The 56,392-nt window shown below is 54.0% G+C and carries 58 protein-coding genes and 1 pseudogene (1 of these 59 cut by a window edge); 24 read left to right on the forward strand and 35 right to left on the reverse strand.

Annotation, left to right across the window (positions count from 1 at the left end; genetic code table 11):
* From BLO43_RS02600 to BLO43_RS02610, 3 genes are all read left to right on the forward strand, one after another.
* Positions 1–172 carry the end of a hypothetical protein gene (locus tag BLO43_RS02600; protein ID WP_090905649.1) on the forward strand. 557 nt of this gene lie to the left of the window's left edge, so the window shows 172 of its 729 coding nt (coding positions 558–729); its start codon lies beyond the left edge, outside the window; the stop codon is at positions 170–172.
* A complete protein-coding gene (locus BLO43_RS02605; protein ID WP_090905650.1) occupies positions 169–645 on the forward strand; it encodes a CYTH domain-containing protein in 477 nt (158 codons plus the stop codon). The genes BLO43_RS02600 and BLO43_RS02605 overlap by 4 nt, the downstream gene beginning before the upstream one ends.
* 162 nt (positions 646–807) lie before the next feature.
* Positions 808–1,494, forward strand: a complete 687-nt coding sequence (locus BLO43_RS02610) for an endonuclease/exonuclease/phosphatase family protein (RefSeq protein WP_090905651.1) — start codon at positions 808–810, stop codon at positions 1,492–1,494.
* A gap of 160 nt (positions 1,495–1,654) precedes the next feature.
* On the opposite strand, the gene BLO43_RS02615 is transcribed toward BLO43_RS02610, so the two are convergent.
* Both BLO43_RS02615 and BLO43_RS02620 read right to left on the reverse strand, forming a co-directional pair.
* On the reverse strand, positions 1,655–2,059 hold the full coding sequence (locus tag BLO43_RS02615; protein ID WP_090905652.1) for a nuclear transport factor 2 family protein: 405 nt from the start codon (positions 2,057–2,059) through the stop codon (positions 1,655–1,657).
* 55 nt (positions 2,060–2,114) lie between these two features.
* A complete protein-coding gene (locus tag BLO43_RS02620; protein WP_090905857.1) occupies positions 2,115–2,513 on the reverse strand; it encodes a YybH family protein in 399 nt (132 codons plus the stop codon).
* Between the two features lie 22 nt (positions 2,514–2,535).
* Here BLO43_RS02620 and BLO43_RS02625 point away from each other — a divergent pair.
* Positions 2,536–2,746, forward strand: a pseudogene (locus tag BLO43_RS02625) (IS3 family transposase); the annotation flags it as partial.
* Positions 2,747–2,791: 45 nt separating this feature from the next.
* On the opposite strand, the gene BLO43_RS02630 reads toward BLO43_RS02625, so the two are convergent.
* The 5 genes from BLO43_RS02630 to BLO43_RS02650 all read right to left on the reverse strand — a co-directional run bounded on the left by BLO43_RS02630 (position 2,792) and on the right by BLO43_RS02650 (position 8,079).
* The gene (locus tag BLO43_RS02630; protein WP_090905653.1) at positions 2,792–4,123 is read right to left on the reverse strand and encodes a sigma-54-dependent transcriptional regulator; all 1,332 of its coding nucleotides are present in this window, start codon (positions 4,121–4,123) and stop codon (positions 2,792–2,794) included.
* A complete protein-coding gene (locus BLO43_RS02635) occupies positions 4,108–5,514 on the reverse strand; it encodes a sensor histidine kinase (RefSeq protein WP_175443828.1) in 1,407 nt (468 codons plus the stop codon). Before BLO43_RS02635 ends, BLO43_RS02630 begins: the two co-directional genes overlap by 16 nt.
* A gap of 266 nt (positions 5,515–5,780) precedes the next feature.
* On the reverse strand, positions 5,781–6,320 hold the full coding sequence (locus BLO43_RS02640) for a hypothetical protein (protein WP_090905655.1): 540 nt from the start codon (positions 6,318–6,320) through the stop codon (positions 5,781–5,783).
* 183 nt (positions 6,321–6,503) lie between these two features.
* Positions 6,504–7,253, reverse strand: a complete 750-nt coding sequence (locus BLO43_RS02645) for a DUF2490 domain-containing protein (protein WP_090905656.1) — start codon at positions 7,251–7,253, stop codon at positions 6,504–6,506.
* Between the two features lie 166 nt (positions 7,254–7,419).
* Positions 7,420–8,079: a ubiquitin family protein gene (locus BLO43_RS02650; RefSeq protein ID WP_090905657.1), complete on the reverse strand. Its 660-nt coding sequence runs from the start codon at positions 8,077–8,079 to the stop codon at positions 7,420–7,422.
* A 556-nt stretch (positions 8,080–8,635) separates the two neighbouring features.
* Between BLO43_RS02650 and BLO43_RS02655 the strand changes: the two genes are divergently transcribed.
* A complete protein-coding gene (locus tag BLO43_RS02655; protein WP_090905658.1) occupies positions 8,636–9,220 on the forward strand; it encodes a DUF4142 domain-containing protein in 585 nt (194 codons plus the stop codon).
* A 47-nt stretch (positions 9,221–9,267) separates the two neighbouring features.
* Here the strand turns inward: BLO43_RS02655 and BLO43_RS02660 are convergent, their stop codons facing one another.
* The 5 genes from BLO43_RS02660 to BLO43_RS02680 all read right to left on the reverse strand — a co-directional run bounded on the left by BLO43_RS02660 (position 9,268) and on the right by BLO43_RS02680 (position 12,401).
* Positions 9,268–9,792 carry a hypothetical protein gene (locus BLO43_RS02660; protein WP_090905659.1) on the reverse strand — a complete coding sequence of 175 codons (525 nt, stop codon included), beginning with the start codon at positions 9,790–9,792 and terminating at the stop codon, positions 9,268–9,270.
* Positions 9,789–10,025 carry a hypothetical protein gene (locus BLO43_RS02665; RefSeq protein WP_090905660.1) on the reverse strand — a complete coding sequence of 79 codons (237 nt, stop codon included), beginning with the start codon at positions 10,023–10,025 and terminating at the stop codon, positions 9,789–9,791. Before BLO43_RS02665 ends, BLO43_RS02660 begins: the two co-directional genes overlap by 4 nt.
* The gene (locus tag BLO43_RS02670) at positions 10,019–10,627 is read right to left on the reverse strand and encodes a hypothetical protein (protein WP_090905661.1); all 609 of its coding nucleotides are present in this window, start codon (positions 10,625–10,627) and stop codon (positions 10,019–10,021) included. The genes BLO43_RS02665 and BLO43_RS02670 overlap by 7 nt, the downstream gene beginning before the upstream one ends.
* 147 nt (positions 10,628–10,774) lie before the next feature.
* Positions 10,775–11,434, reverse strand: coding sequence for a DUF6475 domain-containing protein (locus BLO43_RS02675; protein WP_090905662.1), 660 nt, complete (start codon positions 11,432–11,434; stop codon positions 10,775–10,777).
* Entirely contained in the window at positions 11,421–12,401 is a 981-nt protein-coding gene (locus BLO43_RS02680) for a YdaU family protein (RefSeq protein ID WP_090905663.1), read from the reverse strand. Before BLO43_RS02680 ends, BLO43_RS02675 begins: the two co-directional genes overlap by 14 nt.
* Positions 12,402–12,637: 236 nt before the next feature.
* Between BLO43_RS02680 and BLO43_RS02685 the strand changes: the two genes are divergently transcribed.
* The 5 genes from BLO43_RS02685 (at position 12,638) to BLO43_RS02705 (ending at position 15,038) form a co-directional block, all read left to right on the forward strand.
* A complete protein-coding gene (locus BLO43_RS02685) occupies positions 12,638–13,183 on the forward strand; it encodes a helix-turn-helix transcriptional regulator (protein WP_090905664.1) in 546 nt (181 codons plus the stop codon).
* A gap of 387 nt (positions 13,184–13,570) precedes the next feature.
* Complete coding sequence (locus BLO43_RS02690; RefSeq protein WP_090905858.1) at positions 13,571–13,861, forward strand: hypothetical protein; 291 nt, start codon at positions 13,571–13,573, stop codon at positions 13,859–13,861.
* Entirely contained in the window at positions 13,858–14,091 is a 234-nt protein-coding gene (locus tag BLO43_RS02695) for a hypothetical protein (RefSeq protein ID WP_090905665.1), read from the forward strand. Before BLO43_RS02690 ends, BLO43_RS02695 begins: the two co-directional genes overlap by 4 nt.
* 55 nt (positions 14,092–14,146) lie before the next feature.
* On the forward strand, positions 14,147–14,479 hold the full coding sequence (locus tag BLO43_RS02700; protein ID WP_090905666.1) for a hypothetical protein: 333 nt from the start codon (positions 14,147–14,149) through the stop codon (positions 14,477–14,479).
* A 325-nt stretch (positions 14,480–14,804) separates the two neighbouring features.
* A complete protein-coding gene (locus tag BLO43_RS02705) occupies positions 14,805–15,038 on the forward strand; it encodes a hypothetical protein (RefSeq protein ID WP_090905667.1) in 234 nt (77 codons plus the stop codon).
* A 201-nt stretch (positions 15,039–15,239) separates the two neighbouring features.
* Here the strand turns inward: BLO43_RS02705 and BLO43_RS02710 are convergent, their stop codons facing one another.
* From BLO43_RS02710 to BLO43_RS02730, 5 genes are all read right to left on the reverse strand, one after another.
* Entirely contained in the window at positions 15,240–15,767 is a 528-nt protein-coding gene (locus BLO43_RS02710) for a DUF4142 domain-containing protein (protein WP_090905668.1), read from the reverse strand.
* A 137-nt stretch (positions 15,768–15,904) separates the two neighbouring features.
* A complete protein-coding gene (locus tag BLO43_RS02715; protein WP_090905859.1) occupies positions 15,905–16,459 on the reverse strand; it encodes an acyloxyacyl hydrolase in 555 nt (184 codons plus the stop codon).
* A gap of 387 nt (positions 16,460–16,846) precedes the next feature.
* Complete coding sequence (locus tag BLO43_RS02720) at positions 16,847–17,977, reverse strand: PEP-CTERM sorting domain-containing protein (RefSeq protein WP_090905669.1); 1,131 nt, start codon at positions 17,975–17,977, stop codon at positions 16,847–16,849.
* A 637-nt stretch (positions 17,978–18,614) separates the two neighbouring features.
* Positions 18,615–18,911, reverse strand: coding sequence for a hypothetical protein (locus tag BLO43_RS02725; RefSeq protein WP_090905670.1), 297 nt, complete (start codon positions 18,909–18,911; stop codon positions 18,615–18,617).
* Between the two features lie 104 nt (positions 18,912–19,015).
* Complete coding sequence (locus tag BLO43_RS02730) at positions 19,016–20,056, reverse strand: hypothetical protein (RefSeq protein WP_090905671.1); 1,041 nt, start codon at positions 20,054–20,056, stop codon at positions 19,016–19,018.
* Between the two features lie 314 nt (positions 20,057–20,370).
* Here BLO43_RS02730 and BLO43_RS16675 point away from each other — a divergent pair, with 314 nt between their 5' ends.
* Entirely contained in the window at positions 20,371–20,544 is a 174-nt protein-coding gene (locus tag BLO43_RS16675; protein ID WP_175443829.1) for a hypothetical protein, read from the forward strand.
* A gap of 127 nt (positions 20,545–20,671) precedes the next feature.
* Here the strand turns inward: BLO43_RS16675 and BLO43_RS02740 are convergent, their stop codons facing one another.
* Both BLO43_RS02740 and BLO43_RS02745 read right to left on the reverse strand, forming a co-directional pair.
* Positions 20,672–20,890: a hypothetical protein gene (locus BLO43_RS02740; protein ID WP_074632481.1), complete on the reverse strand. Its 219-nt coding sequence runs from the start codon at positions 20,888–20,890 to the stop codon at positions 20,672–20,674.
* Positions 20,891–21,116: 226 nt separating this feature from the next.
* Positions 21,117–22,040 carry a mechanosensitive ion channel family protein gene (locus BLO43_RS02745; protein WP_254773289.1) on the reverse strand — a complete coding sequence of 308 codons (924 nt, stop codon included), beginning with the start codon at positions 22,038–22,040 and terminating at the stop codon, positions 21,117–21,119.
* A 330-nt stretch (positions 22,041–22,370) separates the two neighbouring features.
* Here BLO43_RS02745 and BLO43_RS02750 point away from each other — a divergent pair, with 330 nt between their 5' ends.
* The 6 genes from BLO43_RS02750 to BLO43_RS02775 all read left to right on the forward strand — a co-directional run bounded on the left by BLO43_RS02750 (position 22,371) and on the right by BLO43_RS02775 (position 29,998).
* Positions 22,371–22,637 (forward strand): hypothetical protein, encoded by a 267-nt coding sequence (locus tag BLO43_RS02750; protein ID WP_090905673.1) that lies wholly within the window; start codon positions 22,371–22,373, stop codon positions 22,635–22,637.
* Positions 22,638–22,856: 219 nt separating this feature from the next.
* Positions 22,857–23,171, forward strand: a complete 315-nt coding sequence (locus BLO43_RS02755; protein WP_090905674.1) for a hypothetical protein — start codon at positions 22,857–22,859, stop codon at positions 23,169–23,171.
* A 298-nt stretch (positions 23,172–23,469) separates the two neighbouring features.
* Positions 23,470–25,308 carry a Na+/H+ antiporter NhaA gene (gene nhaA, locus BLO43_RS02760; protein ID WP_090905675.1) on the forward strand — a complete coding sequence of 613 codons (1,839 nt, stop codon included), beginning with the start codon at positions 23,470–23,472 and terminating at the stop codon, positions 25,306–25,308.
* 223 nt (positions 25,309–25,531) lie between these two features.
* The gene (locus BLO43_RS02765; RefSeq protein WP_368086128.1) at positions 25,532–25,963 is read left to right on the forward strand and encodes an OsmC family protein; all 432 of its coding nucleotides are present in this window, start codon (positions 25,532–25,534) and stop codon (positions 25,961–25,963) included.
* Between the two features lie 355 nt (positions 25,964–26,318).
* Positions 26,319–28,871: a 3-keto-alpha-glucoside-1,2-lyase-like domain-containing protein gene (locus tag BLO43_RS02770; protein WP_090905676.1), complete on the forward strand. Its 2,553-nt coding sequence runs from the start codon at positions 26,319–26,321 to the stop codon at positions 28,869–28,871.
* Positions 28,872–28,894: 23 nt separating this feature from the next.
* Positions 28,895–29,998 carry a hypothetical protein gene (locus BLO43_RS02775; protein WP_090905677.1) on the forward strand — a complete coding sequence of 368 codons (1,104 nt, stop codon included), beginning with the start codon at positions 28,895–28,897 and terminating at the stop codon, positions 29,996–29,998.
* Between the two features lie 24 nt (positions 29,999–30,022).
* On the opposite strand, the gene BLO43_RS02780 is transcribed toward BLO43_RS02775, so the two are convergent.
* From BLO43_RS02780 to atpD, 11 genes are all read right to left on the reverse strand, one after another.
* Positions 30,023–30,913, reverse strand: coding sequence for a GGDEF domain-containing response regulator (locus tag BLO43_RS02780; RefSeq protein ID WP_090905678.1), 891 nt, complete (start codon positions 30,911–30,913; stop codon positions 30,023–30,025).
* A gap of 2 nt (positions 30,914–30,915) precedes the next feature.
* Complete coding sequence (locus BLO43_RS02785) at positions 30,916–34,251, reverse strand: hybrid sensor histidine kinase/response regulator (protein ID WP_090905679.1); 3,336 nt, start codon at positions 34,249–34,251, stop codon at positions 30,916–30,918.
* Positions 34,252–34,768: 517 nt separating this feature from the next.
* Positions 34,769–35,725 (reverse strand): F0F1 ATP synthase subunit gamma, encoded by a 957-nt coding sequence (locus tag BLO43_RS02790; RefSeq protein ID WP_090905680.1) that lies wholly within the window; start codon positions 35,723–35,725, stop codon positions 34,769–34,771.
* Positions 35,722–37,326: an alternate F1F0 ATPase, F1 subunit alpha gene (locus BLO43_RS02795; protein ID WP_090905681.1), complete on the reverse strand. Its 1,605-nt coding sequence runs from the start codon at positions 37,324–37,326 to the stop codon at positions 35,722–35,724. The genes BLO43_RS02790 and BLO43_RS02795 overlap by 4 nt, the downstream gene beginning before the upstream one ends.
* A gap of 267 nt (positions 37,327–37,593) precedes the next feature.
* The gene (locus tag BLO43_RS02800) at positions 37,594–38,532 is read right to left on the reverse strand and encodes a F0F1 ATP synthase subunit delta (protein WP_090905682.1); all 939 of its coding nucleotides are present in this window, start codon (positions 38,530–38,532) and stop codon (positions 37,594–37,596) included.
* A gap of 3 nt (positions 38,533–38,535) precedes the next feature.
* Complete coding sequence (locus tag BLO43_RS02805) at positions 38,536–38,817, reverse strand: F0F1 ATP synthase subunit C (protein ID WP_041514322.1); 282 nt, start codon at positions 38,815–38,817, stop codon at positions 38,536–38,538.
* A gap of 95 nt (positions 38,818–38,912) precedes the next feature.
* Positions 38,913–39,656, reverse strand: a complete 744-nt coding sequence (locus BLO43_RS02810) for a F0F1 ATP synthase subunit A (RefSeq protein WP_090905683.1) — start codon at positions 39,654–39,656, stop codon at positions 38,913–38,915.
* Entirely contained in the window at positions 39,646–40,002 is a 357-nt protein-coding gene (locus tag BLO43_RS02815) for an ATP synthase subunit I (protein WP_090905684.1), read from the reverse strand. The genes BLO43_RS02810 and BLO43_RS02815 overlap by 11 nt, the downstream gene beginning before the upstream one ends.
* Positions 39,999–40,382 carry an AtpZ/AtpI family protein gene (locus BLO43_RS02820; RefSeq protein WP_090905685.1) on the reverse strand — a complete coding sequence of 128 codons (384 nt, stop codon included), beginning with the start codon at positions 40,380–40,382 and terminating at the stop codon, positions 39,999–40,001. The genes BLO43_RS02815 and BLO43_RS02820 overlap by 4 nt, the downstream gene beginning before the upstream one ends.
* Positions 40,375–40,764, reverse strand: coding sequence for a F0F1 ATP synthase subunit epsilon (locus tag BLO43_RS02825; protein WP_090905686.1), 390 nt, complete (start codon positions 40,762–40,764; stop codon positions 40,375–40,377). Before BLO43_RS02825 ends, BLO43_RS02820 begins: the two co-directional genes overlap by 8 nt.
* Positions 40,761–42,233, reverse strand: coding sequence for a F0F1 ATP synthase subunit beta (gene atpD / locus BLO43_RS02830; protein ID WP_090905687.1), 1,473 nt, complete (start codon positions 42,231–42,233; stop codon positions 40,761–40,763). Before atpD ends, BLO43_RS02825 begins: the two co-directional genes overlap by 4 nt.
* Before the next feature lie 202 nt (positions 42,234–42,435).
* Here atpD and crcB point away from each other — a divergent pair, with 202 nt between their 5' ends.
* The 7 genes from crcB (at position 42,436) to BLO43_RS02865 (ending at position 52,869) form a co-directional block, all read left to right on the forward strand.
* A complete protein-coding gene (gene crcB, locus BLO43_RS02835; RefSeq protein ID WP_090905688.1) occupies positions 42,436–42,822 on the forward strand; it encodes a fluoride efflux transporter CrcB in 387 nt (128 codons plus the stop codon).
* A gap of 173 nt (positions 42,823–42,995) precedes the next feature.
* On the forward strand, positions 42,996–43,313 hold the full coding sequence (locus BLO43_RS02840) for a DUF190 domain-containing protein (protein ID WP_074632531.1): 318 nt from the start codon (positions 42,996–42,998) through the stop codon (positions 43,311–43,313).
* A 262-nt stretch (positions 43,314–43,575) separates the two neighbouring features.
* Positions 43,576–45,285: a tyrosinase family protein gene (locus BLO43_RS02845; RefSeq protein WP_090905689.1), complete on the forward strand. Its 1,710-nt coding sequence runs from the start codon at positions 43,576–43,578 to the stop codon at positions 45,283–45,285.
* A gap of 11 nt (positions 45,286–45,296) precedes the next feature.
* A complete protein-coding gene (locus BLO43_RS02850) occupies positions 45,297–45,716 on the forward strand; it encodes a hypothetical protein (protein WP_090905690.1) in 420 nt (139 codons plus the stop codon).
* 292 nt (positions 45,717–46,008) lie between these two features.
* Positions 46,009–48,024: a multicopper oxidase family protein gene (locus BLO43_RS02855; protein WP_254773290.1), complete on the forward strand. Its 2,016-nt coding sequence runs from the start codon at positions 46,009–46,011 to the stop codon at positions 48,022–48,024.
* Positions 48,025–48,318: 294 nt separating this feature from the next.
* The gene (locus tag BLO43_RS02860; protein WP_254773291.1) at positions 48,319–51,546 is read left to right on the forward strand and encodes a hypothetical protein; all 3,228 of its coding nucleotides are present in this window, start codon (positions 48,319–48,321) and stop codon (positions 51,544–51,546) included.
* A 129-nt stretch (positions 51,547–51,675) separates the two neighbouring features.
* Entirely contained in the window at positions 51,676–52,869 is a 1,194-nt protein-coding gene (locus BLO43_RS02865) for a hypothetical protein (protein WP_090905691.1), read from the forward strand.
* Positions 52,870–52,945: 76 nt separating this feature from the next.
* On the opposite strand, the gene BLO43_RS02870 is transcribed toward BLO43_RS02865, so the two are convergent.
* The 5 genes from BLO43_RS02870 to BLO43_RS02890 form a co-directional block, all read right to left on the reverse strand.
* A complete protein-coding gene (locus tag BLO43_RS02870; RefSeq protein ID WP_139149225.1) occupies positions 52,946–53,554 on the reverse strand; it encodes a tetratricopeptide repeat protein in 609 nt (202 codons plus the stop codon).
* A gap of 434 nt (positions 53,555–53,988) precedes the next feature.
* On the reverse strand, positions 53,989–54,477 hold the full coding sequence (locus BLO43_RS02875) for a hypothetical protein (protein WP_090905693.1): 489 nt from the start codon (positions 54,475–54,477) through the stop codon (positions 53,989–53,991).
* Positions 54,474–55,070, reverse strand: a complete 597-nt coding sequence (locus tag BLO43_RS02880; protein WP_090905694.1) for a polysaccharide deacetylase family protein — start codon at positions 55,068–55,070, stop codon at positions 54,474–54,476. The genes BLO43_RS02875 and BLO43_RS02880 overlap by 4 nt, the downstream gene beginning before the upstream one ends.
* Positions 55,071–55,159: 89 nt before the next feature.
* Positions 55,160–55,351, reverse strand: a complete 192-nt coding sequence (locus BLO43_RS02885) for a hypothetical protein (protein ID WP_090905695.1) — start codon at positions 55,349–55,351, stop codon at positions 55,160–55,162.
* Positions 55,336–56,346, reverse strand: a complete 1,011-nt coding sequence (locus tag BLO43_RS02890; protein WP_090905696.1) for a zinc-dependent alcohol dehydrogenase family protein — start codon at positions 56,344–56,346, stop codon at positions 55,336–55,338. The genes BLO43_RS02885 and BLO43_RS02890 overlap by 16 nt, the downstream gene beginning before the upstream one ends.
* Positions 56,347–56,392 lie beyond the last annotated feature (46 nt).

Consider the following 56,392-nt stretch of genomic DNA (forward strand, 5'->3'; position numbering starts at 1 on the left):
ATTGGTCAACGGCGCAGCTATCGAATCCATCGCTATCGAATCCGGGTGCGCGGAGCAAGTGCTCGCGGTGCGATCCGCCTTGGGGCTGGAGCAATTTGAAAACGTTTCCTATCCGCTGGCCATCTCCCGTATTCTGGGAATCCGGGCGTTGCCGGATACGAAAGGTTTATGAATAAGGAAATTGAGCGCAAATTTCTCGTTGAGGACAAAAACGCCGATAGCTGGCGCAACGCAATATATAGTGAGATTCGCCAAGGCTACCTGAGTATCGACAAACATCGCACGGTGCGCGTGCGTATCGCGGGGGATGCCGCTTACCTCACCATCAAGGGTATAACCGAAGGCGCAACGCGCACCGAATATGAGTATCCGATCCCTGTTGCCCACGCCAGGAGAATGCTGGATGGTTTGTGTTTGCGGCCTTTGATCGAAAAGCGCAGGCACCGGGTCGGGTATGGCGGACTCGTATGGGAAGTGGATGAATTTTATGGTGACAACGCCGGCCTGATAGTGGCCGAGATCGAGCTGAAAAGTGCGCAGCAGGTGTTTGACAAACCACCCTGGGTGGGCAAGGAAGTGACGGATGATCCCCGTTACTACAATGCCAACCTGGTCAACCACCCCTATTCAAAGTGGAAAACCTGACCGCCGGAAGTATCGCCGAAGCCAGGCGATTCAGGGGATATCCATGATTCCAACCTCTATATAGACAACGCGCAAAATACATTTTTGCATACCACATGTATTTGATATGTAATCGATAAAATTTCTTGAGTAGCGCAGTATCACGATGAGATCTGCATTTGTATGAACCTGACGCTTGCCACCTACAACATCCACGCATGCATAGGCGCGGATGGCCGCTTCAAGCCGGAACGCATCGTACATGTACTGCGCGAGTTGAATGCCGATGTCGTGGCATTGCAGGAAGTGGAGCATCATGACGTTGATGGCTGTGATCTACTCGATTATCTTGCCGCAGAAACCGGGTTGACGGCTGTCTCAGGCCCTACCCTGTTGCGTAGAACCCGGCACTATGGCAACGCAATATTAACAAGGCTTCCCATCCTGACGGTGAACCGGGTAGACCTGACCCTCCCTGGACACGAAGCGCGTGGAGCGCTCGATATCACCCTTGATGGAAAAGGACGGCGCGTGCAGGTGGTGGCTACCCATCTGGGCCTGATGCCCTGGGAGCGACGCCACCAGGTCCGCGAGCTGCTTAAGCTTTTCAACATTGGTTCCGCGAATATTTATGTGCTAATGGGTGACCTGAATGAATGGTTCCTCTGGGGAAGGCCCCTGCGCTGGCTGCACGCGCACTTCAAGCGCTCTCCCCACTGCGCGACCTTTCCCGCACGCTTGCCTTTCATGGCGCTTGATCGCCTCTGGGTGCACCCGCGCAAGCGGCTCGCAATCGTGGAGGTTCATGCCAGTGATCTCGCGCGCATGGCATCGGATCACTTACCTTTGAAAGGCATTATCGAAATGTAAGTGGCGTGGAGGCGCTAGAACTCCATTTTTAGTTCCTTATCTTTCTTACGCATAGTCTCGTTACCTATCTATCACGGGAAATGCGCTATGTCTCCCGAGCCATACCCCCTCCTTTTAGATCGAACAGCCTACCTAATAAACTCTCCCAAAGCATATTCTGTTACGTCGAGAAGTTATCCGCCGTGCCAGGACCCGCATTACTGTCGGACGCCTGATCTTTGAGTTCAACCAGATAGGTGATTAAACGTTTTATCCTGGTGTTTTCCATTTCAAAAACATCACAGAACATCGCATTAAGTAAGCCCCCGTCTTTTCGCGCGGCCCGAACCGTACCTTCAGCGATCACAACATTGTTTTCTTCGGTCATGCGTGTGATCCTTATGGTTGGACTGCCTATGAACGCATCATTCTCAATTTCTTTGTCAAAGGCGTCCTTCCCTTCCAAATGAAATGCGCCGGGCATAAACCACTCAATCTCATCAGCCAGGCACGACAGAATTTGCTCATGATCGCTTTTATTAAAACCATCCATATATCTTTGTACGGTCATTTTGTTCGGGCTCACAAATCCTCCTGCAACGCTTGATTCGGTATCAGGTTCACCTCTACGTTGGTGGGCATCATTTGTTTGGCACAGAAGCCAGCATGTTAGCATCACGTGCCAGGACCCATTTTCCGCTTTGCTTTGTCAGAATAGACAGCGTATGACCTGTACGCGTCATGGATTGAGCGCCACCAGGCGGAGTCACAACAACGGTGAGCTTCGTCCACATAAAGGCCCAGTCCCCGAGAATCCTGATCTCTTGAATCTCGCTTGTGCCATCGAATTGTGGAGTCCCCTCGCCTGACTGGGCATGTGCCGCAGCAGCGAAGTCAGCTTTGCTCATGACGGGTTGGCCCGGCACGAGAAAGACAACGTCATCCGCCATCAATGATAAGACTGTCTCGATATCCCCCGCTTTGCTAGCAGCCATCCAGGTGGAAACCAGCTGCCGGATTTCCTGTTCATCGTTCTGCATAGTCATTGTTTCGTAGTGAAACCATGACAATGCTGCGGCCAAGAGTTCTTCCAGTTGCTCAAGCGGAGCAGATACGCCGAAGAATCTATACCGACCGCGAGCAAGCACGGCGTGATGTGTTCGATTACATCGAAATGTTTTATAACCCGATCCGGCGATATGGCTACAACCATAACCTGTCTCCGGTAGAGTTCGAAAAGCAGTATATCAACCGGCTCGAAAGTGTCCAGTGAAAACGGGGCGATTCAATTAAATACGGCCATCAGAAATGTGTCCGCTTAAGGTTCGACGCCGTAGTGCTGCAGTTTCGCGTAGAGCAATTGACGGCGGATACCAAGACGGCGCGCCGCTTCGGCTCGATTACCCCCGGTTTCGGCAAGTGCTGTGCGGATCATGGTCTCTTCGAGCTGCGCCAGTGCTGTGGGTAGGTCGTGCAAGGGCGGCGGCGTTGCCGATAGCGTGAGGGACGCAGCGGCGTCCGCCAACCCGAGATCTTCTGCTTTGATGGAAGGGCCTCGAGCCAGAATCGTTGCACGTTCAATTACATTACGTAATTCGCGTACATTGCCAGGCCATGAATGCTTTTCGAGGCGATGCCGCGCCTCTGCTGAAAGATTCTTTGGAGAATCGCTGGCCAGGGCAAGAAAATATTCTGCCAACGCAATAATATCCTCATGCCGTTCCCGCAACGGCGGTACATGAATATTAATGACATTGAGCCGGTAAAACAGATCCTCGCGAAACTTGCCTTCTTTGACCTGCTGCCCAAGATCACGATGGGTAGCGGCAAGCAAGCGTACATTGACGGCCAGTGGGCGCTCCGCGCCCAGCGGGACTATCTTGCCTTCCGCTAGCACGCGCAGAAGCTTGGCCTGCAGATTGCTGCTCATATCCCCGATCTCATCGAGCAAAAGGGTGCCGCCATCGGCCTGTTGAAAAATACCTGTGCGATTTGCGGTAGCTCCGGTAAAAGCACCCCGTACATGGCCGAATAGCTCGCTTTCAAGCAACTCTTGCGGAATTGCCGCGCAATTGACGGCTACAAACGGCTGTGACGCTCGCGCGCTGTGCTGATGCAATGCACGCGCGACTATTTCCTTGCCGCTGCCGGTTTCTCCGGTGATCAGCACCGTGGCGTCGCTGGCTGCAGCGCGTCCGACCATTTTGATGGTTTCCCGCATGCGTTCGCTATGGGCGACGAATTCGTCCTCTTTGCGGACTTCGGCTTGCTGCGTTGCGGTGCCGCGTGACGCGAGGGCGGCGGCCAACGCAGTTTCGACTGCATGACGACTGATCGGTTTGGCAAGATGCTCGAATGCACCTAGCTTCATCGCCTCTATCGTATTATCTACACTGGTGTAGGCAGTCAGCATGATAACTGGCGGCCCGTCGCCCCTCGGCAAATGTTTGATCGCGTGCAGCACCTCAATGCCCGTCATGTCAGGTAATCGGAAATCAAGAAAGACGGCTTCGATCCCCCCATGTTTCAGAAGTGAAAGGCCTTGTGCGCCGTTGGTTGCGATGAGTATCTCGTACCCGAGACTCGACACAGTCTCCGCGAGACTTTCGCGGAAGCTGGCATCGTCATCGACAATCAGGATACGTGCCAAGGAATCTCCAGCTCAAAACAGGTACCCGAAGACTGCCGAAAATAACGGGCCTCGCCCCCATGCGCAACGGCGATTTCTCGCGCCAGCGCCAACCCCAGCCCGATCCCGTCTGGGCGTCCCGATACGAAAGGTTCAAATAGCCGGGGCTCCATGTCGGCAGCGACACCGGGGCCTGTATCACAGACTTGCAAGACCATGGCGGCATTAAAAGCGTTTTTGCTTGCGGTCACCGTAACAACACCGCCGCGTGGCGTATGCTGCAGCGCATTGGCAATGAGATTGTCTAGCGCCCGACCTAGCGAGCGTGGATCAAAACTCCAGGATGCAATATCGATCCGTGTTCGTAGATCAATTTCGGCGGCGGCACTTCGCTCAGTAAAGGCATCAACCCTTTCCATGAGCCAATCCGCAATATGTACTTGCCGTGAATGGATACTGACGGGCTCGGTTTTTTTGAGCAATTCCTTCACGGTTTCATCAAGACGCCCAATTTCCCGCAAGATGAACTCCAATGCTGTTCGTTGGTCCTCTGGCCGTGCCAGCGCATTCTCCGCCTTAAGTTGCATGGCGGCGATAGGGTTACGGACTTCGTGGGCCACTGCTGCGGCCATCCGGCCCAGCGCGGTGAAGCGTTCTGAACGCTCGAGCAGCGTGCCAAGCTCGATGGTACGCGCGCGTTCGGCGTCGAGCTGTGCCCGAAACTGATTGAAGGCGGCGACGACGCGATCAAGCTCAACGTCCCCCGTGGCAGCCATTTTTCGCGGTGCGTTATCAGGGCCACCAGCCAGCTCGCGCTCAATGAGATTAAAGCGTTTGCTCCAGCCAAAAAAGCCGAGGCTCAACCAGATGCCAGAGATGATAACGAAGGCAAACAATAATCCGAGGCCACGATTTACGTTATCGTATGCTTTACTGTCGGCCATGGGCGAGCGCATCATCGTCCATGCAACGAGATGTGTTTTTGAGTAATCCACCGGACAACCGGTCAGCACGACTGTCTCTCGGCTTCCAGCGATTAAATCCCTAAGGGCTGCACCCTCGACAATGCTTTTGTGCGCCAATGTTTCGATGCGGTTACGTTCGGTCGATGGCATATCCTTCTTTTCTTCACTGCCCGCATGGGTAGGAAAAGCGTAGGCGACGAACCCCTGGGTTTCATGCCAGAAACCGCCCTCGATACCGGGTAGCTTATCCAGGATGAGATTCAGAAGAGCGTGCATCAACTGGGCATCGACGACCTCTCCCTCGGGCTTGATGGAGTTAGTATATTCTGCCTGCAAGGCGTCGCAAGCCTGGCTGACCTGTTCAAGGGATTTTTGTGCTTGTGCCTCGCTGCCAAGTTGGTAAACATCGCGGATGAGATAGGCAAGCGCACCGCTAACCAACAGCATGAATAGCCAAAGTAACAATAAACGCCAACGAAGAGCGAGAGCAATCCTCACAGCTTCCTTATTTTGGGTAATGTAACGAGTGCGAGAATACCAGCAATGGATATTGGTGCAAGCAGCCAAGAATGCTAGTAATAACGTAGTCCGTGTTGCGGACATTGATCAAGCCGCCTTTATAGGCCTCACATAACATTGCGCCGTTACGACTTGCGTATGTTCAACTTTCTTCTGTTGTACCATCATTTTCTTGCCTTCTTTCCGCTTAATGCTCAGTTAAATGTGGTAATGGATTTCATCTTTATGTTAATAAATTCCCGCAGCATTCCGGTTTCAGATTCGAAAATAGCTTCGACAAGACCCGTTTTAGCTTCGGGATGAGAAAAAAATATCTTCAGCAGCATCTCATTTTTCTTGTAAAGCTCTTCGACCATCAGCACCTTGTAATTTGGATAGTGGACGGACAATATTTTTTCGATTTTTACTCTTATGTTATGAGGTATGGCGGAAAGTTTTATTCTTTTTTCCTCCGCCAGCACCTTGCCTTCCGCGTCATAATTGATCGAAAATTGATTCCCGCCTTTTTCGTAATACACATCATAACTGGTCATGCCATCTTTCAGCTTGCGTTTATAAGTAAATTCCCGCTCTTCATATCCTTTAGGCAAAACCATTAAGACTTCGGGAGGCAAGTCCTTTTTACGTACCACCTCCTCAACTTCTGTCTTGTGATAGGTTCCCTGTTCGGTCGAAGCGCATGCATTGAGTAAAATGAGGCACGCAGCAATTACTACGATTGTAATGCGGCACATGAAATTCCCTTTTTTCTAATCGGTAAACAGGTCATCATTGAACTGATCTCATCCTTACGCTAACTCTATACTAGCCCGGACGATGCTAAAGGCATTACAGGGAAATCATATCCTTTTGGTCACGGATTCTTTGGCCGCATAGACAGTTAGTTTCCACCCATGGTCACCGCGATTGAAAACTTATTAATCAAAATTATGTGACCAGCTAAACTGCAATAGATTGAAATAGCGTATATCGTGTTTATCCACGACCACTCTTTGGAGTAAAGGTCCCACTTCAAACCTTCCATACTTCGCAGTTTGGTAACCGATCCCTGCGTAGGCCCAGTTTTCATTGTATATTGCACCGCTAACCCCTGATGTAATGAAATAAAATTCATTATAAGTATTGAGATAAAATTCTCCATTGTTTAATTCTTCACCCTGCAAGGGCACCAGAAGCCCTAGCTGATAACGAAGTCTTGTGCCGAGGAATTTTTGTTCGGGTGCTTTATCATGGATAAATCTTTGTTCGAAGCGGACTCGATGGGTCACTCGCCCAAAACCGAAATCCGAACTATAGACAACCTGCTGGAAAAGCCGATTCTCATTAACAAAGTTATCAAAAAGGGGATTCGTTTTCTGGTAAATGTATCCTAAAAAAACGAAATTAAGGTTCGAACTGTATTTGTAAGTGGGGCCGACCAGAAAATAATTTTGTATGTTAGTGGGGGCATGTTCCCCTCCATAGGTTTTATCGACCAGGTTGGCATTTTGTGATGTGAAGACGTTTAAATCCCAGCGATCGAAAACTTGTTTGGTTAAGGATATCTGAGTGCGAAACTCATAGAATTGATGTGTGTTATCAGCATATGAACAATTGCTGAAAATAAAAATCACGAAAATTAAAAGTAGCTTCATGTCTCGCCACGGGCTTGTTTCAAATAAATGCATGCATTGCTCTTAATAAACATGGTGGTGGCAAGAGTAGAAACATGACTTCAATTCCGGGAAAAGAGGGATATACACAAACTTCGTTTGCCTATTTACTTTTCCACTCAGTTACACCATGAAAGTCAACGTCTGCCCTGAATTGGCTTTCATTGCCACTCGGCACAGATCAATGAGAAGCCCGAAGCACGGACAATGGCTTGAGCGATGCCGGACTGGTGCCGATCGTAGATGCCTCAAGCGAACGACCATACCGGGTTTCGGTGCCGGAACCTTTCGCTGCAAATGGCGCGCCGGTATTGATCAACGAAAAGGCGTCTTTGGCGATGTCTTTGGGCAATCGCACATTGGTGCCATCCGCGAGGAGAATGATTCTGGGCTCGCCTTGCTTATCGGTAATGATTCGCTCAATATTCCCATTCGCGCTGATCTCCTTGAGTTCGGCTACACGCAGTTCTTTAGGCATGACCTTTCCGTTCCATGCCGGCTTACGGCGCACCAAGGTCTGGTCCGAGGCGGTATTAGTGATGGAGTAAGCGTTGAAGCTTGATTTTCCTTCGAGTGTGCCTTGCAAGGCGACGGGGTCACCCGGCTTGACGAGCTCAGCCACATCACCTGACATGTGCGGAGGCATTCTTACCAGCGTGCCGTTATCAAGAAACACGCCGTCGACTTCTCCGAAAGGATTGATGAGATAGCGTACTGCTTTGCCTTGCAGACTCGTCCGGGCTGGTTGAGCATTCTTCTCATTCTTTGCATAAGCGGTGGGTGTAAGAACAACAAAACCCGTAAGCATGAGTGCAAGAATTGTCTTGTGCATAGTTTGCATGGTGGCTCCGATTTAATGATTAATGGGACTTCCACCTCCTACTACGCAATTAATGTGCCAGAATAAGAATTGTTTTTAAACAGATATATAGCAGAAGTTAAAGGATCGCCTGTCCGTTCAGCAGACGACTGTTGTCCTTTTTGGGGACATCCATTAGATCTCTATTCGAGTGGATTTTAGATATCGAAGCCTTGAAGGTTGTCTTAGGCACAACCAGCTGAGGCAAATATGAAAAAGAAAACGGTCAGGGCGACTAAATCCCAATGCTATAAGCAATAAAGAGCAGGAATTATTCACTTTTCGTTACGTTTCAGAGAATCGAGAAAGCTTATCCTTCTGCCTTTCCTGAAACAAACGAACGCTACAGAACATCTAAACAATTGCAATATCTACGCAACCAAAAAAATTACCCTAGCTAAAATTTGTCCATAAATTTCCCACGACCATGAGGGTTGCCCAACGGAAGAGCTTTATGTAAAACTACGCCATTAACAAGTAAATACCCATGTGCAAGTAGTGAAACAGGCCTCATTGAGCGGCTGTTAGGAGATTTTGCATGAAAAACCTGATTATTCTGTTAGCTGGACTGATGGCTCCGGCATTCTCGGCCTTTGCGGAAATGCGTGATATCCACGATGCGCATATTGCCGACGTTGTGGTTACCGCAAGTAGCATTGCTATCGAGGCTGGCAGGCTGGCGCAGTCCAAATCATCCAATGAGGACATCAAAGCCTACGCGCAACGGATGGTGGGTGAACACACGGAAGTCAGCCAGTCGGCCATTGAACTGGTGACGAAACTCAAGGTGGAGCTTCAGGATAATCCAATCAGCCAAAGTCTGAGAGCCGACGGTGAAACAGATCTCACCAGGCTACAAGCGCTATGCGGGCGGGAATTCGATAAAGCTTACATCGATCAAAAAGTCGTCCTTTACCAGCACGTGCTGGACACAATCGACAACCAGTTGATGCCTAACGCCAGCAACGAGGAACTGAAGGTCCTGCTATATAAGCTCTTTGCACCATTTTCCTTGCATCTTGAAGATGCCCAACAGATCCAGGAGTCGCTGAGCAAACCAGACCGCCTACCCGATCGAAAGAGCCAGGCTCCCGTCGGATCCGCCGCGGTAAATGGAGCCTGAACGAAGCTGGTCCTATAGCGCCTGAACTTTTGTATCTCGGATGGTCTTTATGATACCAGTCCCGAAGATGCATCTCGCAACAACCCCCTATTCTCCATTTCCATGCCTAGCCTATCCATCGCCTGGGCGTGGATGACATCCAGCGTGTCATATGCCTGATTGCGGTAGGACACCGCCTTGAGCATGCCGCACGACATGGATTTGCGTATCTCGCGCAACCCTATTTTTTCTCCGCAGTAGGCACGGATAATCTGCTCGATGCTTCGGCGGCTGTGCAATCCCGTGCCAAAGTTAGCCGCCAGATGGTGCGTCAGCAACTCGAACCCGCTCGCTTCCCTTCCGAACTGAACCCGGACGTAGGCCATGTGCACGGCAGGCAATATGCGCTCGCATAAGCTGAGTATCAGCGCCGCCTGGGCATGGCGGTCATGCACCGTCAGTTCGCCATTCCCCGCCATGCCCCCTGCCCTATTGGCTTCGCGCATGTCATTGACGGAGGATATTTTCACGATTGGCCTGTTACTGGTTTCATACGCCCATCTCAGGGCGCGCTCCGGACTGCTGAATTTCATTTGTCATTCTCCTTGTGTTGATATGACAGGCAACGCTTGCCGTGTTTGCGCCCTTTTCCACAATACTTGATGGATTGTGAAATCATTTGGATCGTTTCTTCGTGCCGGCAGCCGTGGCACGACTGCGCTTGCCTGCGGGCAACGACATACTCCGGATTTCCATACTCCCAGCGCTCAAGACCTGGCGATTCGTCGCAACCCATGCCGATTTTGTGCATCGTCACTTTCACCATCCCTGCCACTCTCCCTGGCCGGATATATCATTCGATGTTTCGGTGGAATCCCGCACCACCTGTTTTGCGGCTTTCAATCGCTTGCAGGTCGGTGCGATATCCTCTACACCCTCGATCGCGCACCACATGGCGAGTCCGTCCTCGATAAACCCGGCCCGGATAAATGCTGTGCCGATATCCTGCCAGCGGCACTCACGATCGGCCTTCGACCAGGCCACGCCGCCACCGACTCCGGCGGCGGAACCGCCCAGCGAGTAGGTATCGCGACACGGCGCGGTCGGTACCATGAGGCCGAGTCCGATATTCGGGTTGTTGCGCACGTCGTGTACACCCAGACTCACGGTCTGGCTATTTCCCGTGTTGTAGGCCATCCCACCCTGCCCTCCCGTTGCCGTGGTAACGGAGGTTTGAGTCTGATGCGAGCTCGACAAGGCGCCGGCAACCGCCGCGGCCTGCGCGGCTGCTTGGGTGCCATGACCAAGATCAATCCCGGGACCCGGCTGGGCTTGCGCCCGGGCCTCGATATGAACAAACAAAACCATTGCCGTCATGGTTACCAGCCCGGCTTTTAAGCCGAATTTCCTCACTTGATTTTCTCCCATGACCGATCTTCCGGATGACGTTCCATTATGCTGTTTCCTTTTATCCTGTTTTCGACGATATTTCATGATTTTGAGTTATTTTGAGCGCTGTTAGATGCTTCTATCTCTTTCATTCCAACCTTCACTTTTGATACGCTTTCTTTCTTGCTATCCAATTCCCACGTTCCGGAACGCTACAGCCGCCGTTTCTGTTTCCTCCAGTTCATCGCGCAGTCGCTTGAATCCAAGCACGGGCTTGTCAGTGCCGCCGTACAACACCTGTCTGGCTAGTTGCTCATTCCCGATCAGCACCGGCGGGTCGGTCTTGAAACCTTTCTGGCTGTTATGTGCTGTCGCCATGCCCATCAAACTGGCTGGATATTCCGGATATTCGTTACGCGAACGAAACCCGCGATAGCGGTTCTCGAATTCCTTTGACACAAAGGGCCATTCGTCTTCGCCCTTGCTTCCCAGCGCAATCCATCCGCCCATGTCCTGTATCACACGATGAATCAGCGCATCGTCGAACGCCACGTCGCAGTACGTTCCAATTCGGCGTACCGCCTGATCGACCTTAGCCCAGGCTCGTAGCGCGGAATCCTGAGTGGAACCCTGCAACATGCGGATGATATCGGCGGGTTTGGGCGGAAACTGCCCCGCGTCCGGATTCGCCAGGTGCCGATTAAAGGCATCCACGATCGCCGCCAGATCATGCCCTTTGAGCGCAGTCCACCATACATCCAGCGCAAAGCTCGAAACGCTCCGGCCATAAAAACCCATTACGCCGACAATGCCATCGTGGAATTTCTGGAAATCATGGGTTTGCATGCTGGTTCTCCCCTGATCTCGGTTCTTCTGATTCCCTGCCCCTCAATTCCGGTGGCAGCCAGCCTTGGGTGGCGGCCTTATTCGATGCCTCAAGCAATTCCTGTCGGTTAGGCATCCGACCCTGGTGCAACACCAGTTTTGCCGCCTCTTCGCGCTGCCGTTTCACCGTGCCGATAACGTAGGCAAAGTTCGCTTTTCCCTTGGTGGCGGCGCTTCGCGCGGCCTGCACAAATTCCTCTTCCACCGCTCCCGCTCGCAGCAGTGCCAGTAATGTCGGATGATGCGGATTGCAAGCCTTTACGCCATGCCGCGTCATGCTTTTACAACACGCGCCCGCCACGCCTGGCGGCACCGGGACTGCGACGCCATTTCCATGGTATGTACGGACCATGGACTCACGGGCAGGCAACGGATCGCATATGCATTTCTCTTTCTCTGTGGAATAAGAAGTTTGTGTATGAATACTTTCCAAGTCTTTATGGAACTGGTGCTGGTGCTGGTGCTGGTGGGCTTTGCCGCCGGGTTCCGTCCCGGTAGCCTGGTGGGTCATCTCAACGGTGGGATTTTCGGAACCGGCAAATAACCCAGGGGGTTTTTGCGGCATCTCATTCCTGTCTTCATTTCCGGCCTCTCTTTCTTTGGAAGGACGCCCTCCTTTCCTGCCGTTGATTCTCGCAGCCTCTATCTTCGGCCGGGCTTTGGCAATTTCACGGTCCGCGCGGGCGTTATGGCGTAAGCCATCAATTTCGGAAACGGGAAAAAATTGATCCGCAACCGCCTTGACGGCATGTTGCTCCACCCGTGTCATGGCCCTGCAAACCCTGAAAAGTGCGGGAAGCTCTTTAGGCAATGGCTTTTCAACACTGAAATAAGTATCCAGCAGCATCGTATAAGCGCCGTGTTCCGCCAGGGAGAGATGCGCGGTGTCGCGTTGATAATCACCGCAATAGCGTTCGTAGTAATTCACTCAAATAACCTTGTTTGCTTCATTTCTTTTAGCTTTTAAGTGGCTTAAGCCCACTTCTTTCTCGAAATTAAATGATTGGCCTGCTGTTTTTTGGTGTGAAATGCTGATGAGACGGATTATTACAAGTTTTACTTGTATATGTCAAGTAATTCTTGTAATTCAACTGCAAGTGTTGCTTGTATCATTGCAAGAAATCATTGCAAAACATTTTCTTGACGTTCTGGCATCGTGCAAGCATGAATATTGCGAAAATTATTCGCGAAGGACGTGAAAAGCTTGACTTGAACCAATCTCAATTGGCCAAGCTGATCGGCGTCTCTCCGCAGGCAGTTCAGCAATGGGAGTCAGGCGCGACGCAACCCCGCGGAAAGCGGTTGAACAAAATTGCGGAAATACTCAAACTGCCACTGGCGCAGATGCATTTCGGGCTGCCCTTGCCGCAGTCAGGACAGGTAGCGGAAACAACGCCGCCGCCATCCGAATCCGGTAAGGCAATCTCGGGTAGATCGTCCAAAGTTACTGCCGAAGCGCCTGTTTCCGGCAGGGAAGCACTGATAAAGGAAGTTGCAAGCGCGATGCGGCGCATGTCGGATGAAGATGCGTTTCGCCTGCTGACGATAAGCAAAGCGCTTATAGCTGCCGAACTGGGTGAAAAAGCAGAAGAGGCGATGATAGATCTGAAACCTTTACCGAAGCCGGATTTGGCGCCTCACCCGCCTCCGGCATTTCCTGCGCGCCGGATGCCCTCGAGAGTCAAGACTAGGGGAAAGACGGCAATCTGATAGAAGACAGCAATACAGGCATCAGCAAAATCGCCGGAAATTTGATCGGCGTGGTAGAAACTAGCGGGATGTTATTGAAGAGGTGGATAAATCAGCGCAAGCCATCTAAAATAAAAATGCGTGGTTATTCGTCAACAACGAGTAACCCCGCATGGCGGCAATCTGCCAAGATGTTTAAAATGACTGGATTGTTGCCAGGCAAGGCACGAGGAAGCGCATAGCATAGTATTCATATGCAACGACGAGCAACACCGCACGGCGGCAATCTGCCAGGACGTTTAAAATGACTGGATTGTTGTCAGGCTAGGCACGAGGAGGCGCATAGTTATTCATATGCAACGACGAGCAACGCCACATGGCGGCAATCCAGTCATTTTTGGAGTTGATATGAAGTTCGGCATCACTGTACTCGCTGTTCTGATGGCTGGGGTCATACACGATACGCACGCGGAAACGCCACAACTCAGAGACCGGCAGACTGGGAAATATTTGGGAAATCTCAGCGCAAATCCCTATGACCCCAATTCCACCAGCAATCCTTATGGACAATACGGAAGCCAATACAGCGCCGATTCCATCAACAATCCCTACGGCCGGTATGGAAGCCCGTATAGCAACGATAGCGCCAATAATCCCTACGCGACCAATCCTCCCGCAATAATTGACCCACAACGATGAATACAGTGCCCAAACTCTACGACAATCTGGAAATGCTGTTTGCTTTTCATGTTTCTGAAAAGGCACGCGCCAGGCGGGAGCAATATATCCAGCAATTCCCCGAGCATTTGCGCGAAACGGAAAAACGGCATTACACGCTTGAGCGCGCGGTGAAGGAGGTGCTGGTGGAAGTCGCCGAGGTGGCATTGCTCATCAAGGAGCTTGAATCTTTGCCCCATTCGGGACAATAACGAACATTCTTATTCAAATCCATAAATCTGAACACTTATCCATTTGGAGCCAATTATGAAATTCATCATCCTTGCCCTGCTCGGCACACTGATGCTTTCCTCATGCGTTATGGGAGGAAAGATGACAGGGTTGCGAGAGGGACTCCCAAAAGAAGAAGTGATAAGAATCGTCGGCAACCCCGATGGCTACCAGCGCGCTGGCGAGTATGAAGTCCTGCTCTATATTGAGCGGCGCACCAGCGCCTGGTCTTTTTTCTCCGGTTCCATTCATGACATCGTTGATTATTCGGTCATTCTGAAAGATGGCGAGGTGATCGAATATGGTCCTGGCAGAGCCCAGCATCGAGAGTCGGGCGATATCCCGTTCAGACGGATTCCCTACCGATAAACACGCCATACCCTCCTCCGCTCACCTTTTAGGACGGTAACACCATCCGTCTGTACAATTCTCCTTGACAATTACAAGTTTTACTTGTAATATTCGACCTGTGCCGTACTTCATTGCGGCATTTAAGGAACCACCCGCGAAACAGACGCGTAGCCCGAACCGGCATAGCCTCGATCCAGTAAGCCCCTTGTGGCGTGGAAAGACAAGCGGCTAGCGACGGAAAAGCGCAAAGAAATGTCCAGGCCGTGCCTGGCGCGGAACTCGGTCCGATTTGAAAGGACCAGAATAATCCAAAACTTGTAATCAATACGCTAAGGATTGAATCATGGGACGCTGGGCTGAATTATGGACCGAACACCGCCCGGCGCCCCTCCCCCTCACCGATACCGAGATACTGGACTGGCTGGGCGAGTACTGCGACCAGGCCATTTATACCCGCCCCACTCCAGAATATACCGGTGGCTTCACATTATTCTGCGATGACATCAAGACCAGCGCGGCCACCCTGCGCGCCGCGGTTTGCCTGGCAGCGGCGAAGTGGAAGGAGGTTAATGAATAACTCTCTTTGTTGGATTACGCTGCGCCGATCCGATCTGCTTCAAAATGCAAACCAATAAAAAGCCCGGCACACAGGGTCAATGCGGCCGGGCTAGGGCTCCAGCTACCACTGCAAGGTAGAAGTCGCCCTGAGTCATATCTTACACGCTTCGGACGGATCATCCATTGGACTGAAGTCCAACATTGAATCGTTTATACGCCGCTACTTCTTTCTGCCCAGCGAGGTTTTGATCAGCTTGGCCTGTTCAAAATGGCCGGCAAGGCTTGCCCGCCTCAGACTCAATAAATGCTTTAGCTCCTCATTTTTTGCACTTGGAATCAGCTTCCCATCCCATAAATCGAGCGCTTGCTGGTGGGATTCCACTTCATGATTGACATAATCCAGATCGAATAATATGCCGTTCAGCTTCCTGAGCTTCTCCAGGTATTTCTCCCCATCGGCCCTCAAAGTGTCGCTGATCGAACTGCTCTGCGGCGTTATATTTGTCTTTTTCGCCCAGTCATTGAATTGCGAGGTGGAATCATTATGCTCTTCAGTCAAACGGTGACCGAATGCCTTTACGTCCAGGTGGGATGACGTGGATTGGGCCAGAATGCCGCCATTGATTTCAGCCTGATTCACGGCCAAGACGATACCAACGATTTCCGCATCACTGAGTGCTTTTGTTTCAGCAGCGGCTGCAAAGATCGGGACTATCAGCGCGATGACCAGCATGAGCAGTTTTTTCATGGGACACTCCTATTTTCGATTTTGGGATTACTGAATGACTTTGAGAGCAACTAATAGCCTCAATGCTCGTTCGGAATCCGGATCGGATTCGCGGAGGCGCGAAGCCTGCACAAGATGGCCTCAAGATCGCCGGTCGCCTAAAAGCGATAGCCGTATCGCCCGCCAAGGGAATCCATACCTTCGTTGGGATCGGCAAAGTTGGCGTTGGAAACATGATCAAAATATACCGATAATGAACTTCTGGCGCCAACACGATACCCGATTTCGATCGGAATGTGGAACAGAACCCGTGATCCGAGAGCCTTGCGATCATTGTGCTGTAAATGGAGATCCCCACTGTGGACCGCACCACCGAAGCCAACGCTGAAAAATAGGCCACTCGTATGATCATATTGCCAGCGAATACCCGAATAGAGCTTGGACGTATCCCCGGCAGTGCTCACCGAGCCCCCCAGGGCGGGACGAATGAACCCGCCCAGAATTTTATATTGTGGCGAGAAAATCGCTTCCAGATTGAAATCGGCGCCACTCTCGCGACGAAAACCGCTCCACAAAGCGCCAGTGTCATGGTGAAGCACACCGAGCTTAACCTCATGCAGCCACGCGGCTGCCTTCCACTCATTTGTGTACCCATGGGATGAGGCAATACAACCCAGGCTGAAAATCCATGCCTTGATAATTTGCACGCGCATTATCAAACCCTTCGAATCAAAATCCGACCGCGTTGGCAGGATGGAAAGAACGGTCAACCACAGGCTTCATATCATGGATTTAATCTTCCGCACGAACCAGCCGCATCAACTCGAGGAAGTGTGAGGGCTGTACTATGAAGCGGTCAAGCAATTTCAAATCCACGATAGGTGAAGCGCTGCGATCCGCCAGGCTCGGAGAGAGCAGACAAAGTTTCGTAGGTTGGATTAACGTAGTGATCTGACGCCGTCAGTCAACGAGAGCCTCCCATAGCGAGGCGGAGGTGTAACGAACTCGAAGGGCAAACATGAATAATCTATATGGTATTACCGAATGTTCTCAAACAAAAAGCCCGCCGAAGCGGGCCTGTTTTGACCTGTGGATTGATTTCAGGATTTCTTGCGGCGGCTAAAACCCAGACCTGCCAAACCGAGGCCAAGAAGTGCAAAAGTGGTGGGTTCAGGTACCTCACCAATCTGAGCTGGCGGAAGCGGTATCTCATTTACAGTGCCAGTCAGGTTCAGGATGAGGCTATAGGCGGTCCGGCTGGATGCCGCGCCGACATCCGCGTCCGACAGGCCTAGTGTGTAGCTGGCGTTGAAAATTCCGGCTGAGGAGGTATCCATCATGGCCAGCCAGTTGAAGCTTGAACCCTGACCTAAGCCGCTGAAACTGCTCAAATCGGTTAATAGCATACCAGTGTCGCCGCTGCCGGAGATGCTGTCGAAATCGAGGCCGACCCGGTTGGCATCAGCCAGATTGAAGAGGCTGAATCCAAGGCTAGCGGCGTCGCCCACATGAAAAACACCAAAATCCAGGTTCAAGGTCAACATTGTCGAGGAACCATCAAACGATGGGGCGGCATGCAGCAGGTAATCATACGTGGCGCCGACATTGCCAGCCCAGTTGACAGTATATGCCGTGGTCTCGGTACCGGTAAAAACGCCAGCTCCCTGCGTCGCCTCCAGTGCCGAGGCTGTGCGCGTCAGCGTCACATCGCCGGTGCCGACATAACTATCCAGATTGGCGGAAGATACCGCTTGACTCAGGTTGGTAGTAGTAGCGGAACTTGTGGTAGCACTGCCGGTACAAGCACCCTTACGCATATCCGAGCATGAATCGCTATTGCTGATGGAAGAAAAGGACGCATTTATGCCGGCTCCCGAGATACTGGCTGTGCTGTTGCCACTACCGCTCGAGGTAACCGTGCTATTAGCACCCGTACCACCACCAGCAGTGGATTTGACCCAGGTGCTTTGTGTCAGGGTCGAGGTGAGATCGAGAGTAGCACCCATCAGAACGCCTTGAGTCGAGTTAAACTGATTGATCGCACTGGTCCCGAAACTGGCACCATTGTTGTTACTCGCGCCTCCGCCCTCGCTATCGGAAACGCTTGCGGAGTTGCTAAAGCCTGCCGGGGCAGTACTGATCAGAAGCGCATTGGCCGACTGCGGCATCAGTGCCAGAGCGCCCAATGCAAGAACGATCTTTTGGTTTAACGTACTGGGTGCAAATCTCATTTCATCTTCCTATCTAAAAAATTGTTGAAGGGGCAGTTTTACAGGGATGTTCAAATTATCCGTGTTCGCTGCAATGTCTACTTCCCTACCGCATCAAACTGCTTTAACAGTCAACAATTTCATTTTTCCATATCCCAAGCGCATTGCCTATTGGACTGAAGTACAGTCTAAAAAAACAAGGTATTCCAGAAAGTTAGCGGAAATACTGACGTTCCTGCAAGCAGCCTGCCGATCATAAAAAAGCCCGGCTCGCAGGGTCAATGCGGCCGGGCCGGGAGCCCGCTACTAATGGAGGAAAGAGTAGACACCCGAAGTCACATCTTACAGAGTTTGAGCATATCTACCATTAGACTGAAGTACAGGATTGGTGTTACGTTTGCAGGCCGGACCGGTGTAATATAGTTCGACAGTGTACCCATATCGCATACCAGATCCCTAAATCCTTCATCCTAAATCCGGTAGTTGAACGGGATGAAATGCACTGTTTTTGGGGTACAGGGCAAGGCGCAGCGACGCGGAATACGACCGCGCAGGGCGGAGCAGTGCCTTCCGCAGGAAGGTGACCCCGAAGCGGGATGCGGGCGCCCCATGCACGTGGAACGCGATCGCGGCATCCCCTACGCCGGCCCGGTCATATCTATGATACGTCGTCATCATTTCCTTCCCGCCACATGAGATATAAAACCGCAATCACGATGATCGTGACCGGCATGATGACGTATAAGCCCATCGCATACCCTGCCCCATCATCGTGATCATGGGGCGGCGGCGTGCTCATTATCTTGTAGCCATGACCGATGCTGACTGTAAGGACAAGAACGAGACCCGCGATCCGCCGGTTCCGGATCAGGACGCGGCCAACCGTCTGGTTGAGGAAGTGCGCCGCGTAGTAACCAATGAAATAGATCGCGATGTAAAAGATCAACGCACCCATGGGAGAGCCTTTGAATAAATCCGTACTTTTACCAGTAAGGATTGTTGTAGCTTTGCGGGAATACTCGGGAAGGATCTGATCGCTAGCCCGGAGGTTTCATAAATTCACGTGATGATTGTGCAGGATCTTGTTTTTTGAAAAGACTTATTGAAAGAGGTGTAATGATCCATATTTCCGGATGAACAGGATTTCCGCAGCATGCGTCGTCTGCCCGCTCGCATGGCAACCAGCCCAATCCCCAGCAACGCCAATGACACAGGCTCCGAAACCGGCTCGATCCGGGTGAAAGACGTGGATGTATCTGTCATAAAAATTAAATTTGTCCCGTCAATCCCGTTGATGCTTCCTACTGTATTAACGTCGCACTCCAGGCCGTCAAGCGTATTCGGGCCCGCTCCATTTATCAGGGTGTTCGCGCCATTTTTGAAGCAGGAAGATGGGTCAGCCTGAGTAAATGGCGCGTTAAACATAATCTGAAAATCCAGCCCGAGTCCTGCGGGCACCCCTTCCGAAAAATAAACCGGATCAAAGCTCTCGATAATGACCGACATCGCTCCAGTTCCAACTGCCGTGATGCTGGCCACACCGGGATAATTGTCGACCCCGGATTGATCGAGACTACCTGGAGCCACTCTTAAGGCGGAGATTGCCGTTTCCCCTCTGGCCGCTATCATGCCGGACAGTATGAGTACCGGGTCCGCGTTGGTGGCATCAGGCCCATATCCGGTGCCGTTGCCTGCATGGGCATTCGGCGTGGCATCGAAATATAACCTGAAGAAATTTTCGCCTCCGCCGATAGTATCCAACACGACGCTGTTGCCGATTGTAGAGACCACCTGCTCGCGATAACCCGCAATATAGACCCATCTATCTGGCGTAGGGACACCAATATTAACGCCATCGCCATTCTCAAGCCCATTCAGGGAAGCGTGCATGTAGCTCTGGAACACGTCACCCAGATGGTGGGTGAATATCGACGCATTGCCAACCGGTGTTAGCAGTGCATTGCCCGGCGCCCAACTCATGCTGCTTACGTCTATCGCAGGATCAATGCCGGGACCATCCGGATTAACGACAAGTGCATGGGCTGCACCTGTCAGCATCATGAATATGGCTGAAAATAGAAACTTATGATGGGGGCCCATTATTATCTCCTGGAGTATCTGAATCACCCTGGATTCCGCATGCCGATCATTCACCATAGACGGCTATCTCAAAAAAACAATCAGAATCACTTTTAATTATTTTTTAAATCAGCCGCCGGAATGATACGAAACCGGCATTTCCTCTGGCGGAAACCGGATTAGATACAGGGATCCAGGATCATCATCGCATCCCCACCACGAGGTTAGCGCGAACGTGCCGCATACCATGCCATCCGCCATATCCTCACTGGCTCCTGCGGATGCAAAAACCGCAATCACGATAATCGACCGGAATGATGACGTATAGGCCACACATGCCCCGCTCCATCATCGTGATCATGAGGCGGCTGCGCGCTCATTATCTTGGAACCACGATCCTTGCCGACCGTGAGGACGAGAACGAGCCCCCCGATCCGGTAGTTCCGGATCGGAACATGCTCAACCGCCTGATTGAACAAGTGTACCGCGTAGTAACCAATAACCAATGAAATGGATCGCGATGTAAAAGATCACGCACCCACGGGAAAACCTCTGGAGAAGCCCTACTTACCAGCAGGGACGCTGTAGCTTTGCGGGAGTGGGCGCGGAACCATGTTTGCCAAAAAAGAACGATCCTTATTTGCCCTTCTTGTTTTCGGCGTCGACTTTTTTCTCGGGCTTATTGGTACTGGTCTCGCTCTGCTGCTCCAATTTTTTAGACCGGCCCGCTTTTGCCTCATCCGCTTCGATACGTTTCGCGGCTTTTTCCCAAGGGTATTCCCGAGGCTCTTCTTTCTGAGCAAAAACCTGGGCGGAGAGCGACGCGGAGAATAAGACGAATAGAATTTTCCTCATGAGACTTCTGGTGAAATAGTAGGTCTGAATTTGTCAGACAACAATAAGGGTAATGAATCGCTTAATAAATCGGCTAAGCCGCCTTCATGGAGGTGGCCGGAATTATTCAAATCCAAAAATCACGCTTGTGGCGCCGCCAAATAATTGATGCGTTATCTTATCCAAAATCTTCCTGCGCTTCAAGCCGCCGTAAAACCGCAATGCTGCGTAATTCCGGGGAGCGCGTTCATGGCTCCTCCGCCTTCATGGCATTTTTCTGATTGATTAGTCCCGCCATCAGTGCGTTGCCGGTCTCGCCAAAGTAGATGGAATGATAGGGAGAGGGTATTTCGATGCCCTCGCGCTCAAATGCAAGCTTTAGCCGCCGCCGATATTCACGCCCGACACTCCATTGTTTGATCGGCCTGGTGCGTAAACGCCCCTTGATGACCACCGCGAAATCCTGAAAACTATCAACGCCGTATATCTCAACATCCTCCACCATCAGCGGGCCGAACGTTTCATCCTTACGCAACGCCGCGCCCACACTGCGCATGACGGCCATGACTTTATCCATATCTTCCCTGTAAGCCACCCGGATCTCGAACACATACGCCGACCACTCCTGGGTCATATTCGCAAGTGTGGTAATGGTTCCGTTGGGAAATACATGCACGGTGCCCGCCTCGTCGCGCAGGATAAGGGTACGGAAATTAACCCGCTCCACCAGTCCACCGATGCCATTGACAATGGCCACGTCGCCCACCCTGATCTGGTTTTCCAGGATCATAAAAAACCCTGAAATAACATCACGCACCAGATTCTGCGCACCAAAGCCTACGGCGAGACCGACAACGCCCGCGCTTGCGAGAATCGGCGCTATCTCGACATTCAATTCTCTCAAAATCACCAGACCCACTATCACCCAAACGATAATCACCACCGCCTGGCGCAGCAGCCTGATCAGCGTCTCAATACGTTTGGCGGCTTCGGTTGCCATTTCTCCCTGTTCGCTGGCCCTGCTGATCAACGACTGCTGCATCCGGCCCAGTAATAGTTTGATGACTGACAGCAATATCCATGCCGCGAGGCTGATGAACATAATTCGCAGCGTTGCAAACATGAGCGTTTGCCAGTTGAATTGGTGTAAAAACCGGGCAATTAGATCCATTTTTTCACTCCTGATTTATCGATCTGCTGAATTCCCTTCGTCCCGCATGATTTGCTACGCTAATAGAAAGCCGCTGAATGAGTACGCAGCGACGAGCGTCGCCGATCGGAGGATTTCCCATAACCTGGCGATCACGGCATATGTCAGATAAACAAATGCGCATACCTGCGCAAAAAAAACGGGTGACAGGCTGGCGAGATTAGCGAACGATGAGAAGGTGTTATCGTATTATCCAGCATAAAGACGTTTATCTATGTGCGCTAGCTAACGAAGCCTTCAGTACCCTCTTTGCTACACTGAAGGCCGTTAAACTTTCAGCAGGAGCCTTCCATGGATAACGATCTCTTTCTGTTCCCCATTACGGGTTGGGAAATAAAAACAGTACCGGTTGACGGAGTCCTTTCCGTGCGCTTCCCTTTTCTATCTCATGAACGGCAGAAGCTCTCCGAGGCTGATCCAGGCAGGCCCTATGTGATGCATGCGGATCAGGCACGGGAACTCCGGGATGGGCTATCGCGAGCGATCGCCCAAATCGAAAACCAAACGTTCGAATCTGCTGAATCCACGATGGCATTAACCGGCGTGATTATCTATTAACCCAAATCCGGTGGTTGAGCACTCATCTATTAGTTTAATTTCATGATTCATAAAGACTTTATGTATCATTGAGGCTCACCTTCCGGATGAATCCACTACCACTACTGGATTCAGGATTCATAATGCGGCTACCTTACGTGGGGTACACTATGCGAGGGGGTTGGCTCGAAGTTTTGAGAGCAGCACTCCTCACATTTTCTTACTTTCTCTCGAAAGATTATGGCCCTTTATCAGCTTACGTTTTGCTACCCCTATCTGAAAGAGTATGCGGTAACGGTGCGGCATATCCGTGATGAAGTCGAAGCCTTGTCCGGTAACGATTGGCGAGTCGTGACTTCAGGCGAGCATGTATGCGCCATCGTATTTGAGACGAATGTTGAGCCTGAACAACTGGTAAGCACCCTTGGAAATTACGGAAGCGACAGTTTTCAATTTCTTCTGACAGAAATTGCTGTGGCTGTGGCGGGATATTTGCCCCCGGATGTCTGGGAATGGGTGGATAGCCGTTTTCCACGAACCTTGAAACTTCTCTGAACCGGGAATAGCCGTATAGCTTGCAACCGCTAGCAGCCTGTCGGCCGTAGAGTCGAAGCGAAAAAGCGACCGGGAGGACAGATTTTGGCGATTTTGAAGCCCAATAGTGGTTCTATTGGCTAAAAAGCGGCGAAATATGGACTGGCACGCTGCTTTAACACCCGGCTTTCGCAGCCGATTTCCTTTAAGTCCAACACGCCGCCAGGCCGCATCGATTGTCAACGCGGGATCGAACAGGACTCCGCGCAGAAACAATCCTTTATCCACGCGAGATTCCGGTGAATGCACGGCTTAATCAATGACACCCGAAACCCCCACCAATCGGCTTGACCGTCCAGTCGACGAGGCATACGACCACATACTGGGGCCGCCCGATGCCGAGATCACATTAGTCGAATACGGTAGCTACGCGGACCCTTCCTCCCGCGCCGCCCACGAGCGCGTTGCTGAAATGCGCAATCGCTTCGGCAACCGTTTGCGCTACGTCTTCCGCCACCGGCCGCTGCCCGGTAGCGATATTGCCCGCCGCGCCGCCGAGCTGGTGGAATCCTACAGCGACCCGGCGCGCTTCTGGCATGTGCATGTCGCATTGATGACCCACGCCGCCACGCTGACCGCGGACGACTTGCACACGATCGCCGCCGACCAGATTCTCGAAGAGAAAAATGCGCCGCGGAACGAAGAGGGCACGCTAGGCGCAAAAGCACGTGTGGATGCAGATGTGGAGAGCGCCGAGGCCAGTGGCGTTATCGTCACGCCGACATTCTTTATCAATGGCCGCCGCTACGATGGCCCCTGGGATGCCAACTCACTTTCGGAAGCAATGCTCGGTTCCCTGGGTCATGTCGTCCATGCGGCCGCGCTGGACTTCGCCAAGTGGGCGCCTTCGACTGGTATTCTGCTGCTGCTGACGACCGCGATTGCCATTGCGCTGAGTAATTCCACCTTCGGTCCGGACTTTAATGAATTCTGGGATCAGCCCTTTGGAATCATCTTTGGCGATGCTGCGTTTGATCTCTCGCTGCGCCATTGGATAAATGACGGGCTGCTGGTTATTTTTTTTCTGGTAGTCGGTCTGGAAATAAAACGCGAATTCACGGTGGGTCATCTCGCCAGCCGTCAATCCGCAATGTTGCCGGTCGCCGCGGCCGTTGGCGGTATGGTGATGCCAGCGTTGGCATATCTATTACTGGTGCCGGAAGGTCCGGAAGGCGCATGGTCGCTGGGATGGGGCGTACCGATGGCGACGGATACCGCATTCGCGGTCGCACTGATTGCCATGATGGGCAGGCGAGTACCTATCGAATTGCGGGTTTTTCTAACCGCGGCTGCCATTGTCGACGACATCGGTGCCATTATTGTCGTGGCGATTTTTTATACCGATGAGCTGCGCGGCAGCTATCTCGCCGGCGCCGCTGCTATTACGGGATTGCTGGCGCTGGTCAATCGAAGTGGCATCTATCGCGCTTCACCTTACGTATTCCTGGGAATCGGCCTCTGGGCCTGTATCCATGCCAGCGGAATCCATGCGACCCTGGCGGGCGTCATTCTTGCACTCTTTATCCCTACTCGCCCACCGCCCAACCTCAGGGCGCTGATGCTACAAGCCGATGCAATCCTGACAGCGGAAACGAAACGTGACAAAGAAGTGATGCGGTATGGCCCGTCCGAACCTTCCCTGGAAGCGTTGGATGCCATCCATGAGCGGCTGGAATCCCCGGCTGAACGCATGCTTCGTCACGTCGCGCCAAGATCGAGCTACGTAGTCCTGCCCCTCTTCGCACTGGTCAATGCCGGTGTGGCGGTCGAGACCGGGGCGCTCGGGGATCAGATGGCACTCATGTTCGGTACCGCGGTCGCACTTGTGGTTGGGAAACCGCTCGGGTTCGTCGCTGCGGCGGCACTGGCCGTCTGGCTGGGCATCGCAACCAAACCCGCGACATACTCCTGGCGTCAACTGGCCGGTGCGGGAGCCCTGGCTGGTATCGGCTTTACCATGTCGCTTTTCATAGCGAGCCAGGCCTTTGAGCTTGAATCTGATTTCGCCGCTGTCAAAATAGCGATCTTCGCGGGCTCGATCATATCGGCGATTATTGGTACAGCAATATTGTGGAATGCGCGGTCCGATTCCAATTGACTCTTCGTAGGATGGGTGGAGCGTAGCGTAACCCATCAAAAAAACACCACTCTGAATGTCCCGGCAGGCGGAAAGAAGCATCATGGAGGCGTGATGTGGAGGATAGCAAAACGATGGGTTGGGCTTCACTCCACCCGTCCTGCGGCCAATCCGTATGCCACCGAACAGACCTGGCATGATTTCCGGCGCAGGCTGGCGATTTTTCATCAACCAGGAAGGAGTGATCATGACGACGAAGAAAGCATGGGCAGTCTGGAAGGGCAGCATCAAGGATGGCGGCGGCACCATCTCTACCGAAACCGGCGTGCTAAAGGAAGCGCCGTATGGATTCAAGTCAAGATTCGAAAACGGCAAAGGCACCAACCCTGAAGAGCTGATTGGCGCCGCACATGCCGGCTGTTTTTCCATGGCGCTATCCCTGATGCTCGGCGAGGCGGGACTGACCCCCGAGAAGATCGAGACGCATGCGGATGTAACGCTGGACAAAGTCGGTGAGGGCTTCGAAATCACCGCAAGCCATCTTACCGTAACGGCAAAAATTCCCGGCGCGGATAAAACGAAATTCGAGGAAATTGCCAGCAAGGCAAAAGCGGGATGCCCGGTATCCAAGCTATTCAAGGCAAAAATCACGATGGACGCCAGCCTGGAATCATAGCCCCCGCATGGCTGGCCCGGGCCGTTCTGGCCTACCCATCACCGTTGTACAGCCAGAAAAATGCCCGGCGGAGGATTTACTCCGCCGGGCGAACTCGTCCCGTTACCATAAAGGAAGATTTACTATCTTCCTGAATCGTATCTTATCTCTTTTGACCATATTGCCAATTGGACTGAAGTACCAGTGGTGCAGAGACGGAATTGCAGGACCACGGACTTCAACTTGCAGGTCCACTCAAATATAAAGACGGGGAAAATTTTTGAATTGTTCTCTGAAGTGGTCTATAGATAACTAGCGCCCTGTCCGACGAAAATTCCTGAAGTGACATGGATGGCGAGATAAAGGAGATTCCGATATGACCGCAAGTAAACCCCAGACCACCGACTTTGCCAAAGACGTTCTCGGCCGTTACATCGCCAATGGGTTGGATGAAGCCCTGAATAGCACCGATAAGAACGGACAACGGCCGGATGGCTCCCCCACCAGCGATGCCCGGCCCTTCGATGTAATAGTGGTCGGCGGCGGCAGTTTTGGGCCGGTGTTTGCGCAGCACCTCTTCTCGCAAGATAAAACGCACAGTCACCGCATCCTGGTGCTCGATGCCGGTTCGCTGGTGCTGACAGAGCATGTGCAAAACTACCCCCCAATCGGACTTGGCGTCCCCGGACCCATTGAGACCGACCCATTCGTGCCGCGCGCCGAGGTCTGGGGGCTGCCATGGCGCGCAGACCCCGCAAAGGTGCCGGGCGGATTCCCCGGATTGGCCTATTGTTTTGGGGGACGCTCCCTCTATTTTGGCGGCTGGTCTCCGCAATTGCTGGATACCGCCACCGATACGGAAATGCCGCCGGACCGGTGGCCTGCCAGCGTGGTAAGTGACCTAAATACCAGGCATTTTGCGGAAGCCGCGCAACAAATCGGCACCGACCAGACGAATGATTTTATCAGCGGTCCCATGCATTATGCGTTGCGCAAGCAATTGTTTGACGGCATCAACGGCAATCAGGTTCCCGAGGCAATCAAGCCGGCTGAACTACCTCTGCACCTGCATGTGCCGCCCGCCACATCCGCTGAACATAAGGAACAATGTAAGCTGGAAGCGCCCTTGGCGGTCCAGAGCCGCGCGGGTTCCGGGTTTTTTCCCTTCAACAAGTTCAGCACTGCACCCCTGCTGATCAAAGCTGCGCGCACGGCTTCCACCGAGTCGATGCATGCCGTGGGCTACTCAGACGATGTCAAGAAGCGATTCATGGCGGTGCCTCACTGCCGCGTAATCCGGCTAGTCACGGCGATCCAGAACGGGCTTGGGCGGGTGACCGGCGTGGAATGCGAGACTTACCTGCCGGTTTGCGGCGACGGCTCCAATGTACAAAAACAGCGTGTGACAATCCCCGTGGCAGACAGCAGCAACGTCATCATCGCGCTGGGCACCATAGAAAGCGCCCGCCTTGCCCTGCTCTCTTTCCAGGGAATCACGAATTACGGCAGGATAGGCCAGAACCTGATGGCGCACTTGCGTTCCAATCTCACCATCAGCATTCCGCGCACGTCATTGTCCAGTCTCAGCCCGGCGGTGAAAGCGCTACAGGCATCCGCCCTGTTCGTGAAAGGCAGGCACACTTTCGCCGATAGTTCGGGCAAGGGCTATTTCCACTTGCAGATTACCGCGGCGGGGCTGGACAAACTCAGCGCCGATTCCGAGGCGGAGCTTTTCAAGAAGATCCCCGATCTGGATAGCGTGCTCCCGTTGCAGGAGGTGAACGACCACACGGTGGTTATTACCATTCGCGGCATCGGCGAAACCCAGGGACAGAATCCGGGCAGCGATATCACATTGACGAGCGAAACCGATGAGGTCGGTATGCAACGCGCATTGGTCGCTTACAATCTCAGTGCAAACGACTTCGAATTATGGGACGCCATGGACAAAGCTTCCGATGACGTAGCCAAGGTATTCGCTGGCGGGCACGATTTTACCGTCTTTACGGCAACCGGTCCTCAGACCGTTGCACCAGCGGCGGACTTGAAGCAACTCGTGCCCTATAAACCGGGCCGACAAGGCGGACGCCGCGACGGCATGGGCACCACCCATCATGAAGCGGGACCGCTCTGGATGGGCGACGATCCCGATACTTCCGTCACCAATGCCAATGCCCGTTTCCACTTTGTCGACAATGCGTATGTCGCCGGGCCAGCCCTGTTTCCAACCGTCGGCTCGCCCAATCCGATGCTCACAGGGGTTGCGCTGGCGCGCCGCCTGGCGGAACAATTCACCGTTGCACCGCTTCACCCCGATGCGGGATTCACCATGCTTTTCGATGGCACAGACACGGGCAAATGGCGCATGTCGACCATCAGGAATCAGACCAATAATAATCCCGGCGGCTTGCTGCTTGTGGATGGCGCCCTGGAATCGGTGCCAGGCAACGACTTGGGCATGTTCTGGCACACCGACCCGACACCTCAGGATTTCGTGCTTAAACTTGAGTGGTTGCGCTGGCGTGAGGATGACAATTCCGGTGTGTTCATTCGCTTTCCGCACCCGGATAGCAAAAATTACAACAATACCGCCTATGTCGCGATTGATTTCGGATTCGAGATCCAGATCGACCAGCTCGCGCGTCCCGAGGGGGCGCCCATTCGCAAAACCGGCGCAATCTACGGCTTCGCTGCGCCTAATGATCCCGATAATCTTCCAGTAAAACCGGTGGGCGAATGGAATGAATTCGAAATTCATGCCCAGGGACAACACTATTCCGTGTTTCTCAATGGCATAATAATCACCGAGTATGACAACCCCGATCCAGCGCGTGGCCAGCCCAGCTCGGGAAGCATACCCAGTTTTATCGGACTGCAAACCCATACTGGACGGGTCGCGTTCCGCAAAATCCAGATTAAACCACTTTAACGAGGTTCATCTTGGCAGGAGACATGCGTGGACTACCAAGACCGATAATTTCAGCCTGCATCTGTCTTGCCTGCATCCTGAGCAGCACTGAAACCTTTTCCGGCTCAGACTCTGGAGCCCTCCCTGGGGCCGCTCCTGGAGCCCCGCAAAAAACGCTTACCATCACAGAGCAATATAATCTTCCCATCGCCGAACTCTCGGGACTCGCCATCGCGCACACCACAAGAAATAAAGGCGGCAACGGGAACGGAAGCTTGGAAACGGGCGAGGATGGCATCAACATTTATGCCGTTGGCGACGGCAGCTACGAGATCGCCCGATTTCAGATCGACGCGGCATCGGGCGCGGCCATCATCGATGCGCAGGATGTCGCGGATGTGGTACGCAAGGGTAAAGCGGATGCCTCCCAGTGGGAAGCGATCGCAACGGATGGAAGAGACACGATCTGCATGCTGAGTGAGAACCGCGGTGAAATCACGTGCCTCGACCATCGCCTGGAGCACCGACGGGGAAGCTTCACGCTGGATGTTTCAAGTATCGGCCACCTCGAGTTGGCCTGGAAGGCGCGCCCCAATTCACGCGGCGAGGGGATGATACTCATGAAAAAGGGCCACGTCCTGGTTCTCAAGGAAAAGCACCCCGCGATGCTTGTGGAATTCGGCCCGGAAGGCGACTCCCCGATAGGTTACGGCCCGGCCGCCTTCCTGCAAGATAATGAAGAATTCGCCGGATTAAAAACGGATTCCGAGGAACCGATTGTTTACCGCGCAAACCGAGCGATTTTCCCTGTTCAACGCAGACTGGTGGCGTTGAAGACATGGGAATTCTCCGAGCGCCTGCGCGAACTCGCCACGGATGCAAGCGAAATCACGCTCGGCCCGGATGGAAGCGTTTACCTGCTCTCGCAAGAAAGCGCCACCCTGATCCGGCTGCAAAAGATCCTGAAGCCAGACGAAGAAAAAGTCTCGCTGGATCGCGGCGCGTACTGGAAGCTGCCCGCTGGGCTCGAAAAAGCGGAAGGCCTGGTGATTGATGGCGGCATGCATCCCTGGATCGGTATCGACATAAAACAGACCAGCAAATTCAATCTCTTCCGGTTGTCCCCTATTGATGCCGCGCCTGAATAGCGGAGTGTCTCACGAATCATGGGGTCATTTCAGATTTAAGAATTCAACGCGATTGCGGCCTGCTATCTTTGCTCGATAAAGCGCCTTATCGGCGGCTGCGATGAGCGTGCCCACATCCTCCCCAATCCGGTCACCGCCAACCGTTACACCCAGGCTTACCGTCATGGAAATTTCCCCAGACCGGCTGTCAACAGGCTCCATGCTGATGGAATTACGAATTTGTTCGGCCAGGATCATCGCATCACTCCCCGTACAGGACGATACTGTAATGAGAAATTCCTCTCCCCCATAACGCCCGATCCGGTCATGAGGACGCAGTACAAGGCGCATGCGCCGGGCTGCCTCCTGCAATACCGTGTCGCCAGCGGGATGTCCGTAGGTATCGTTGATTCGCTTGAAGTGATCGAGGTCGGCAACCACAACACCGATGCAGGTGCTTTGGCACGCCGCCCGTTCCACCTCTTCTTCCAGATGATCCATGATTGCGGCACGGTTCCATACCCCGGTAAGGCGGTCGTGCGTGGCCTGGATATGCAGTTTCTTATGCAACGCAAGTATTCGTTCGGCCACCCGCAGCCGGGCCGCCAACTGTTCTTCATCGAACGGCTTGGTGATGAAATCATCGGCACCCGCATCCATGCCTTCGAGATAACTGCCCTTGCTGTCCAGCGAGGTCAAGAGAATGATGTATGTATATTGCAGACTGGGTTCGGCACGGATCATTTTGCACAATTGTGGACCATCGATATCCGGCATCATCCAATCAGAGATAAGCAGGGAATATTCATCCTGTTTCCAGGCTTCCCAAGCCTTCTGCCCGTTTTCCACCGCCGTTACCGTGTACCCCAGTTTCCTGAGCGTCGCGCCAAACAAAAGGCGCGAGGTGGTATCGTCTTCCGCCATTAATATCTTCATAATCAGACCCTGTCGGACGGAGGTTCGGAATGCATATCAAGCGCGGCAATTTCGACCTTTACGCGGCCAAATTCACCTTCGATCTGTTCTATTAACGCGACTGCTCCGGTCGTGTTGCCAGCTTTACCCAGCGCTTCCAGCTGCTGGGCAATATCCGCCATGCGCCGCGCACCGACGCTGCCACTCGCGCCTCTGAGAGCGTGAGCCGTCTTGCGCAGAAGCGCAGCATCACCCCTATCCAGCGAGTTTCGTAGAATGCCGATGCGCTCAGTGCCCTCGTTCAGGAACGACATGAATATCTCACGAATCAAGGAAGGTTCCGTCGCGTCTCCCAACGCGCGCAGATTTGCAATGACTTCGGCACTCAATGCGGATGAAATATGGGGAGGAGCTGAAGATATCAGGGACGAGGAAGGGTCCGGCGTATCAACGCGGACCATGTTCTCATTCTCTGCCTGGGTTGGCTGGGCGTCATTTTCCCGTTCCCGGTTTTTCCCTGGCCCCCATCGTTTTAGGGCGGCGGCAAAATCTTCCTGCTTCACCGGTTTACTGATGTAATCATCCATACCCGCGAGCAGGCAGTACTCTTGATCTCCCTGCATGACCTGCGCCGTTACCGCAATGATGGGAAGCCACGATTTTCCGCTGGGCCGGCGGCGAATCGCAGCAGTGGCTTCAAAGCCATCCATTTCCGGCATCTCGCAATCCATGAATACCATTTCGTAGGGAAACGCCTCCACCATCTGCATGGCTTCCCTGCCATTGGCGGCGACATCCACATGGCAGCCCAGATTTCTCAGCATCATCGCCCCGACAATCTGATTGGTGACGTTATCCTCCGCCAGAAGCACTCGCATGCCAGTGAATGGGGGATTTGCACTCTCGATTATCTGTTCCTCGCAAACTTCCGGAAGGGGCTGACGATCGCTGATGAGGTCTATGGAGCGGCGGCGGCAGTATGCGTCCCAGACATTTACCAGCGTCGACAATAACTCCGATTGGCGCGCCGGCTTGACCAGGTAGGCCGAAAAACCGATTTTCTTGAGCCGCTCCCTGATATCACCCTCTTGTCCCAGCGAACTTAGCATCACCAGCTGGGTGTCGTGGAGCGAAGGATCTGTTTTGATGGCGCGGCCCAGACTTTCTCCGTCCATTCCCGGCATTTGATAATCGAGGATAGCGATCTGATAGGGGTCACCGGCGGCATGCGCTCCACGCAGTGCCCGGAGCGCTTCCACACTGGATGCGGCACTTCCGATGCGCATTCTCCAGACGCGGATTTGCTCTTGCAGCACGAGACGGTTAACCGAGTTATCGTCCACAATCAGTACACGGGCACGTGCCAGTTCCACATGCGGGCTCACGGCGGCCGGTTGATTCTGCTGCAGGGGCAGGCTAAGGGTAAACCAGAACGTTGACCCCATGCCCACACGGCTCTTCGCGGCGATGGTACCCCCCATCAATTTCACTAACTGCTTGCTGATGGCCAGACCCAGGCCTGTGCCTCCATAGCGGCGCGTGGTGGAAGTATCCGCTTGCGTGAATTTATCGAAGAGGCTCTCCAATTTGTCTGCCGTGATGCCCAGCCCGCTATCCTCGACACTGATGCGGAGCTTGACCTCATCATCATCGATCGAGTCGGTTTCAACATTGATGAGAACATGACCCTTGTCAGTGAACTTGATGGCATTATTGGTCAAGTTTGTCAATATCTGACGGATACGTCCCATATCCCCGATCACATGGCGTGGCACATCCGGGGGGTAGCGCACTATCACATTCACATCATTCTTTCTCGAGGGTTGCATGGCGATCATGCCCGCCACTTCTTCAACGGCCTGAAGCAAGTCAAACGGAATGGGTGCAATCACCAGTTTACCGGCCTCGATTTTGGAGAAATCGAGAATGTCATTGATAATGGTGAGCAACGTCTCGCCGCTTGCGCGCGCCAGGCCCGCCAACTCGCGCTGCGACGCGGTTAACGAACTATTCAAAAGCAGGCCGATGGTTCCCAGCACGCCATTCATCGGCGTGCGGATCTCGTGGCTCATGTTTGCCAGGAACTCGCTCTTGGCACTGCTGGCAGCCTCGGCTGTCAGCCGCGCTTTTTGCAGCTCCATCTCGATAGTCTTCCTTGCGGTGATATCCTGACCGGAAAAGTAAAATTCCTGGGTATCCGGTGTGGTGGTGATATTCCATGAAACCCAGCGGCCAGAACCGTCCTTGCAACTCATCTGGCTTTCAAAGGAAACCGGAATGCCCGTGATGAGTTTATCCAGTTCCCGGGTAGTGCTCTCGCGGGAATCGGGGGAGACGAACTCCATGAACGGCCGGGATAGCAATTCCTCCGGTGAGAAACCCAGAACCTTTTCCCAGGCGGGGTTCAAGCGTCTGAAATGACCATCGGAGCCCGAGATGGCAAGAAAATTCAAGGACTGGTCAAAGTAGCGATCGCGTTCCGTTTGCGCGGTGATAAAAGCACGAGAAAGGCTGCCTATCTCGTCGCTGGAATCAATCTCGAATTGAGAGACATGATCCATTTCTCCGATACTCCTGGTTTCGTCTTCGAGCCGAACAAGATTTTGTACTTTTTGCCGCACAACCCGGGAAGAGAGTGCGAGCCAGGCCACGACAAGAGCGAGCGTAAGAAAGACGCTGTATACATAGAAAGTGGTGCGGTGCCGGGCGGCCGCGATCGCATTGATTGTGCGTGCATCGAACAATTCGTAGAACTCGTTCACCTGCCGCATGATTCTGGCCTTCTCGATATGGTAGTTCCCATCATGCAGGATGCGGCGGGCCAACTCGGGGTCAGGGACCCCCCGTATATCAAACTGGCCGGTTGGGTCCCGAAAGAGTCCCTTCATCGCGTGGAAAGCGCTGCGTTCCGATTGCACCAACCGGTTTGAAATATCTTCGGCCTCCGTCAGCTTGGCAAACTCTGCCGCAGTAAACCCGGACTCCTCCATCCGGGTTCGTAAGGAAATCTTCCGCCCCCCCGGACTGGGCTGGAAGCCGGGATCGCCGATTATGAGATCCCAGTAACTACGCTCATAGTGAAGGGGCTGCTCCAGTTCGCCGTTGCGGATCGCAAGTATTTGCCAATAGGAACGTTCAAACTTCGGGTCGCCGGTATCCACATAAGCTCGGGCCATCGTGGTCATATCATCCGACGACTGGCGCAGCTCGTCAGCGACGAGGAAAGAAGTGTAGCGAACACTTTGGATCTCATCGAGTTCCTGCTGCCCGAAGAAGCGAAGTACGATAAAAAACACAAGCAGAGAAAGAAGCACCCCGGTTACGAGGTAAAAGATATGACTCAGTTTCCGGATTGTCATGATTCTTCCTTCGGTATGGGTCACCGTGTGCAAACAAATTCGAAGCGAGCTGTGCTTTGCTGGTAGCGCCTCGAGCCGGGCTTTAATTCAATACTCCGATGCCCTGGATCAACGCAACTGCTGCCGGTACATGCCGTACGGTCAGGATGGAGCCATGTTCCTTACTTAAGAAATGCGCATTGCCTTTCCAGGCAGATATCGCGATAGCGGGCTGGGCGCACAATCCACATGCTACGGGCAGATATGGTAGATATGGCAGACTTGGCAGATGGTTCTCAAGCTGAACTGCTCCCTTATCCTTATGCCCTGATGCAGTCAGCAATTAAATAACAAAGGGCTATTCATGAATAGCTGTAATATTTTACAGGTGTGTTGCGGGATCCTTGATTGGCCCCGTATTGAAGACATAAACCAACTTGTTGGATAACGTTGCTGGAGTTGCGGTCGCCGCATCCGCGCTTACCCCCATGTGCCATGGGCCAGGTAAACAATCCGCAAGAATGCGTCCCGGCTCCCCTCAATCCCATCCATCCCCACTATCTACCGGCCGCCTTGCCTGCTCCGCCCCAGCCAGCGCTTCCACTCCGGATATGACATCAAACAATTCCTCGTCGATCTTGCTTTGGCGCAGGCGATAAAACATATGGTGAAGATCCGTGCTCAATTGGTCGATATTCTTTTCGGCGCGCTCCATTGCCGCCAGGCGGCTCGCATTCTCGCTTGCGAGAGACTCAGCGCAGGCGCGGAAAAGTGAGACGAACAGGTACTCTCGAACGAGCGCTTGCAGCGTTGCGGGACTACCGCCGATTACCTCCGGCAGATTCTTCGTTGGCCAGGGAAGGCTGGCAAGGTCGCGCCGCCAGGCTGCGTCCAGGGGCAGCAGGCGCTGATGGACCGGCGCATACACCGCCCCCGCTCTGGAGCTGTTATAAAAGAGATAAAGCTGCGACATTTCATTCGTGCCCTCCCTTTTCCACTGGACATCGCCGTCTACCTGTTCCGGCACCAGCATTTGAAACAGAATCTGCCCCACCAGCGGGGTGATGGCCCTGATCGAAAGCGGAACAGTGAGAAGCCCCGCCAGTGGCATGCCAGTGAGTGCCAGCCGGTCATGCACCCGCTCGCCTACCGCCCAGATCTTTTTTTTGCCCGGCAGAGCCGCCAGCGTCTGGACGGCATAATCGGCCACGACATCGTTGAATTGACCCACCAGCCCCTGATCCGAGCCAAACACCACCGCGCCTGTTATACCCACATCTTTTTTCTGCCCTGCTACCGCTGCCGCGGATCCGCTTGTGCGGAAGCAGACACTCAAACCAAGCTGTACAGCACGATAATACCCATCCAGCGCATGCACCGATTTCTCGTACTGTCCAATGCTCGCCGCCGCCAGCGCCTTCATGGTGCTAACCACTGCGCGCAGATCTCTGGCTCCTTCGATTTTCCGGCGCAGGCTCGCGGTGGTATCGCTCATGACGTTTCCTGCTCGGAATCGGCATTGGGTTCGATCTCAAACTCAGCCTCGGGTTCTGGCTCTGGCTCTGGTGCGGGCTGAAATCCGGTCAGTGCCTTGCGGGCGATTCGCAGTACCCATTCGCGATCTTCGCCACTCAGATTTGCGGCGGTTTCGATGCGTACACGTACCTCGGATGGAATATCCGCCACCGCCTCCCTTATAGCCTGCTCGGCATCCACCATGCGGTCGAGCGGCACATCGTCAAACAGCCTGGCGGTCAGCGCCAGCAGCACCGCAATCTGTTCAGGCACGGCAACCGGAGTGGATTCAAGCTGCTTGAGACAGGCACGGATGCGCCGCCCGTGTTCGATAATCTCCCGGGTATCCTCATCCAGCCTGGCACCAAAGCGGGCAAAGGTTTCCAGTTCTTCAAACTGTGCGTAATCAAGCTTCAGATCACCCGCTACCGCGCGGTAAGCACCGCGCTGAGCCTTGCCGCCAACACGCGAAACGGATTTTCCGGCATCGATGGCGGGCAGCACGCCCAATTCAAATAATGACGGAGAGAGGTAGATCTGGCCATCGGTGATGGAAATCAGGTTAGTGGGAATATAGGCGGAAATATCCTGCGCTTCCGTTTCGACAATCGGCAGCGCGGTCAACGAACCGCCACCGAGCGAGTCGCACAGATGCGTAGCACGCTCCAGCAGGCGCGAATGTATATAAAAAATGTCACCGGGATAAGCTTCGCGCCCCGGCGGCCGACGCAGCAACAGGGAGAGCTCGCGGTAGGCGCGCGCGTGGTGGGTCAAATCATCGTACACGATCAGAACATCGCGGCCCTGCTCCATGAAATATTCCGCTATGCTGGTCGCGGCATAGGGTGCGATATAGGCGAGGCCGGGAGGGTCGTCGCCTTCCGTCACCACAACCACTGTATACTCCATCGCGCCTTTTTCGCGCAGAGTGGCAACCACTCTTGCGACACCCGATGCACGCTGTCCGATAGCGCAATAAACACACAGTACATTCTGGTCTCGTTGATTGAGTATCGTGTCGAGTGCGATGGCGGTCTTGCCTGTCTGCCGGTCGCCCAGAATCAACTCGCGCTGACCGCGGCCCACAGGGATAAGCGCATCGATAACCTTGATGCCGGTTTGCAGGGGCGCCGTGACGGGTGCGCGGTCCATGATGTGCGGGGCGGTGCGTTCGATCGGCAGGCGCCGGGTGGAAATGACCGGCGCTTTGCCGTCGAGCGGACGCCCCAGTGGATCGACAACTCGTCCGATCAGCCTGTCGCTCACCGGCACATCCATGACGTGCTCTCTGCGCTCGACCTCATCGCCGGTATGCAATTGCGAGTAGTCGTCGAGCAGAATCACACCGATTTCATTTTCCTCAACATTGAATGCTATGCCGTATGAATCACCGGGAAACTTCAGCACTTCCTCGAAACCCACGCCGGGAAGGCCGGAGACTTTTGCGATACCGGAGGCGATACTCGTGATAACGCCTGTCTCGCGCAATGAAAGTTGCGGCGTCCAGGCTTGCCGTGCTTGCGCTATTTGCGCGAATGCACTGTCGAAGATACTTTGCAGATTCTTGGCGGGTATTTTCATTGGTTTAACCTAAATTCGGCAGTTGGACAGGGTGGAGTGTGCGGTTTTTGAGGTGCAGGGCAAGGCGCAACGACGCGGAATGGTCATTCCATTCCAAGGAGTTGCAACGCCGGCATGCGCCGTAAAAACCGTACAATCTACCCTGTAGCGAACTCACCAAAAAGGTGAAGGTCAAGTAATGCAAACGGTCTTTGTGGATCATAGTATTAAGCTAAAAAGCGAGTGGTCAACTGCCGGATTTAGGTTTAACCCTGAATCCTAAAGAACTCAGGTTCGGGGCTTCAATACCGTCACTTTTTCCTGCCCTTTATTTCTTTCTTTAGCGCTACGATCCGTTTCAGATTGGGCTTCAGTATCAGAGCTGGATTCGGATTCCAGCTCGCCTTCAACATGATTTTTCAGCAGTCTGCCTATCTCCTTTTCCAGCGATGCGAGATAACCCACGATACTCCATGCCACCTTATGTCCATGCGTGACGAGTTCAATGCCGCCGATCAGTTCCGGTTCGGTCGCAAACTGGACGGAAATATCCACACCCAGGCTTTCCCTGATCACGGCTGCAATCGCCTCTTGCTGCGCCGCAGGCAGATCAAATGCGCTGCGAACCAGAACGCTGGCTGCCATCGCGCCCGCTCCCGCCGTTGCCAATACCACCGGTGCCGATATGGCTGTCGAAGGCGGCAGCGTCTTGATTGTCGAAGCCAGCCGCGCCTTCTCGTCAGGACTTAACTCGCGCATGCGCCCGATAAAGGCTTCCGCGATGTGCGCCTCGAGAGTGGTATTGGCGAGATCGGCCAGCACCTTGCGGGCAATGGCGAATACTTCCATGCTTATTCGCCGCGTGAGCGTTTCGCTCAGGCTCTGGTATTCGCGTCTCAATGCCTCTTCCCGTCTGGTACGCAAGTTATCCGCATCCTCCCGCGCGGCGGCGATCAGCCGCCGGCGCTCGGTGCGCGCCTCGGCCGAAGCCTTGCTCAAAAGAGCGGCCCGCTGCTGCTCAAGCTCCTCATGCTTGTGCTGAAACGCGTTGCGCTCTTTCTCGGCTTCCGTTTTTTTCGCATCGGCATCGGCGAGTTCCGCCGCAATCCGCTGCTCTCTCGCATCAAGGGCCTTGAGGATGGGTTTATAAAAAAAGCGCTTCAACAACCACACCAGAATGAGGAAGTTGACGACTTGCGCAACAACGGTGAACCAGTCGATCAGCACGGATTATTTTCCCGCAGCCTGTGCAATAACGTGGTTCCAGAAGGGATTGGCGAAAATGAGAATCATGGAAACCACGAAACAGTAAATGGCCAGCGACTCGATGATCGCCAGGCCGACGAATAGCGTGCGGGTGATGGTCGCAGAGGCATCGGGTTGCTGCGCAAGCGATGTCAGCGCCGTGGCAACCGCCTTGCCTTCTCCCAGCGCCGGGCCTATCACGCCCAAGCTGATCGTCAGACCGGCCGCGAGAATCGATACGATTGCGATGAGGGTCATGCTGTCCATAGTTTCTCCTTATGCTTATGGGTATCTGTAACGATCAATTTGGCTCCGATTCAATATGCATAAACATCAAGACGGATTCATGAGCATAATCTTTATCATTTGATTTTCTGGCCCTTTCCCGCATCCGGTACTCCGGGTTCCGTCGCGCCATGATTGCGACGACTGGCATGATCGGCATGGTCGGAGGTGGCGGCCGCGATATAAACCGTGGCCAGAATACTGAAAATATAAGCCTGCACCATGCCCGTCACCAAGCCGAGCGCACTCATGACGATCGGAAAGATAAACGGCGTGATCGTCAGCAGGATCGCAAGAATCATCGTTCCGCTCATCATGTTGCCGAACAGGCGAATCGCCAGCGCCAGTGTGCGCGAAAACTCGCCGATGATGTTGAATGGCAGCAAGAGGGGCGCCGGTTTGAGATAGGAACTCAGGTAGCCGCCCAGTCCCTGCTCCTTTATGCCATATATCGGCACTGCGATAAAAACACAGATCGCCAGCGCCGTGGTGGTCGAGAGCGAACCGGTGGGCGGCTCATAGCCGGGAATAACGGTAAAGAGACTTGCCACCGCGATAAACACAAACAGCGTGCCAAGAAAACCGAAGTATGTCAGCGGCTGGCGCAAGCCCACTTCTTTAATCTGGTTGCGGATGGCGATAACGACGACTTCCAGCAGATTCTGCCAGCGGGAACGTTCCAGTCCGATGGAGAGCTTGCGGGTAATGGCTTTTGAACCCACCGCCAGCACAAACATCAATACCCAGGTATAAACAATCGTGGCATTCAGCTTCAGGAAGCCGTATTCCCAGAAGACGATATGGTCGGGACTAAGGTGCATGGCTGGCCTCCCCCACTGGCTTTCCTGCTGGCGATTCAATGGGTAATCCACTAGGCGAAAGCGCGGATAAAGGAACCGGAAGAAGCCGCGTCGCGGCCCGCCGCGCGATGATGAATCCGAGCAGGCCCGCAAGCAGCATTTTCCAGCCCTCCCCCGGCAGGCCCAGCAGAAAATAGAAACCCGTCATGACGATGCCTATCCGCAGCAGCATGCTGCCCATGAACCAGAGGCCCGCCCGATTGGATGAAATGCCGTGGCGCACTGTCCACCACAGGCCGCCGAAGAAAATCGCCCCCAGAAGAATACCCGTTACCACCGCTAACGCCAGACTCCATAATTCACTCATCGCAATTTCTCCTTTCCGGGTTCCTCCCGCTCCTCATGGGTTTCCTTATCTTCCTTGTCTACCCAATACCAGGCATTCACACAGCCAATGATCAGACCGATAAACAACAGCATCAGCGTCCAGGAATGTTTCATGGGGACGTGTTGATCCAGCCAGACACCCAACGCCGCGCCAGCCAGCGTCGGCACCACCACCGACCAACCCACCAGCCCTATCATGCCCAACCCCGACCAGACCGTCTGGGTACCCCGGCGCCGCGCCTTGAGCTTGCGCGCCGCCCTGGCGCCCACCTGCCGGCTTAATTCCGGCTCGCTCCCGGCTGTGATGGCTGTCTTTCCAGCTTCTTTCCCCCTCGCTTTTTCTCCTGATTCCTTACTCATGATGAAATTCCGCGAAGCGGCGGATAAAACCGCTTTCCATTTTCGCCACTACCCGTCGCAAACTCAGCTCCTGCTCATCAAGATTCAGGAACTCATTTTTCACGGTCTCGCGCAAAGTGGCGAGATCGGCTCCTTCTACGGCATTTCGCACCGAAACCAGTACCTCCCCACCCGTTTTTATCAGGATGCCTTCATCGACCGCAGCGTAGATTTCACCCTCTTCTTCTGTCCCGAATATCAGAATTCCCGGTACCAGCGCCGCCACGCAGTCGAGCCGGTTGGGCAGGAGTCCGAACGACCCCTCACCCGTCTCGGCGACAATGCGGGTTATGCCGGTCCTGTCGGTGAAAACCCTGTAGGGCAGAAGAATTTTAAGGTTCATGTGGATTCATGCATAATGCTTACCTCGGAATCCGGCTTTGGACCCGGATTCAAACCGGGCTGCGGCTTTACCCGCACCTTTGTAATTTTCACCTCATCAACCGTCCCGATCATATATAGCGCCCGCTCCGGAACATCCTTGAACTCATCCTGGAGAATGCGTTCGCAGCCATCCAGTGCATCCTTGAGACTGACGAGCTTTCCCTTGATGCCGGTAAACTGCTCCGTAGTAAAAAAAGGCTGGGTAAAGAAACGCTCCAGCCGCCGCGCGCGAGCCACCACATTACGGTCTTCCGGAGACAGTTGTTCCAGTCCGAGCATGGCGATGATGTCCTTGAGTTCCGCATATTGCGCGAGCGTGCGCCGGATCTCCTGCGCGATCCGGTAATGCCGCTCGCCGGTAACACCCGGTGTCGCCATTTTGGAATTGGATTGCAACGGATCGATAGCCGGATACAACCCCTCGCTGGCGCGTTTGCGCGAAAGTACGATGGATGCGGAAAGGTGGGAAAAAGCGTGGACAGCCGCAGGATCGGTGAAATCGTCCGCCGGAACATACACCGCCTGAATCGACGTGATCGCACCGGTATCGGTATTGGCAATACGTTCTTCCAGCTGTGCCAGTTCCGTGCTCATCGTCGGCTGATACCCCAGGCGCGACGGCATCTGGCCCATCAGTCCGGACACCTCCATGCCCGCCTGGATGAAACGGAAAATATTGTCCACCAGCAGTAATACATCACGATGCTCGTCATCGCGAAAATACTCGGCCATGGTCAGCGCCGCATGACCTACACGAAACCTCGCGCCGGGAGGCTCATTCATCTGGCCGAAGACCATCACCATGTTTTCCAGCACCCCTGCCGCTTTCATGTCGCGATAGAGTTCCTCCCCTTCGCGGCAGCGTTCGCCTATGCCACAAAAAATGCTGACTCCCTCATGCTGCCCGGCCACATTGTGGATCATTTCGGTAAGCAATATCGTCTTGCCCACGCCCGCGCCACCAAGTAGGCCCGCTTTTCCCCCCCGCTCCAGGGGCATCAGCACATCAATGATCTTGATGCCCGTCTCAAAAATCTCGGATTTGGTGGAGCGCCGCGCCAACGGGGGTGACGAATGATGGACGCTACGCCATTCTACGTTTATGGGCGCCGGCTGCCGGTCGATAGGGTTGCCGAAAACGTCGAATACACGCGAGAGGGTGGCGTTACCTACCGGCACCATCAGCGGCCCGTGTGTATCCGTAACCGGCATGCCCCGTGCAAGACCCTGCGTGGGTGTCAGCGCGATCCCCCGCACGTTATGCCCGTCGAGCTGGGACAACACCTCGATAACTATTTTCCCTTGCTGCCCGGTGCGCAATAATGAATGGATAGGCGGCACGCGATTTTCAAATCGTATGTCCACGATGCCTCCGCGCACGGAAACAACGGAACCGAGTTCTGAAAAAGCAGCAGTCGCAGTATTCATATGTCCCCGGCAGTCAAGGCGATGATATAACTACGCAATAATTTATGTATAGCATGCTTAATACGATAGTTATAGTTTCGCAGGGTTAGCACAGCGTAACCCAACGAAAAGCTGCGATGAAATTCTGTCCTGTTCCAAACACGATGGCCGAAATTTTTTATTCGCTGTATTCTTATATCTTCCCCATCAACGAGAACGAAAAATGGGCATCTATGCGGTAACGGCGGTGGGAGCGGGTGCAGCCTTGGGGGCATGGCTGCGTTGGTGGTTTGGCATCATCCTGAATCCAGTATTTCCCACCCTTCCTTTCGGCACTCTGGCTGCCAATTTAACCGGCGGTTATCTCGTCGGCATGGCGGTCGAATATTTTCATCACAACACGATGCTGCCACCCGAAGCACGGCTGTTCGCCATCACCGGATTTCTTGGCGGATTGACCACTTTTTCCACTTTTTCCGCTGAAACGGTTACGCTGTTGTTGCGCGAGCAATATGGCTGGGCTTGCATTATCATTTTTTTACATCTGGCAGGTTCCATTGCCATGACGATACTGGGTATAGTGACGATCAAATGGCTGGCGCAGTCCTAGCAGCCTGTCGGACTTGAAGAATCGAAGCGAAAAAATGGTTGGGCGAGGACAGATTTTGACGATTTTTCAGGCCAATAGTTGTTCTATTGGTCAAAAAAGCGGCGAAATATGGACCGGCCAGATCAATAAGAAAAAATAATGAGGGAGTAAACAGGAGTAAATGGGAGACCAACATGCAAGGCATATTTCTCAAATTCTTTGTGGGCGAATACCGTGAGCACGGCGGCATACTCTTATACGAGTGGCTGCTGGAGCGCGCAAAAAAATGCGGCTTTCGCGGTGGCACGGCCATACGCGCGATAGCCGGATTCGGCCGGCACGGCATACTGCACGAGGAAACATTTCTTGAGCTTGCGGCGGATCTTCCGGTAGAAGTGAGTTTTGTCCTGAACGAAGAGGAAGCCAAGCGCTTTCTGGAGTTATTGCAGGCAGAAAACCTGGACCTGTTTTATGTCAAATTCCCCGTCGAGTATGGATTTTTGCCGGCGTGACGGCAGATTACTTTCATTCGTCTCAATTCCATACCACTGCCAACAGACCGGGTTGGCACAGCCCAATCCGCAATTTAGCCAGAATTTAGCCGATCACCCCATCCGCTGAGTCCAGCGTTAGTCTAATCCCGGAATACGCCCTAGCGCGCTACCACGTTGAAAGCAGACTATCCCGCAATACCTGTAAGATCTTACAGCTATCCGGGAATGCCGTTTAATTATCTAATCGTGGTGACACAACAACCAGAATAAGGCTCCTCCCATGCAAAATGATGAATTGCGGCCATTATCCATGTCCCGCCGTGAGTTTCTGAAAACAACGGCCGCCGCCGCTACCGTCGTGGGCGCGACCACCCTTCCATTTGGCAATCTCCATGCGCAAGCACCTGCAAAGTACCGGCGCCTGAACATTTCAAGTCCCGAGGCGAAACGATCCATCGAGAGCTACAAAAAGGCGATCCGCGCGATGCTTGCGCTGCCGCCTTCGGATCCGCGTAATTGGTATCGCCTCGCCCTGACCCACACAATGGACTGCCCGCATGGCAATTGGTGGTTCCTGGTATGGCATCGCGGCTATATCGGCTGGTTCGAGCAGATTTGCCGGGAACTCAGCGGCGACCCGACCTTCGCACTGCCCTACTGGGATTGGAGCGAGAATACGGACCCGCGAAATCCATTCCGGCCAAGCGTCCCCGCCGTCATGTTCGATGACGTGCTTACACCCACCGATCCTGCTTATATCGCGCACTTCGATGAATTCCACGCCCGCTACTGGGATGTCATGGCGAAGGCGGATTATTGGAAGCGCATCTACAAACCCAATGGTGAATTTGACGATGGAACACAATATGGCCAGCTCCTCGCTCGCGGCATCCGCACGCCCGATGACCTCTGGTTCGACATCATCAATGATCCGAGAGGCGCCTTCTTTTTTGATCGGGCCCATGCGCGCGGCGTGACAAAAGCGAAGCCGCAGCTCGATGGCAAAACGGCAAAGGCCGTTTCCCTGCAAACCCTGCTGGATGCACTCGCGCCACGCGATTTCCTCACGTTTGCCAGCCCCAAAACAATAGGCCACAGCGGGTTGACCGGCTTCGGCGTTCTAGAGGGGCAGCCGCACAACAGAGTACATAATTGTGTGGGCGGCATCTTTACCGATCCCGGCGGCAACACCACTAACAGCGGCGGATTCATGCAAGCCAACCTGTCGCCCGTCGATCCCCTCTTTTTCCTGCATCACTCGAATATCGACCGGTTGTGGGACGTATGGACCCGTAAGCAACAGGCGCGCGGATATCCTGTTCTGCCGGAAGGTTCGGATCTTGACACGTGGTCTGCGGAGCCTTTCGTGTTCTTTGTCGATTCGAAGGGACGGCCGGTAAGCAAAACGACTGCCGGCAACTACGCCACGATCGGCGATTTCAATTACGATTATCAGCCGGGATCGGGTGAACAAGTGGTGCCGATGGCCCTGGCCGCCGGAGCGCTCAAGGCAAAGGCTACCCGGATTGAGCGTTTCAGCGCACAAATTACCCGCCCGCCAGCAAGCACAACCGGGACAGCGAGCGGCGCCGTGACGATTCCGCACGCGCTGCTCCAGGCGACAACGGAACCGGAGGCACCGAGGCTTTTCGCACAGGTAACGATCGCTCTTCCTCCGCTGGCGCATGGCCGCGATTTCACCGTTCTGGTCAATGCACCGGCCGGCGCGACTGGGGCAGACCCTTCAAGTCCGCACTATGCGGGCACGCTCTCGATGTTCGGTCATCACATTGTGCACGCACCCGTCACCTTCACCATACCATTATCGGGTGCGCTCGCCGCGATGCATGAAGGTAAACTCCTGAAAGCAGATGCGCCGCTGGATATCCGGATCGTGCCGGAGCAGATGGCCATGCACCGGGCGCTGGCGGCGAAGCCCGGCATGGAAACAAAGGCCGAAGTCCTTTCCATCGTGGTGGAAGCGCATTGACCGGGAGAATCATGTACCGACAGTGGTCTGGCCTTGCATCAATCATTATTGTATTGGCATTTTCCGCCGTATGCGTAAGCTGCACGAAGGCTGAAGGTGATTCCCAGCAGGGGGTGATCGAGCTGGCGCTGACTCGTCCCGCGACTCCTCAGGAGGCGGTATGGGTGCAGGTCCGTGCGGGCAAGCTTCCGCGGGGAACGGAGATCCGTGTCAGCACACGCAAAGGAATATTGCTCGGTACCGTCTCGCCTTTCGGTGCGCAGCCGGGGCAAGAGGCCGTCACACACACCATTCCCCTTCCCCAAAGCGTCATTGTAAATAACCGCGTGCAATTGCGCCTTACGGTCGATGCACCCGGCACGCCCGCTCGCTCGCCGCAACCGGGCGAGGTAGAAAGCATCAATCTGATTTATGTGCCGATCAGCTTCTAGTCCGAAAAAGTGTCGCAGAGATCCGCGATGCTTTTTGTGAGCCCGCCATTGATCCAGTATGAGGATTCGTGCCTTTAAGCCTGAATCCGGTAGTTGGACGAGGTGAAGTATGCGGTTTTTGGAGCGCGGGACAAGGCGCGACGACGCGGAATGGCCGTCCCATTCCAAGAAGTTGCAACGCAGCTATGTGCCGCAAGAACTGTGCAATTCACCCTGTAGAGGCCTCACCCGAGAGATGAAAGTCGAATAATATGAAATATTCTTATTAATCATTAAATTACTAATCTATTAAATGAGCGATCAACTACCCGATTCAGGTTTAATTCGTACCCCGCTCCGCGCCCTTGCGCTGTCCGCATTCGCATTGTGCGCCTTGGCATCCCTGGTGAATGCCCAACCGGAAGATCGATTAGAGAATAATCGTGTGGTGGAAAATCCACCGTTGCTGGAGATCATCCGCCCGGCCAGACCGCGGGAAGAAGCGCGCATGGCCGCACCCGAGGGCGTACCCGCACCGGCGGCCGAAGCGGCGTTGGACCTGAACGTCACCTATACCAACGGCAAGATCTGGAATCCGGCTGAACAGCGCTACGACGCGGTGAAATTGCGAAGCTATCAGGGCAAAGGGGTCAACCCTGACGCTCCCTACGTGTCGCCCACCATCTCCATCCTGCCCGGTGAGACGATCCGCATGACGTTGCATAATCAGCTTCCCCCGGACCCAAGCTGCATCAAGGAGGGTAAGGATGTCAACATACCCCACTGCTTCAACGGCACAAACCTGCATACGCACGGCCTATGGGTAAATCCGGCAGGCAATGGCGACAATGTGCTCATCTCCATCAACCCCGGCGTCAGCTTCCAGTATGAATACAAGGTACCGTCCGATCATCCGGCGGGCACATTCTGGTATCACACGCATCGCCATGGTTCCACCGCATTGCAAGTGGCCAGCGGCATGGCCGGAGCACTCATTATCCGCGGCACGCGCTACCCCTCGCAGGAGTCGAACGGTGATATTGACACCTTGTTGGCACCCACTACCACCCAGCCTTTCACCGAGCGCTTGCTGGTCATGCAGCAGATCCAGTACGCTTGCCGCGACGCGCAGGGTAAGATCAAGACAAACGCGAACGGCAGCTACAAATGCGATCCGGGCGATGTCGGCGGTATCGAAGGATACGATCAGTTCGGCCCCGGCACGTGGCCCGCTTCGGGCCGCTACACCAGTATCAATGGCCAGGTTCTTCCCACCTTCGGCGGCGCCAGAGCGGGGCAGATCGAACGCTGGCGTGTAATCCATGGCGGCGTTCGCGACACCATCAACCTACAGTTCCGCAAGCTGAAGGAAGGCGGCCGTAGCCCCGCCCTGTTAACGGCGGCCCAGCATAATGCCTATGTGCAAGAGAACTGTACCGGTCCGGCGCTGCCGCAACACCTGATCGCGGCGGATGGGCTGACTACAAAGGCCGTGATCAAGACCAATGTCGCTGTCTATCAGCCCGCCTATCGCTGGGATACATTGATGGTTTTTCCTCAAGCGGGCGTTTACTGCGTGATTGACGATGCGGCTCCACCATCCGCGAGCGTGGAACAGGCCCCGCCGTCACGCCAGTTGCTGGGCCTCGTCACCGTCGATCCAGGCCACCCGGTTCCTCGCGACATCACCGCCTATTTGACCCGGGAGCTCATCGCCGCGGCCAAGGTCAACATGCCCGATTCCATCCAGTCGAGGGTGGCAAGCGACCTGCGCGATGGCTTGAAGCTTACCAAGTTCGTGCCGCATGCCGACATCAAGGATAGCGAGGTTACCGGCACCCAGGAGCTCCGGTTCAATATAGACGTCAACAAGAGTCCGGCGGAATTCCAGGTGAATGGCAAGCCCTATGATCCGGGCAGAATCGACCGGGTGCTTACACTGGGCGGCGTGGACGAGTGGACGTTGAAGTCCGATTTCGTCAGCCATCCCTTCCACATACATGTCAATCCTTTCCAGATCGTCAAGATTCTGGACCCCAACGGGAAGGACGTCAGCACTGCCGACGCCGTGGATTCGATTGACGCACCCGACCCGCAATACCGCGCACTGAAGGGCGTATGGAAAGATACGCTATGGGTGAAAAACCTGGTGCCCCCTGGCAAGCCGCCCGGCCAATACACGCTGGTCGTGCGCACCCGTTATCAACGCTATATCGGTGACTTCGTGCTGCACTGCCACATCCTGGACCATGAAGACCAGGGGATGATGCAAAACGTCCGCATTGCCCTGCCGGATGGCGGTGGAAGCGAGAGTCACGGCCACCACTAAAAGTACCACGTCCAGGGCGAAGTTATTGTAGGTCGGATTAGCGCAGCGTAATCCGACGCAATAATATGCCGAATACATTGACTGCGATCATGTATCCACACGGGATTCCATCGCGATTTTGCTCCTGCCTCCCGGAACCAGTTCGCCTTTTCCATGAAATTATTCGTACGCACTGCAGTTTTGCCAGGTACGTCACCCCAACTCCGTAAGAATCCCCGGCATAATGGGTTTTTACCGCCATCCATGCTATAAATAATTACGACGCATAACCAGCAGCCGGTGCATCACTCGCGCATGCGGCCGGCCGAAAAAACCTTGCATATGGCGGAACAACAAGACGACAAATCCAAACTGCCGCTGACGGGGATCTTCGCGTTGATGGCGATCGTCAGCAGTTTCCTCATCTACGAGGGGATATCGCTCAAAACTTCCCGACCCGTCGACAAGGAAATAGCAAGCAAAGGATCTCTGGAAAAGGGCTTGGTGCAGGCACGCCTGTGGCAGGACCCATTCGAAGCGGTGGAAACACATCGGCTCCAGGAGGCGAAACAGCCAAAACAGCCAGGGTTAACCGACGACCCGCACACACTGAATAACCTGATCAAGGTCATCGGGGAATCCAGCATTCGATCCGGTCTTCGTATCGTGCCGGTATTCGTGGACGGCAGCCCTTATGTCAATGGCGTCGAATCCCGGCTCAGGGACCGTTACGCCATGGTATCGGCTTTGGGCGCGGCGGGTTATGTGCCCGAATCGGGTGAGCACATCCGCATATTCAGGTGGGATCAGGCAAAAGCGCTGGAGACCGATGCTTCGTCCCTGCTGATCCCGGTCGAGCTGTTTATCCCGAAGGCAAAACTCCGGGACCAGGAATATGGCAAACACGTTTTGGTCGTATGGCTCAAAGACCAGGATTTCGGACGACTGGATAAACTGCTGGCGCATCTTGATGAAACGCTCGGTAAAAGCCTGCCGCAAATAGAACCCGTATATAGCGTACTGGGACCGCGAAGCTCCGCTACCCTGAGCGCCATGCTGAAAGAGTTGCGCAATATGCAATCCAGTCTTCTCGCAAATCCCCTTTTCGGCACATTAAAGCATCTCAAATTCTATTCCCCCTGGGCAACCGCGGAGGATACCTTTCTGCTGGACTATCCGCCCATGCAGCCTGGCTCATCGGGTCTGCACAGCGACGGCCCGGAGGCAAAGAGGACCGTTGAAGAGCTATTCAAGTACCCGAGAATCGAGTTTATCAGGACGATCAAGACGGATGCCATGCTGGCGGAGCACCTTCTACAGGAATTGAAGCGCCGCCGGGTGGATTTGAAACCTTGCCCGGACAAGGATTGCAACCCGAAAGTCGCGTTGATTTCGGAATGGGATACGCTTTATGGCCGCTCGCTTCCACGCACCTTTGCGGCGGTGGCGATGAATAACGGTTCCGGCAAAGCCGGCCCGGCGCTGGAATCCGAAATCAATAAATTGCGCAGAGACGAATGGCCCGGCTGGATAACCCCGCATTCATACCTTGCAGGACTTGACGGCGAATTACCGGCGAAAGAGGACGACCAGAAAAAAGAGGGCGCTCAGTCCAAGGTAAAGGCATGGTACGAAGGCTCCTCTCAGGATGTTGAGCAGAATGCCGGACAGCGCCCCGAAGGCCGCGGTCAACTGGATTATCTCCTCAGACTGGCGGCGGCTTTGAAACAGGAGGAAGCGAGGAGCGGAGAGGAATTCAAGGCAATCGGCGTGCTGGGCAGCGATGTCTATGACAAGCTCCTGATTCTGCAGGCACTGCGCCAGACATTCCCCCGCGCCATCTTTTTTACTACCGATCTTAACGCCAGACTGGCCTACCCTCCTCAGTGGCAGTTCACACGTAATCTCATCGTTGCTTCGCACTTTGGGCTGGAACTCCAGCCAGCACTGCAAACACCCATCCCCCCATTCCGCGATAATTACCAGACATCGCTGTTCTATGCGGCCCTATGGGCCTTGGAGCATTTTTCAGCAAGGGCGGATTGTCCGGACTGTTTCCAGTTGAGCGTGGGCAAGGGCAAAGAACCGCAGCCGGCGATATTTTCCGGGAATGTAGCACCACGATTATATGAAATCGGGCGGCACGGCGCCTTTGATATCAGCACCGATATCCAAACAAACATTGGTCCTCAGGCTTCGGATTACGCAAGCATCCACGCGCAGCGTCCGGATCTGGAAACTTATTCCGGCACATGGCGAAACCTGAAACAGATGGGCGGGATGGCACTCGCGGCGGTTGTACTTGTCCTCACCGCCATGCTGATCAGCAGCGCGGTGGCAGATGCCTGCCTCAGGCTTGCCTCGAACAAATGGTTCTGGCTGGGCCTCGCCATGGCGGGCGCGGCGGGTTACGGCGTGGCGGCACTGATGACCTGGATGGTGCCGAATCCAGCGGAGAACGAGCCGTTCACCCTGACTGAAGGAATCAGCGCATGGCCGGCGGCGTCAATTCGCCTGCTCGCATTGGTGATGAGCGCGATCTTTCTCTGGTATTCCTGGCGAAAGATGAAAGACAACGAGAGCATTCTGGCGCGTGATTTTAATCTTACAGACGAAGATGGCGCGCCCGTGGATAAACTGGATCGTGATTCTCCCGCCTTATCCACGTGGTCGCTTCGCCGTAGCGTGGGAATACACACCTGGCGGCCGCAAACGGCGGATCAGGTCAATGCCGCGCGCCTTTGGCGGGAATACGCCGTACTTGGGGAACTGGGAAACTTTGCCATGCGGGGCGTGCCGCAAGTGGCGCTTGCGTTGCTTTTCGCATTTCTGATGATGGTTCTTTTCGGTTTCCCCAACACACCCTGCCGCGGCCAGGGCTGCTTTACAATTAATGAAAATATCATAATCTTGAGCGTGATCATGATGTTGATCCTGATATTCTATGTGATAGATGCCACGCGACTCTGCCGCAGATGGGTGGAATGTGTCGCCATCAAGAAAATCCAGTGGTCCGATGGCTCGCTTACAAAAATAGCCAAAGAGCGGGGACGAGGCAATAGTACGGGCACAAACATGGATAAAGACAATCTGGATGAGTGGCTCGGCATTGAATTGGTCGCCGAACGAACAACGGTCATCGGTAATTTTATCTATTTTCCTTTTGTCATCATGTTGCTTCTGGCAATCGCCCGCCACAATTACTTCGATAATTGGGGATTTCCAGCCGCGCTCGTCATTATCTTCGCCCTCAATGCGATCCTCGTTGTCGTCAATGCGATGGCATTGCGGCGTTCCGCCGAAATGACCAAACGGGAAGCTATAAAGCGGCTGGAAAAGAAGCTTCTTGAACTGCCGGATCAAACAACGTATGGGGAGTCGCAAAAGCACGAGATCGAGTGGACACTTGGGGCGATCAGGAACAATCAAAGAGGCGCCTTCCTGCCATTCACCCAGCACCCGGTATTCGGTGCTGCGATCGCGCTGCCATCCGGGGGATATGGCCTCGTACTCTTGTTTGAGTATCTGGCGACGGCATTCTGAGGAACCTCAACCTATGCGGATAAGAATGGTACTTCCTTGCATTAAATCGGGTTGTAACCTATGTTGCATAATAAGTGGTTGCCCATGAGAATTCACGGCGGCCGGTTTTTGCGCAGATGAGGATTAGTCATGCTTGAGCCAAAATGTATGTTCGCCTTCGCTTTTCTTCTGATCGCGGTGCCTCTTCACGCGCAGGATCCGGCGCGGCCGTCTGGGGTCACCGAAACTGCGGCAGCGCAGGCCGGATCGCAGATGCAGAATCCAAAAATAGCGTCATCCAGCTTCAATGGCGTCGTTATTCAGGTGGAACCCCTGGAAGTAAAGTCGGCGAGCGGAGACGTACAAACGTTTCTTCCTGCTGATCGACAGGACTTGACCTACCTCACAAAGCCAAAGCCGGGAGATCTGGTTTCGCTGACTTACGAACCAACGCCCAAAGGCAATATACTCAGGGAAGAAATCAAGATTATCGGCGCGACCATCATCGGCACCATCAAGGAAATCGCCACTGATATGTCGTGGGTCATTGTCAGGACCCGGAACCTGGATAAACCCGAGAACGAAGTCAATGTTCCGCTCCAGACAAGCATTCAGTTTCAACCGCTGGTATCGGCCATGCGTCCCGGTGACGGAATCATGGCCACCTATGTGCGCAGTGGAGGCATCAATACCACGGATGGCATCAACTCTGTAAAATCCCTTGAGTGGCAGAGCAAATCGGTGGGGCGTGCCGCGCGCTGGTGGTCACTCATCGGTGCCATGGCGGCACTCTACATTCTGGCTTACATATTCACCCAGGGCCGCCCGACTGCGCTCTTTCTGGGTACGGACAATCGCTATAGCAGCTCAAAATTCCAGACCGTTCTCTGGTTTTCGCTCGTTATCGGCGCTTACGTTGCCATCGTATATCATCGCATCTTTGCGGCTGGCTGGAGCTATGTAGGCGGGGTGGATATCCCGCCGAACCTGCTTATCCTCTCCGGAATCAGTGTGCTCAGTTTTACGGCTGCTAAAGCGATAACCGTAGGCAAGGTCGAAAAAGCCGCCACGGAAGGCAGGACAGATATGAAGGCTAGTGCCGATACTCCCAGGATGCTGGATCTTGTCACCGACGATTCCAATCGCACCGACCTCGGCGACTTTCAGATGGTGGCGATCACCATCCTGGCGGTGATTATCTATGCGATCTCTGCGGTTGAGTTTATGGATCACATCGAATTTCGCCGGGTAGTCACAATGCCGGATGTCGACGCAACACTACTTTCCATATTTGGCCTCGGCCAGGCCGCCTACCTGGGCAAGAAAGCGGCTGGAAATGAGTAGTTACCGCAACTTCTCGCCAGGATGGAGAAGGCCTCATTGACGCCTTCTCCATCTACTGCCCGATTTACCGGGCTATTTATGTTTTAGCGCATTGCGTACCGTAGGGAGTGCGATCAGCGCCAGCCCATGATTCCGCTGCCGGTGCGGTTGCTCTGATCTCCGCAGCTCGCTTCGCGGCGGTTTCGGCATTCTTCGGCCGCCCAGCCCCGGAAAGGGCCAACGCATAATCGTCAAGCACGGCAACGTAGAAGTCGGGCGCTTTTTTGGAAGCGATTTCGGGCTCCAATTCGGTTAACACACTTTCAAAGTAAGCGACAGCTTCAGTGTATTTTTTTTGAGCAAGATTGAGCCGCGCCAGTTCCGTCAACGAGATATAAAATACTCCCCCGCTTTTCTTGTCCAGGTCATGGGCAACCGTAAGCTCTTGCTCCGCCTCCTTAAAACGGCACGTCACGCCGAGGGAGCGGCCATATTCATAATGGAGAACAGCCCTGAAGCGGGGACTGGTCTGCGCCAGATTGGTATCGGTGAATGAACGAGCGTAAATTTTGCGTGCCGCATCCCAATCCCCCCTGTCTCGGGCGGCGGCCGCCGCCTCCATAGTGTCACCCGGTGATTTCTCGCTGACGGAGGCACAACCTGCCAAGCTGAGTAAGATAATGACGCCTGGAACGAATCGCTTCATGTATTTCTCCCTGATCTGACGATGCTGGATAAGAATAATCTGATTATTGCCGGTGTGGCGCATTCCTCCACCCCTTTGTTGATTATATTAACATTAAATGCTAATCAAATTTAATGGCTATTTATCGCGGCCAACATCGGCGGGGGCAAATACGCTGGGAGCAATAACATACTGCCGGAAAGACCGCCTGTCGCGCTTATTCCATATATGTATCATACATCCCGGGTAGGATGGGTGGAGCGTAGCGCAACCCATCAAGATCACACATAACACGGCATATCAAATCATGATCGAAACAAGAGGAAGGCGGATTCAATGATGGGTTACGCTACGCTCCACCCATCCTACATACCCTGATCGGTTTTCCGGCGAAATGGGCAGCGCGTAACGCGACCATCGTCCGGCATATTCCTTCATGAATGCCCGTTAATATGTCACGAAAATTTCCGGAACTCGCACTTACCGGTGTCCAGCGTCAGTCCTTTACCTCCATAGCCCCAGACCGCGGTGAAGTGACTTGCTTTTTCACCGGCAATATCGCTGTTACCGTTAGAGATCGTCAATGAAACAATAATCAATTCATTGCCGGAATGTACAACCGGTTTCAATTTGCCGATCGCGATGAGGACTCCGTCAGCCGCATCTTTTACCGTCGTCGCCGTTGCCACATAGCAATTGGTCCACAGGCACGCCGAAAGTTCGCCGTTTTTCGTGTTATAGATGAATGACTCGGCATTCTGGAAACCATCGTTGATCTTTTCGCATCGGCCGCTTATGCACTCATACTGAGTGTCGGGCGTGCAATGATATTCCCTGTATTCCTGCGAAAAGCCCGTCGCCGGGCTCAACAATAATGTGAATAGCGACACGGACGCATAGGAAATAGTGCCCCGCCAGCTTGATGCCCGGCCATACAAAATCATGGTTCCGCGATAGTGTAGCCCCATTCCTCCAGCTGCGAGATAAAGGCAGGCAGATCCCTGGCCGTCGCTGGTTGCACATGCATGAGTATGTTGTACGAAACCTTGCGCCACTGCTGCGTAAACTGTACCTCGATATTTCTTATCTTTTCGGTACCGAGCCCTTTCGGCGCTTTCCAATCCTCGGTGTCGATATCCCAGGTCACAATAGTTAGCGACAAGTCGCCGGCGACTTCGACCAGCTCCGGATCGAGATTTCCACGAAACCCTCCCGCTCCATACGGCGGGCGGATCTTTGTTGGCGTCACCCCGGTAACGTCGGCAACAATATTTTGGGTATCCCCCAGCTCGGACCGCACGTCTCGCTCCGTCGCCCTCGCCAGATCCGGATGGCTCCAGGAATGATTCTGGATATCATGCCCCTCGCGGACGATCATCCTTGCCGCCTCGGGATACTGTTTCACCTCGCTGCCGAGCACATAAAATTCCGCCTTGATCTCATTCGCCCTTAACGTTTGCAGAATGCTCTCCAGCGCGTCCACGGGTGCTGGCCCGTCATCGAATGACAGGATTACTGATTTTCCATCCCCAACCATCTTTCCCCCGGATAAATTAAACGATCAGATCTTGACCACCACCTTCGCCTTTACCATGGTTTTCAAATTTGATTTCTTTTACCGCTTGTTCAATATAGGACATTTTTGGGGAGTTGCAGAAAATACAGGGAGCAAGTCATATCAGCGCGGTGTAATGCGGCGAAGATATTGAAGACATCATTATCCGCTTGCTCAACATCCTGCGCGTGACGGGTGTTAACCGTTACTTCTTCCGCACCGGCCTTGCTCTCAATCACCGGAGCATTCAAATATCGAGACATATCTTGCCGAAATGCCCGTTGGTTTCCTGATAGCGGAAAGCCTCGACGATTTCCTCCAACACAAAATGACGATCAATTATCGGCCGCAATCCGGTGGCGTCAATCGCACGAATCATATCCATCTGCTGGCGGCGGCTGCCAACGACCAGCCCTTGCAGGCGTAACTGCCGTGTCAATGCCGAAAGCAAGGGCAGCGTCCCTGTCACACCGGAGAGAATGCCGATCAACGCGATGTGTCCGCCGACACGCGCCGCCACCATCGACTGTGCCAGCGTTGATGGTCCGCCTAGTTCAATGACATGATCGACGCCGCGCCCCCCCGTCAATCGACGCACTGAATCGCCCCAGTTTTCATCCTCACGGTAGTTAATGAGGTGATCCGCCCCCAGCGCTTTAAGCCGGGCAAGTTTCTCATCGCTCGACGATGTGGCGATTACCGTCGCACCCGCTATTTTGGCGAATTGCAAGGCGAATATCGAAACCCCGCCGGTGCCCTGAACCAGTACGGTTTCGCCGGGTTTCAATGCGCCGTCCACCATCAATGCCCGCCAGGCTGTCAATCCCGCGCAGGTAAGTGTCGCCGCTTCCGCGTGACTATAGTCCTTTGGTGCATGAGTAAATGAAGTCGCCGGCATTGTCACCTGCTGGCGCGCGAAGCCATCGATGCCGTCTCCTGGCACGGTCTCCATACTCTCAACCTCGGGTTCGCCGTCCAGCCAGGTGGGGGAGAAAGTACTGACGACGTGATCGCCTGCTGCGAAGTCAGTCACTCCCTCACCCACCGCGATGACCTCCCCCGCTCCATCCGACATGGGGATACGCGGCACTGACGGCGCCCACATGCCGCTAACCACCGCGTAATCATGGTAGTTCAGCGAACTCGCCCGGATTCGGACCGTAATCTCGCCGGCTTTCGGCATGGATGAATCGCAGGTGCCCAGCGCAACACGATCAAATCCGCCACCTGGCTGCACATAGATTGCCTTGAAAACCATGATTTTCCTCACTCGCAGAAACATGAACAGGTTGAACCGGGGGAGC

Source organism: Nitrosospira sp. Nsp13, assembly GCF_900101945.1.
Taxonomy (GTDB): domain Bacteria; phylum Pseudomonadota; class Gammaproteobacteria; order Burkholderiales; family Nitrosomonadaceae; genus Nitrosospira; species Nitrosospira multiformis_D.

What these genes read in the sequence shown, in the direction of transcription:
- BLO43_RS02650 (WP_090905657.1), bottom strand. Translation starts at nt 8,079, where the DNA reads ATGCAAACTATGCACAAGACAATTCTTGCACTCATGCTTACGGGTTTT.
- BLO43_RS02740 (WP_074632481.1), bottom strand. Translation starts at nt 20,890, where the DNA reads ATGAGGAAAATTCTATTCGTCTTATTCTCCGCGTCGCTCTCCGCCCAG.
- BLO43_RS02850 (WP_090905690.1), top strand. Translation starts at nt 45,297, where the DNA reads ATGTACCGACAGTGGTCTGGCCTTGCATCAATCATTATTGTATTGGCA.
- BLO43_RS02635 (WP_175443828.1), bottom strand. Translation starts at nt 5,514, where the DNA reads ATGCTGTTGGTTAGCGGTGCGCTTGCCTATCTCATCCGCGATGTTTAC.
- BLO43_RS02885 (WP_090905695.1), bottom strand. Translation starts at nt 55,351, where the DNA reads ATGTCTCGATATTTGAATGCTCCGGTGATTGAGAGCAAGGCCGGTGCG.
- BLO43_RS02875 (WP_090905693.1), bottom strand. Translation starts at nt 54,477, where the DNA reads ATGATTTTGTATGGCCGGGCATCAAGCTGGCGGGGCACTATTTCCTAT.
- BLO43_RS02785 (WP_090905679.1), bottom strand. Translation starts at nt 34,251, where the DNA reads ATGACAATCCGGAAACTGAGTCATATCTTTTACCTCGTAACCGGGGTG.
- BLO43_RS02890 (WP_090905696.1), bottom strand. Translation starts at nt 56,346, where the DNA reads ATGGTTTTCAAGGCAATCTATGTGCAGCCAGGTGGCGGATTTGATCGT.
- BLO43_RS02790 (WP_090905680.1), bottom strand. Translation starts at nt 35,725, where the DNA reads ATGAGCGATACCACCGCGAGCCTGCGCCGGAAAATCGAAGGAGCCAGA.
- BLO43_RS02755 (WP_090905674.1), top strand. Translation starts at nt 22,857, where the DNA reads ATGGCCCTTTATCAGCTTACGTTTTGCTACCCCTATCTGAAAGAGTAT.
- atpD (WP_090905687.1), bottom strand. Translation starts at nt 42,233, where the DNA reads ATGAATACTGCGACTGCTGCTTTTTCAGAACTCGGTTCCGTTGTTTCC.
- BLO43_RS02695 (WP_090905665.1), top strand. Translation starts at nt 13,858, where the DNA reads ATGAATACAGTGCCCAAACTCTACGACAATCTGGAAATGCTGTTTGCT.
- BLO43_RS02865 (WP_090905691.1), top strand. Translation starts at nt 51,676, where the DNA reads ATGCTTGAGCCAAAATGTATGTTCGCCTTCGCTTTTCTTCTGATCGCG.
- BLO43_RS02825 (WP_090905686.1), bottom strand. Translation starts at nt 40,764, where the DNA reads ATGAACCTTAAAATTCTTCTGCCCTACAGGGTTTTCACCGACAGGACC.
- BLO43_RS02855 (WP_254773290.1), top strand. Translation starts at nt 46,009, where the DNA reads ATGAGCGATCAACTACCCGATTCAGGTTTAATTCGTACCCCGCTCCGC.
- BLO43_RS02700 (WP_090905666.1), top strand. Translation starts at nt 14,147, where the DNA reads ATGAAATTCATCATCCTTGCCCTGCTCGGCACACTGATGCTTTCCTCA.
- BLO43_RS02845 (WP_090905689.1), top strand. Translation starts at nt 43,576, where the DNA reads ATGCAAAATGATGAATTGCGGCCATTATCCATGTCCCGCCGTGAGTTT.
- BLO43_RS02655 (WP_090905658.1), top strand. Translation starts at nt 8,636, where the DNA reads ATGAAAAACCTGATTATTCTGTTAGCTGGACTGATGGCTCCGGCATTC.
- BLO43_RS02605 (WP_090905650.1), top strand. Translation starts at nt 169, where the DNA reads ATGAATAAGGAAATTGAGCGCAAATTTCTCGTTGAGGACAAAAACGCC.
- BLO43_RS02620 (WP_090905857.1), bottom strand. Translation starts at nt 2,513, where the DNA reads ATGCAGAACGATGAACAGGAAATCCGGCAGCTGGTTTCCACCTGGATG.
- BLO43_RS02775 (WP_090905677.1), top strand. Translation starts at nt 28,895, where the DNA reads ATGCGTGGACTACCAAGACCGATAATTTCAGCCTGCATCTGTCTTGCC.
- BLO43_RS02645 (WP_090905656.1), bottom strand. Translation starts at nt 7,253, where the DNA reads ATGCATTTATTTGAAACAAGCCCGTGGCGAGACATGAAGCTACTTTTA.
- crcB (WP_090905688.1), top strand. Translation starts at nt 42,436, where the DNA reads ATGGGCATCTATGCGGTAACGGCGGTGGGAGCGGGTGCAGCCTTGGGG.
- BLO43_RS02675 (WP_090905662.1), bottom strand. Translation starts at nt 11,434, where the DNA reads ATGCAAACCCATGATTTCCAGAAATTCCACGATGGCATTGTCGGCGTA.
- BLO43_RS02810 (WP_090905683.1), bottom strand. Translation starts at nt 39,656, where the DNA reads ATGCACCTTAGTCCCGACCATATCGTCTTCTGGGAATACGGCTTCCTG.
- BLO43_RS02870 (WP_139149225.1), bottom strand. Translation starts at nt 53,554, where the DNA reads ATGAAGCGATTCGTTCCAGGCGTCATTATCTTACTCAGCTTGGCAGGT.
- BLO43_RS02670 (WP_090905661.1), bottom strand. Translation starts at nt 10,627, where the DNA reads ATGGGAGAAAATCAAGTGAGGAAATTCGGCTTAAAAGCCGGGCTGGTA.
- BLO43_RS02840 (WP_074632531.1), top strand. Translation starts at nt 42,996, where the DNA reads ATGCAAGGCATATTTCTCAAATTCTTTGTGGGCGAATACCGTGAGCAC.
- BLO43_RS02610 (WP_090905651.1), top strand. Translation starts at nt 808, where the DNA reads ATGAACCTGACGCTTGCCACCTACAACATCCACGCATGCATAGGCGCG.
- nhaA (WP_090905675.1), top strand. Translation starts at nt 23,470, where the DNA reads ATGACACCCGAAACCCCCACCAATCGGCTTGACCGTCCAGTCGACGAG.
- BLO43_RS02665 (WP_090905660.1), bottom strand. Translation starts at nt 10,025, where the DNA reads ATGGTGAAAGTGACGATGCACAAAATCGGCATGGGTTGCGACGAATCG.
- BLO43_RS02750 (WP_090905673.1), top strand. Translation starts at nt 22,371, where the DNA reads ATGGATAACGATCTCTTTCTGTTCCCCATTACGGGTTGGGAAATAAAA.
- BLO43_RS02720 (WP_090905669.1), bottom strand. Translation starts at nt 17,977, where the DNA reads ATGAGATTTGCACCCAGTACGTTAAACCAAAAGATCGTTCTTGCATTG.
- BLO43_RS02690 (WP_090905858.1), top strand. Translation starts at nt 13,571, where the DNA reads ATGAAGTTCGGCATCACTGTACTCGCTGTTCTGATGGCTGGGGTCATA.
- BLO43_RS02770 (WP_090905676.1), top strand. Translation starts at nt 26,319, where the DNA reads ATGACCGCAAGTAAACCCCAGACCACCGACTTTGCCAAAGACGTTCTC.
- BLO43_RS02795 (WP_090905681.1), bottom strand. Translation starts at nt 37,326, where the DNA reads ATGAAAATACCCGCCAAGAATCTGCAAAGTATCTTCGACAGTGCATTC.
- BLO43_RS02685 (WP_090905664.1), top strand. Translation starts at nt 12,638, where the DNA reads ATGAATATTGCGAAAATTATTCGCGAAGGACGTGAAAAGCTTGACTTG.
- BLO43_RS02660 (WP_090905659.1), bottom strand. Translation starts at nt 9,792, where the DNA reads ATGAAATTCAGCAGTCCGGAGCGCGCCCTGAGATGGGCGTATGAAACC.
- BLO43_RS02715 (WP_090905859.1), bottom strand. Translation starts at nt 16,459, where the DNA reads ATGCGCGTGCAAATTATCAAGGCATGGATTTTCAGCCTGGGTTGTATT.
- BLO43_RS02640 (WP_090905655.1), bottom strand. Translation starts at nt 6,320, where the DNA reads ATGTGCCGCATTACAATCGTAGTAATTGCTGCGTGCCTCATTTTACTC.
- BLO43_RS02820 (WP_090905685.1), bottom strand. Translation starts at nt 40,382, where the DNA reads ATGAGTAAGGAATCAGGAGAAAAAGCGAGGGGGAAAGAAGCTGGAAAG.
- BLO43_RS02860 (WP_254773291.1), top strand. Translation starts at nt 48,319, where the DNA reads ATGCGGCCGGCCGAAAAAACCTTGCATATGGCGGAACAACAAGACGAC.
- BLO43_RS02780 (WP_090905678.1), bottom strand. Translation starts at nt 30,913, where the DNA reads ATGAAGATATTAATGGCGGAAGACGATACCACCTCGCGCCTTTTGTTT.
- BLO43_RS02730 (WP_090905671.1), bottom strand. Translation starts at nt 20,056, where the DNA reads ATGGGCCCCCATCATAAGTTTCTATTTTCAGCCATATTCATGATGCTG.
- BLO43_RS02745 (WP_254773289.1), bottom strand. Translation starts at nt 22,040, where the DNA reads ATGGATCTAATTGCCCGGTTTTTACACCAATTCAACTGGCAAACGCTC.
- BLO43_RS02705 (WP_090905667.1), top strand. Translation starts at nt 14,805, where the DNA reads ATGGGACGCTGGGCTGAATTATGGACCGAACACCGCCCGGCGCCCCTC.
- BLO43_RS02710 (WP_090905668.1), bottom strand. Translation starts at nt 15,767, where the DNA reads ATGAAAAAACTGCTCATGCTGGTCATCGCGCTGATAGTCCCGATCTTT.
- BLO43_RS02805 (WP_041514322.1), bottom strand. Translation starts at nt 38,817, where the DNA reads ATGGACAGCATGACCCTCATCGCAATCGTATCGATTCTCGCGGCCGGT.
- BLO43_RS16675 (WP_175443829.1), top strand. Translation starts at nt 20,371, where the DNA reads ATGCCCCGCTCCATCATCGTGATCATGAGGCGGCTGCGCGCTCATTAT.
- BLO43_RS02815 (WP_090905684.1), bottom strand. Translation starts at nt 40,002, where the DNA reads ATGAGTGAATTATGGAGTCTGGCGTTAGCGGTGGTAACGGGTATTCTT.
- BLO43_RS02880 (WP_090905694.1), bottom strand. Translation starts at nt 55,070, where the DNA reads ATGGTTGGGGATGGAAAATCAGTAATCCTGTCATTCGATGACGGGCCA.
- BLO43_RS02725 (WP_090905670.1), bottom strand. Translation starts at nt 18,911, where the DNA reads ATGGGTGCGTTGATCTTTTACATCGCGATCTATTTCATTGGTTACTAC.